The organism is Aeromonas oralensis (assembly GCF_049665575.1).
GTDB classification, from domain to species: domain Bacteria; phylum Pseudomonadota; class Gammaproteobacteria; order Enterobacterales; family Aeromonadaceae; genus Aeromonas; species Aeromonas hydrophila.
Genome location: NZ_CP187186.1, coordinates 677501 through 734924 on the forward strand (window position 1 = coordinate 677501; position 57424 = coordinate 734924).

Below are 57424 nucleotides of genomic sequence, written 5' to 3' on the forward strand. Positions count from 1 at the left end.
TTAAGCATCTTGGAAGTTAGTGGAACGGTCCTGGAAAGGCCGGCGATACAGGGTGATAGCCCCGTACACGAAAACAACCTTGATGTGAAATCGAGTAGGGCGGGACACGTGACATCCTGTCTGAATATGGGGGGACCATCCTCCAAGGCTAAATACTCCTGACTGACCGATAGTGAACCAGTACCGTGAGGGAAAGGCGAAAAGAACCCCTGTGAGGGGAGTGAAATAGAACCTGAAACCGTGTACGTACAAGCAGTGGGAGCCCTTCGGGGTGACTGCGTACCTTTTGTATAATGGGTCAGCGACTTACATTTTGTAGCGAGGTTAACCGTATAGGGGAGCCGTAGGGAAACCGAGTCTTAACTGGGCGTCTAGTTGCAAGGTGTAGACCCGAAACCGGGTGATCTAGCCATGGGCAGGTTGAAGGTTGAGTAACATCAACTGGAGGACCGAACCCACTAACGTTGCAAAGTTAGGGGATGACCTGTGGCTGGGGGTGAAAGGCCAATCAAACTCGGAGATAGCTGGTTCTCCCCGAAAGCTATTTAGGTAGCGCCTCGGACGAATACTACTGGGGGTAGAGCACTGTTTGGGCTAGGGGGTCATCCCGACTTACCAACCCCATGCAAACTCCGAATACCAGTAAGTAATATCCGGGAGACACACGGCGGGTGCTAACGTCCGTCGTGAAGAGGGAAACAACCCAGACCGCCGGCTAAGGTCCCAAAGTTCTGGTTAAGTGGGAAACGATGTGGGAAGGCTCAGACAGCTAGGATGTTGGCTTAGAAGCAGCCATCATTTAAAGAAAGCGTAATAGCTCACTAGTCGAGTCGGCCTGCGCGGAAGATGTAACGGGGCTCAAACCAGGCACCGAAGCCGCGGATTCACACTAAGTGTGAGTGGTAGGGGAGCGTTCTGTAAGTCTGCGAAGGTGTATCGAGAGGTATGCTGGAGATATCAGAAGTGCGAATGCTGACGTAAGTAACGATAAAGGGGGTGAAAAGCCTCCTCGCCGGAAGACCAAGGGTTCCTGTCCAACGTTAATCGGGGCAGGGTGAGTCGACCCCTAAGGCGAGGCCGAAAGGCGTAGTCGATGGGAAGCAGGTTAATATTCCTGCACGACTTGTAATTGCGATGGGGGGACGGAGAAGGCTAGGTGGGCCAGGCGACGGTTGTCCTGGTGAAAGTGCGTAGGTGGTGTTTCTAGGCAAATCCGGAGACACAACACTGAGACACGAGACGAACGCACTACGGTGCGGAAGCCATTGATGCCCTGCTTCCAGGAAAAGCCTCTAAGCTTCAGATTACAAGTCATCGTACCCCAAACCGACACAGGTGGTCGGGTAGAGAATACCAAGGCGCTTGAGAGAACTCGGGTGAAGGAACTAGGCAAAATAGAACCGTAACTTCGGGAGAAGGTTCGCTCTTGATGGTGAAGTCCCTTGCGGATGGAGCTGTCGGGAGTCGCAGTGACCAGATGGCTGGGACTGTTTATCAAAAACACAGCACTCTGCAAACACGAAAGTGGACGTATAGGGTGTGACACCTGCCCGGTGCCGGAAGGTTAATTGATGGGGTTAGCGCAAGCGAAGCTCTTGATCGAAGCCCCGGTAAACGGCGGCCGTAACTATAACGGTCCTAAGGTAGCGAAATTCCTTGTCGGGTAAGTTCCGACCTGCACGAATGGTGTAACCATGGCCATGCTGTCTCCACCCGAGACTCAGTGAAATCGAATTCGCCGTGAAGATGCGGTGTACCCGCGGCTAGACGGAAAGACCCCGTGAACCTTTACTACAGCTTGGCACTGAACATTGAACCTACATGTGTAGGATAGGTGGGAGGCTTTGAAGGCGTGACGCCAGTTGCGCTGGAGCCGTCCTTGAAATACCACCCTTGTATGTTTGATGTTCTAACGCAGGCCCGTGAATCCGGGTCGCGGACAGTGCCTGGTGGGTAGTTTGACTGGGGCGGTCTCCTCCCAAAGAGTAACGGAGGAGCACGAAGGTTGGCTAATCCTGGTCGGACATCAGGAGGTTAGTGCAATGGCATAAGCCAGCTTAACTGCGAGACGGACAGGTCGAGCAGGTACGAAAGTAGGTCATAGTGATCCGGTGGTTCTGAATGGAAGGGCCATCGCTCAACGGATAAAAGGTACTCCGGGGATAACAGGCTGATACCGCCCAAGAGTTCATATCGACGGCGGTGTTTGGCACCTCGATGTCGGCTCATCACATCCTGGGGCTGAAGTCGGTCCCAAGGGTATGGCTGTTCGCCATTTAAAGTGGTACGCGAGCTGGGTTCAGAACGTCGTGAGACAGTTCGGTCCCTATCTGCCGTGGGCGTTGGATGATTGAAGGGAGTTGCTCCTAGTACGAGAGGACCGGAGTGAACGAACCTCTGGTGTTCGGGTTGTCACGCCAGTGGCACTGCCCGGTAGCTAAGTTCGGAATCGATAACCGCTGAAAGCATCTAAGCGGGAAGCGAGCCCTGAGATGAGTCATCCCTGACCCCTTGAGGGTCCTAAAGGGCCGTTGGAGACCACAACGTTGATAGGTGGGGTGTGTAAGCGCGGTGACGTGTTGAGCTAACCCATACTAATTACCCGTGAGGCTTAACCATACAACACCCAAGAAGTGTTTCGAGCCTTGTGACAAATACGAAACTACTTATGTCAGCTTTCTCAGATTGAAGAATTTGCCTGGCGGCCATAGCGCCGTGGAACCACCTGATCCCATGCCGAACTCAGAAGTGAAACGCGGTAGCGCCGATGGTAGTGTGGCATTCGCCATGCGAGAGTAGGACACTGCCAGGCACCCAATCAAACAGTTATGCACACATTGCATAATTGGCCGAGAGGATGACACCTCAATGAAGCGGCAGACAATTTAGCAAAAAGCTAACCAGACAGCGGAGCGGTAGTTCAGTCGGTTAGAATACCGGCCTGTCACGCCGGGGGTCGCGGGTTCGAGTCCCGTCCGCTCCGCCACTAAATTGAAAGGCCTTCCCTATCTGGAAGGCCTTTTTGCTATCTGGTGTTGGTGAATGAAATAAGGAAACAAAGGGCAACAGACAGGGCTGCGACTTGCTACTGGCAACTCGGTCCCTGTCTGTTGTCCTTTGTGCTTGAGCCGGACTCTGTCCGTCTCCCCGTCCGCTCCGCCACTACTCAAGAAGCCCAGTCTAACGACTGGGCTTTTTTTTCGTTTTACTTTCCCCGAAGTGCCTCCTCTCCCTCTTTTATATCCTGCTGATTTATCATGCTATGGACGTTGTACCTCAAGGCTTTCCATCGGGGATGGGGTTCGGCATACAATGCGCCTTTGGTGTCAGATGGGAGTCCCCCTATGTTTTGTCCGCGTTGTGGTTCCGGAGCGCTGCAACAGCGCAGCGAGAAAGAGTTTGCCTGTGGCTGTGGTTTTCACTATTTCCAGAATGTGGCGTCGGCCGTGATGGTGGCGCTGTGCTGGCAGGACGAGCTGCTGGTCGCGGTGCGGGCCCGGGATCCCGGCCGGGGCTTGCTGGATCTGCCGGGCGGCTTCGTCGATCCCGGCGAATCGCTGGAGGAAGCCTTGGTGAGGGAGCTCAAGGAGGAACTGGGGCTGGATCTGACGGGGAAGACGCCGCGCTATCTGGGTTCTTATGCCAACGTCTATCCCTATGACGATGTGACCTATCACACCTGCGACACCGTCTTTCTGCTGGAGTTGGCGCACAAGCCTTTGGTGGTGGCGGCCGATGATGTGGCCGCCTGCGAGTGGCGCAAGCTGGCCGGCATTGCCCCTGCCGAGTTTGCTTTCCGCTCTACCGGCGCCGCCATCAGTCAATTGCAGCTGCTGCGGGGCTAACCGATAGCAGTGATGACAGGGCGGAGCAGCTAGCCCGGCAGGTGGAGGGTGACGATCAGGCCGCCCTCTTCACCGTTTCTGGCCTCGACCCGCCCGCCCTGGGCCTGGATTGCCTTGCGGGTGATGGCGAGCCCCAGTCCATAACCCTTGCCTGCTGTAGGGGAGCCGATCCGCACGAAGGGATCGAAGATGCTGGAGAGCTTGCTCTCATCCACTCCTATCCCCTGATCCGCTACCTCGACGATGAATTCGTCGCCCTGCCGCATCAGGGTCAGGCGAATGGTCTGGCCCGCTTGCGAGAAGCGCAGGGCATTGCGCAGCACGTTGTCGAGGGCCCGGCGGATCAGCTCCGCCTGTCCGCAGACCGTGTATTCCAGGGGCTCATCTACCCAGGTTTTTATCTCGACCCCCATGTGCTGCGCCTCGTAGCGGGCATCGCTCACCACGGCGTCGACCAGCCCCTGCAGATCGTAATACTCCTCGCTGTCCCGCTCGCCATGGCCGGCACGGGTGAGGGTCAGCAGCTCGCCGATCATCTTGTCCATACGCTGGGTCTCGAGCTGGATCCGCTCGAGGGAGCCCTCGATCCTGGCCGGATCCTGCTGGGCCAGGCCGATGGCCAGCTGCAACCTGGCAAGGGGGGAGCGCAGCTCGTGGGAGACGTCGTGCAGCAGCTGCTCGCGGCTCTCCACCAGCAGTTGCAGCCGCTCGGCCATGGCATCGAAGTCGCGGGCCGCATCGCTGATCTCGTCGTGGCGCCGCCGCATGGCGGGGTAGAGGCGCACTGCCAGATCCCCCTGGGCGAGGCGTTCGAATCCCTGCCGAAAGCGGTTCATGGGGCGGGTCAGGTGCCAGGCGAGCAGAGCGCTGAAGAAGAGGCCGCCAAGCCCGCCGATCCACCACATGGGTGGTGGCATGTTGAGCCAGTTGCTGCGGGGCTGAGGTGGTGTCAGCAACTGCTGCAGGCCGGCACTGTCGTAGTCGAGCCGGTAGTGCCGGCCATCGGCTCCCAGCAGGATGCGGCCGCCCTGTGTTGTGGATGGCTCTGCTGCGACCGGTTCAAGCCGCAGCAGCTTTCGTTCCCGGGCCGGCCAGCTGGTCTGCAGGGCCGCAACCGCAGCCGGTCCCTGCCGCTGCAACAGGCTGGCGGCGGCTGCCAGCTGACGTTCGGCCAGCTGGCTTGCCATCCGCTGCTCCGGCGGCCCTTCGTGGCGATAGAGGCTGAAGGCTACCCACAGCAACTGGCTCATCATGATGATGGTGAACCAGAAGCCGAACAGGATCTTCCAGAACAGGCGCCCCTTGAGGATCATGCCAGCCGGTATCCTATACTGCGCACCGTCTCGATGCCGATGGCTTCTCCCGCCATCGCCTGCAGTTTCTGGCGGATATTGCAGATGTGCACATCGACGCTGCGATCATAGGGCTCGCGCGGGCGGCCAAGCCCGTGCAGGGAGAGCTCATCCTTGCTGACCACTCGCTCTGGGGATCGCAGCAGCAGTTCCAGCAGGTTGAACTCGGTGGCGGTCAACTCCAGCGGCTGCGCCTGCCAGTGACACTGACGGCTGGCGGGGGAGAGCACCAGCTCGCCAAGGCGCAGACCCTGCTCTTTGCCCGGATTGGCGGGGGCAGGTTCGACCCGGCGCAGCACGGCCCTCAGCCTGGCCACCAGTTCCCGCGGGTAGCAGGGCTTGGGCACATAGTCATCGGCCCCCATCTCCAGCCCGATCACCCGATCGATGTTGTCCCCCTTGGCGGTGAGCATGATGACGGGGATCCGGCTGTCGCGGCGGATCTGGCGCAGCACCTCGCTGCCATTCAGGTCGGGCAGCATGATGTCTAGCACCACGGCGGCATAGTTGCCGGAGAGGGCGTGCTGCACGCCGCTCTTGCCGGTCAGCACATGGGTGGTGGCAAAGCCTTCGCCTCCCAGGTATTCGCTCAGCATAGTGCCAAGCTCCAGATCATCGTCCACCAGCAGGATCTTCATCGCTCTTCTCCATCTCGGGTTGACGCCATTTTCCCGTGTCCGTCTCCGCCTGACAGCTGCTTTTACGCAATCCTTACACTGCCCTGCAAGAGGCTTAACCGGACATTGGAGTAGATTGCCCGGGTCTGTTTCACCCTCTGTTTTAGCCAAGGATATCCGCGATGGCCCGTGCCCGTCTCCTCGTTGTTCGCCTGCTGCTGCCCGCCCTGGTGCTGGTCGGAGCCGGCTGGCTGTTGCTGCCTTCCACTGCCGCACCAACCGCCTCTTTCATCACGGCCCCGGTCGAGCGGCGGGATCTGGAGCAGATCGTGCTGGCCGACGGCACCCTGCAGGCCCAGAAGCTGGTGAGCGTGGGGGCGCAGGTGTCGGGGCAGATCAAGGCGCTGCACGTGGCGCTGGGGGATGAGGTGAAGCAGGGCGATCTGCTGGTCGAGATCGACGATCTCACCCAGCAGAACGCCCTCAAGGATGCCGAAGCCGCCCTCGACAACGTGCAGGCCCAGCTGGCCTCGCGTCGGGCAACTTTGCGCAACAACCAGCTGGCCTTCGAGCGCCAGCGCAAGGTGCTGGATCGGGGATTGGGCAGCCAAGCAGACTACGACAGTGCGGAGGCGACCCTGACGGCTACCCGCGCCGACATCCGGGCGCTGACGGCGCAGGCGGTGCAGGCCCGCATCGCGGTGGACACCGCCAGAGTGAATCTGGGTTACACCCGCATCGTCTCCCCCATGGCGGGCACCATAGTGGCGATCCCGGTGGAGCAGGGGCAGACGGTCAACGCGGTGCAGAGTACCCCGACCATGGTCAAGGTGGCGCGGCTCGACACCATGACGGTGGAGGCGCAGATCTCGGAGGCGGACGTGATCAGGGTGAAAGCCGGCCTGCCCAGCTATTTCACCGTGCTGGGGGCACACGAGCAGCGCTATCAGGCCCGTCTGCGCGCCATCGAGCCAGCCCCCGACACCATCAACGACGACACGACCAGCAGCAGTTCGACCAGCACGGCCGTCTACTACCACGGTCTGTTCGAGGTGGAGAACCCTGAAGGGGCCCTGCGCATCGGCATGACGGCCCAGGTGCACATAGTGCTGGCGACCGAGCGCAACGCCCTGGTGATCCCGGCCATCGCCCTGAGCGGTGACAGGGTGCAGGTGGTGGATGAGGCCGGCCGCCCACAATGGCGGCAGGTGAAGGTGGGCCTCAACAACAAGGTGGATGCCCAGATCCTGGACGGGCTGGCGGAGGGGGGAGGCCGTGGTGGTGAGCCAGTTGACGGCCCAGCACCAGCAGAGCGGGCGGATGGGTCCGCCCATGGGGATGTAATGATGAGAGAACCACTGCTGCAACTGAGCGGGATCCGCCGCCATTTTGGCGACGGGGAGCGGCGTGTCGAGGTGCTCAAGGGGATCGACCTGACCATAGCGCTGGGCGAGATGGTGGCCATCGTCGGCGCCTCCGGCTCCGGCAAATCGACCCTGCTCAATATTCTGGGTTGCCTCGATCAGCCGAGCGAGGGTAGCTATCGGGTGGCCGGACGGGAGACGGGCCGGCTGACGGCCGATGCGCTGGCGACTCTGCGCCGCGAGCACTTCGGCTTCATCTTTCAGCGCTACCACCTGCTGGGGGATCTCAGTGCCCGCGACAACGTGGCGCTGCCTGCGCTCTATGCCGGGTTGGCCGACGACGCGCGCAAGGCGAGGGCCGAGAGCCTGCTGCAGCGGCTCGGGCTTGGCAGCCGGCTCGACTACAAGCCGAGCCAGCTCTCCGGCGGCCAGCAGCAGCGGGTCAGCATTGCCCGCGCCCTCATCAACGGCGGTCAGGTGATCCTGGCGGACGAGCCGACCGGTGCCCTCGACAGCCAGAGCGGGGCCGAGGTGCTCGACATCCTGGGCGCGCTGCATCGGCAGGGCCACACGCTGGTGCTGGTGACCCACGACATGGCGATCGCCGAACAGGCCGAGCGGATCATCGAGCTCAGAGATGGGGCGGTGGTGGCCGACCGTCGTCGCGAGTCGGCATCGCCGTCCCCTGCGCCAACCACTCCCCGTATCGACACCAAGGGACGCGGCGCTCTGGCCGGGCGGCTCGGCGCCGCCTTCAAGATGGCGCTGCTGGCTATGCAGGCCCAGCGCATGCGCACCTTCCTCACCATGCTCGGCATTATCATCGGCATCGCCGCCGTGGTATCGGTGGTGGCGCTGGGGCGCGGCTCCCAGCAGCAGGTGCTGGCCAGCATCAATGCCATGGGCACCAGCACCCTGAAGATCTTCCCCGGCAGCGGCTTCGGCGATCGGCGGGCCGAGGCGATCCAGACCCTCAGGGTGGAGGATGCCGAGGCCCTCGCCGGGCTCGGCTATGTGCACAGCATCACCCCCAGTTTGGCCACCAGCGTCACCCTGCGTCGGGGCAGCCAGGCGGTGCTGGGCTCGGTGAACGGGGTGGGGGAGCAGTTCTTCCAGGTGCGTGGCTACCGACTGCTGCAGGGCATGCTGTTCGATGCCGCCAGCGTGGCCGCTCTGGCGCAGGAGGTGGTGATCGACGAGAACAGTCAGGCGCGTCTGTTCGCCGCGGGGGAGTCGCCGCTCGGTCAGGTGATCCTGCTGGGGAGCCTGCCGTGCCGGGTGATCGGGGTGGTGGCCCGCAACCAGAGCGGCTTTGGCAGCGACGAGAACCTCAACGTCTGGATCCCCCACACCACGGCCATGACGCGGATGCTGGGCCAGAGTCACCTGCGCAGCATCAGCGTGCGGGTGCAGGACGAGGTGGCGCTGGCCGCCGCCGAGGATGGCATCAATCGCTTGCTGCGTGAACGGCACGGCGCTCAGGATTTCTTCGTGCTCAACACCGACAGCATCCGCCAGGCGATCACCAGCACCAATGCCACCCTGACCCTGCTGATCGCCATGATTGCGCTCATCTCCCTGGTGGTGGGCGGCATCGGGGTGATGAACATCATGCTGGTATCGGTGAGCGAGCGCACCCGCGAGATCGGCGTGCGGATGGCGGTGGGGGCCAGAACCGGCGACATACTGCAGCAGTTCTTGATCGAGGCGGTGCTGGTCTGTCTGCTGGGCGGAGCGGCCGGGGTGCTGCTCTCCCTGCTGGTCGGCGTCTTGTTCGAGCACTTCAGCAGCCAGTTCCGCCTGAGCTACTCCCTGGACGCCGTGCTGATGGCCTTCTTCTGCTCGAGCCTCATCGGCGTGCTGTTTGGCTTCTTCCCGGCGCGGCGGGCGGCGCGGATGGACCCCATCCACGCACTGGAGCGGGAGTAGGCACCCTCTTCGGCGCCCGCAGCGTCACCCCATTCGCCGGCGTTGCCGAGGGCTCATCCCGACTCGGTGGCCTGGCGAGTTGGCCGGACGGCACCCTGTGCCAGTCCGGCAGCCTGAACCGTGTCATCGACGTGACACAGCCTGCCCTGCGCGGGTTTTCAACCGGGCCCCTGGCCCGGTTCTTTTTCCCATGCGAAAAAAAGGCGCCACCCGAGGGGGACGCCTGAAAGGTCAAACCTTGCGGTTTGCGGACCAACGGAACCAAGACTTCACACACATCACACTCTCAGCACTTCTGGCAGGCTCAGCCCTGCCACTTGCCTCCTTCCACTATCACGTCGTTGGGATCGGTATCGGCGCTCAGTTTGTCGCGCACATACTGGTCGTAGAGTTTCAGCAGGTACTTCTCTTCCCCCAGCTTGGCGAGACGGTCGTTGACCCAGTCACGCAGCTCGATATTGCCCTTCTTCACCGCCGGCGCGATGGGGTCTTCCGAGCCCAGCTTCTCGGGCAGCACCCGATAGCCCGGGTTCTCCTTGGCCCAGCTGAACAACACCAAGTTGTCCTGGGCGTAAGCGTCGCCACGGCCCTGGGCCAGGGCCTGCAGGGATTCGGTGTTCTTCTCGAACTTGAGCACCTTCCAGTCCGGGTGGTTGCGGGTCAGCCAGATGTCGGCCGTGGTGCCGGTGGTGACGATCAGGGTCTTGCTGGCCAGATCGTCGAGCTGCTTGGCCGGGCTTCCTTGTGGCACCAGCACCTGCACCGCCACTCGCAGGTTAGGGTTGGTGAAGTCCACCACCTGCCGCCGCTCCGGGGTCACCGTCATGTTGGCGAGGATGAGATCCACCTTGTCGCTCTGCAGGAAGGGGATGCGACTGGCAGGCTCCACCGCCACGAACTCGACCTTGTTCTCGTCCCCCAGCAGATCCTTGGCGAAACGGCGACCGAGGTCGGTGTCAAAGCCGACGTAGTTGCCCTTCTCGTCCACGTAGCCAAACGGGGGCTTGTCGGTGAAGACGCCGACGATGAGCTTGTCGCGGGCCTTGATCTTGTCGAGGGAACCGTCCGCCGCATGGGCAGCGCCGCTGGCGAGACCCAGTCCCAACAAGGCACTGAACAGAACCGAGGTGATTTTTTTCATGCTGACTCCTTTCGTTTGATGACAGTTGTATAAGAAAACTTGGCGAGGAACTGGCGGGCACGCTGGCTGCGCGGGTTCTCGAAAAATTGATGGGGGGCGGCCTGCTCCAGGATGTGGCCGCCGTCCATGAAGACGATGCGATCCGCCACCGCCTGGGCGAACGCCAGCTCGTGGGTGACGATGAGCAGGGTCATACCGCTGCCGGCGAGATCCCGGATCACCTCCAGCACCTCCTGCACCATCTCGGGGTCCAGCGCAGCGGTCACTTCGTCAAACAGCATCACCTGCGGGTTCATGCACAGGGCCCGCACGATGGCGATGCGCTGCTGCTGGCCGCCGGAGAGCTGGCGTGGATAGTCGTGGCGCCGCTCCCACAGGCCGATGCGAGTCAGCAGCTGTTCCGCCTGCAGCAGGGCCTCGGCCCGCTCCCGTTCTTGCACCTGAAGGGGGCCGAGCAGCACGTTCTCCAGCACCGTCAGGTTGGGGAAGAGGTGATAGCTCTGGAATACCATGCCGATGCGCTGGCGCAGCCGCTGCCAGTCGGTGCTGGCATCCAGCCTCTCTCCATCGAAGCGAATGTCGCCCCCCTGAATGGGTTCGAGCCCGTTGAGGGTGCGCAGCAATGTGCTCTTGCCGCAGCCGCTCGGCCCCAGGATGACGATCACTTCCCCGGCGTTCACCGTGAGGCTGACCTCGTCCAGTACCCGGTTTTGGCCGAATTGTTTGCTGACAGCATTGAGTTCAAGCAGAGGTGTCATACCGCGTTACCCCATTGTTGCTCCAGCCGGCGCGAGGCGAGCGAGAGCGGATAGCAGACCAGAAAAAAGAACAGGAACAGCAGACCGTAGATGAGCAGCGAGCCATAGGTGCGCTCGATGATCTGCTGGCCCACCTTGATCACCTCCACCACCCCGATCAGCACCGCCAGCGAGCTGGTCTTGATGATGCGGGTGTAGATGTTGATGGTCGGCGGCGTCAGCCGTTGCAGCGCCTGGGGCAGCAGCACGTGACGATAGAGCTGCCAGCGGGAGAGCCCGAGCGCCAGGCCGGCCTCCTGCTGGCCGCGGGCGAGGGATTTGAGGCCGCCGCGCACCACTTCCCCCACCTCGCTGGCGCCCCACAGGGAGAGCACCAGCACGGCGCACCAGAAGGCCGGGATGTCTACGCCAAAGAAGATCGGCAGCCCGAAGAAGAAGAGGTAGAGCCAGACCAGCACGGGCACCACCCGAAACAGCTCCAGATAGACCCGCAGCACTCCCCGAGTCAGCCTTCCCCCTTGCCGGGCCAGCACGCCGTAACCGACCCCGCCCAAGGTGGCAAACAGGATGGCGAACAGCGAGATGGCGAGGGTCTGACCCGCGCCCACCGCCAGCAGCGGCAGCGCCTGCGTCAGCTGTTCAGTGACCGGACTGGCCATAGCGAGCACTCCTTCTTTGTGCATGGGTGGCGAGTGACGGCGGCAGCAGGACAATAGGTGCCTTCATCAGTTGCTCAATGACCGAACTGACCATGTTGCAGCCTCCTTTCAACGACGCGCAGGGCGAGGGACAGCGGCAGAAAGATCAGCACGCACATCAAGGTCAGCACCGCCAGCATCTCGTAGGTCTTGTAGTAGAGGGCGATGTAGTTCTTGGTGGTGTAGAGCAGCTCGGGCACCGCCACCGCCGAGGCCACCGTGGTCTCTTTGAGCAGAAAGATGAAGTTGGCAAACAGCGCCGGCAGGCTGGCGAGCCAGGCCTGGGGTAGCTGCACGTGGCGCAGCAATTGCCAGCGGGAGAGACCGATGGCCCGCCCGGCCTCCAGCTGGCTGGGGGGGACAGCCTGAATGCCCGCCCGCAGCGCCTCGGTCAGGTAGCCGCCGCCGAGGAAGGTCATGGCGATCACCGCCGTGGCAAAGCCGGAGAGCGAGATGCCGAGCGCCGGCAGCCCGAAGTAGAGAAAGAACAGCTGGATCAAGAGCGGCGTGTTGCGGGCCAGCTCCACATAGGCGCGGATCACCCCGTTCAGCCAGGGCTTGTGCAGGCTTTGCAGCGTCACATTGAGCAGCGCCACGGCGAGCGAGGTGAGGATCACGATGGCGCCGAGCTGCAAGGTGACCCAGACCGATTGACCGAACGCCGGCAGGGTGGTGAGAACAAAAGACCAGTCGAAGCTCATGCCGGGATCCTCCCGTCGCGGCGCAGCCGCTGGGGCACGACCGTGATGGCGTCCGGGTACTTGATGCCAGCGCCGGTGTTGAGCACCACCACCCGCTCGCCCCCCTGGATCCAGCCCGCTTCCCGCAGCTGGCGGGCGGCGGCGAAGGCGGCCGCTCCTTCCGGGCAGACGAAACAGCCCTCCTGAGAGGCGAGCTGACGCAGTTCGCGCTGAATGGTGCCATCTTCCACCGCGACGGCGCAGCCCTCGGTGCGATAGAGGGCGTCCAGCACCAGAAAATCCCCCAGCGCCTTGGGCACGTTGATGCCGAACGCCAGGGTCTGGGAGTCGGGCCAGAAGCGCGACTCGCGCTCCCCCTGTTGCCAGGCCTGGACGATGGGGGCGCAGCCGCTCGCCTGCACCGCCACCAGTCGCGGCAGCGGTCCCTGCACCCAGCCCAGCTCCTGCAATTCCCGCAGCGCCTTGTAGATTCCGATGAGGCCGACCCCGCCGCCGGTGGGGTAGAGGATCACGTCCGGCAGAGTCCAGCCGAGCTGCTCGGCGATTTCAAACCCCATGGTCTTTTTGCCCTCGATGCGATAGGGCTCCTTGAGGGTGGAGGCATCGAACAGCCCCTGCTGCGCCACCGCCTCGGCCACCTGGCGACCGGCATCGCTGATGAGGCCGTCCACCAGGTAGAGGCGGGCACCGGCCAGGGCGCTCTCCAGCCGAGTGATGGCGGGGGCTGCCTGCGGCTGGACTATGGTGCTGCGCAAGCCAGCGCGGGCGCCGTAGAGTGCCCAGGCCGCGCCGGCGTTGCCGTTGGTGGGCATGGCGAAGTGGGTGACACCGAGTTCGCGGGCACGGGAGACGCCGACTGCGGCGCCACGGGCCTTGAAGGAGCCGGTGGGGGTGAGGCTCTCATCCTTCATCCAGAGATCCGGAATGCCGACCTGCTTGCCGAGGCGCGGCAGCGGCAACAGCGGGGTGAAGCCTTCCCCCAGGGTGACCACCTGGGCGGGGTCGCGCACCGGCAGCAGCTCGTGGTAGCGCCACAGGCTGGCGGGGCGCCCCAGCAGGGCGGCCGGGTGCCAGGCCTGCTTCAGGGCCTCGAGGTCGTAGCTGGCCAGCAAGGGGGCGCCGACCGGGCTCAGCTGCTGGGGCTGATCGGCATCCACAATCTCGCCGGCCTTGCTGCAACGCAGATGTGATAGGTAGCTGTACGGCATGCTTTATCCTGAATGAGTCGAGATGGTCAGTCGCTTATTCCATCCTGTGACCCAAGTGCCGGATAACAAACAAAATAAACTGGCAAACCTAAGCGAAAAAATTCATATGACTCCGATTGGTCAGGGTTGTGGCGGCTTCCTGCTCATGTCGCCTGGTCACCCGCTGGGGGGTTGGGCCGTCCGGCACTCTTTGCTAACCTGCCCGCTTCACCCGAAATCGCAGGGAGCCGCATCGATGCGAGCCATTGTCAGCCTGCTGGCCCTGTCACTGCTGTGTGCGTGCAGTGGCCAGTCAACCAAAGAGGATGCCATGTCAGGGAAAACGCGCCTTCACTACCCCGTCACCCGCCAGGGTGAGCAGGTGGATCACTACTTCGGCCAGGCCGTGGCCGACCCCTATCGCTGGCTGGAAGATGATCGCAGCCCCGAGACCGAGGCCTGGGTCAAGGCCCAGAACGCCGTGACCCGGGACTACCTGGCACAGATCCCCTATCGCGCCGCCATCAAGGAGAAGCTGGCCGCCTCCTGGAACTATGCCAAGGAGGGGGCGCCGTTTCGCGAGGGGCGCTACCACTACTTCTTCAAGAACGACGGCCTGCAGAACCAGAACGTGCTGTGGCGCCAGCTGGAGGGCAAGCCGGCCGAGGTGTTCCTCGATCCCAATACCCTCAGCCCCGACGGCACCACGGCGCTGGATCAGTTGAGCTTCTCCCGCGATGGCCGCATCCTGGCCTACTCCTTGTCGCTGGCGGGCAGCGACTGGCGCGAGATCCACCTGATGGACGTAGAGAGCAAGCAGCCGCTGGAGGCGCCCCTCAAGGACGTGAAGTTCAGCGGCATCAGCTGGCTCGGCAACGAGGGCTTCTTCTACTCGAGCTACGACAAGCCCGATGGCAGCGAGCTGTCGGCCAAGACCGATCAGCACAAGGTCTATTTCCACCGGCTCGGCACGGCGCAGGAGGATGACCGGCTGGTGTTTGGCGCCATCCCGGCCCAGCACCACCGCTACGTGGGGGCGACCGTCACCGAAGATGACCGCTTCCTGCTCATCTCGGCGGCGAACTCCACCTCCGGTAACCGCCTCTATGTGAAGGATCTGAGCCAGGAGAACGCGCCGCTGCTGACGGTGCAGGGGGATCTGGAGGCGGACGTGAGCCTGGTGGACAACCAGGGCAGCACCCTTTACCTGCTGACCAACCGGGACGCCCCCAACCGCCGTTTGGTGACGGTGGATGCCGCCAACCCGGGCCCGGCCCACTGGCGGGATCTCATCCCCGAGCGTCAGCAGGTGCTGACGGTGCACAGCGGCAGCGGCTATCTGTTCGCCGAGTACATGGTGGATGCCACCGCCCGGGTCGAGCAGTTCGACTACGAAGGCAAGCGAGTGCGCGAGGTGGCGCTGCCCGGCCTTGGCAGCGTCAGCGGCTTCAACGGCAAGCACGATGATCCCGCCCTCTACTTCGGCTTCGAGAACTATGCCCAGCCGCCGACCCTCTACCGATTCGAGCCAAAGAGCGGCGCCATCAGCCTCTATCGCGCCTCGGCGGCGCCGTTCAAACCGGAGGATTACGTTTCCGAGCAGCGCTTCTACCAGAGCAAGGACGGCACCCGGGTGCCGCTCATCATCAGCTACCGCAATGGCCTCAAGCTTGATGGCAGCAACCCGACCATCCTCTATGGCTACGGCGGTTTCGACGTGAGCCTGACCCCAAGCTTCAGCGTAGCGGTGGCCAACTGGCTGGATCTGGGGGGCGTCTATGCGGTGGCCAACCTGCGCGGGGGCGGCGAGTACGGCCAGGCCTGGCACCTGGCGGGCACCCAGCAGAACAAGCAGAACGTGTTCGACGATTTCATCGCGGCGGCCGAGTACCTCAAGGCCGAGGGCTACACCCGCACCGATCGGCTGGCGATCCGAGGTGGCTCCAACGGCGGTCTGCTGGTGGGGGCGGTAATGACCCAGCGGGCCGGATCTGATGCGGGTCGCCCTGCCGGCGGTGGGGGTGCTCGACATGCTGCGCTACCACACCTTCACCGCCGGGGCAGGCTGGGCCTATGACTACGGCACCAGCGCCGACAGCGAGGCGATGTTCGACTACCTGAAGGGCTACTCGCCGCTGCACAACGTCCGGGCCGGGGTCAGCTACCCCTCGACCCTGGTGACCACGGCGGATCACGACGATCGGGTGGTGCCGGCCCACTCCTTCAAGTTTGCTGCCACCCTGCAGGCCGACAATGCCGGCCCCCATCCCCAGCTCATCCGCATCGAGACCAATGCAGGGCACGGGGCGGGCACGCCGGTGGCCAAGCTTATCGAGCAGAGTGCGGACATCTATGCCTTCACCCTGTACGAGATGGGCTATCAGCAGTTGCCGCGTCAGCCTTGATCCGGGCGAGGCGGGCGTCAGCCATCCACTATCATCTGGGCCCTGCGGGGCCCTTTTCATTGCCGCGTGTTTGAACGTGGGCCTGCGACCATCCCTGTCTCGCCGCTGGTCCGTTTTGGCAGACGGGCCCCATCTGTCATCCCCCCGGTGGTATAGTCAGCCACAAGATCCGCATTCAAGGAGTCCATCGTGAAGAAGATCATCTACATCCTGCTGGGGTTGGCGCTGGCGGCCGTGGTGGCCATCGCCGCCCTGGTGTCCCTCATCGATCCCAACCAGTTCAAGCCCCAGCTGGTGGAACAAGTGCGCAAGAGCACCGGCCGCGAGCTGGTGATACAAGGGGATATCGGCTGGCGTTTCTGGCCAAGCCTGGGCCTCTCCCTCGAGCAGGTGGCGCTGCGCAACCCCGCCGGCTTTGCCGAGCCCGACCTGGTGCGCTTCACGCGCGGGGAAGCCTCGGTGGGCCTGCTGCCGCTGCTCTCCCACCGGCTGGAGATCGGCAAGGTGACCCTGAGTGGCGCCCATCTGTTTATCCAGACCAAGGCTGACGGCAGCTCCAACCTGAGCGATCTGCTCAAGGCCTCCGCCGAGCCCAAGGGGGAGGCGACCTCCGAGCCTGCCGCAACGACGCCCCCGCCCGCCAATGACAAGCAGCCCTGGCAGATCAGCCTGCAAGGGGTGGAGCTGCAACAGGCCAGCGCCCTGCTGCAGGACGATCGCAGCGGCACCGTCTCCCGCCTCGAACAGCTGGACCTGAACCTGGGCCAGCTGGCTGTGGATCAGTGGGTACCGGTGACCCTGGCCGCCAAGGGTGCCCAGGGTGAGCTGGCGTTTGATCTCAAAGGGTCGGCCCAGCTCAAGCTGGCGTCCGATGCCAGCCGCAGCGAGCTGAAAGATGTCGCACTGGCGGGGAGCCTGAGCGAACCGACCCAGCGGCTGGATGCCTTCTCCCTCAAGGCCGATCGGCTGGCACTGGGGCAGTGGAGCAGCCTCACCCTCAGTCTGCAGGGGGCCCAGGGGGCGGCGGACAAGCCGACCCTGGCCGGTACGCTGGAGGGAACCCTCAAGGCGCGCCTCGATGAGAACCGGCAACTGCTGGAGATATCGGATGCCGTGCTGGCCGCCAAGCTCAGCGGCGATGTCCTGCCACGTCCGCAGATGCAGGTGAAGCTGGCGGGCTTTGCCCGCGCCGAGCTGGACAAGCAGGCCGTCACCCTCAGCAACCTGGTGATGGGGGTGGATGATGCTCTGCTGAGCGGCAACGGCAGCGTGCAGCTTGGCGCCGTGCCCAGGGTAGGGTTTGACCTCAAGGGGGAGAAGCTGGATCTCGACGGCTGGCTCGGTCAACCGGCCAAGGCTGCACCTGTGGCCGCCACCTCGGGCGCTGCAGCCCCGGCCGGAGCACCGGCACAGACCGCTGCGCCCGCCGCCCAGGCGCTCTCCATGGCCGAACCGGATCTGACCGCCCTCAAGTCGGTGGATCTGGCCGGCCGACTGCAACTGGGCAGCCTGCGCCTCAAGGGACTGGATCTGAGCGCCGTCGATCTGCAGCTTGCCCTGGCCGGTGGCCAGCTCACCCTCAAGCAGTTCAGCGCCGGGGTGGCCGGCGGCCAGGTGACCGCCAGCGGTGTGCTTGATGCCCGTCAGCAGCCGGCCCGCTATCAGGTGCACAAGCGGGTGCAGGGGGTCGATGTACGGCCGCTGCTGCAGACCCTGGCTCAGACCGACCTGCTGGAAGGCAAGGGGGATCTGGAGGTCGAGGCGCAGGGCTCAGGACTCTCCGAGCAGGCGCTGCGCAGCCGGATGCAGGGCAAGGTGAGCCTCAGGCTGAGCGACGGTGCCCTGCACGGCATTAACCTGGCACAGATGATCCGCGAGGCACGGGCCACCCTGACCGGCAAGGGGGCGGAGCAGGTGAAGGAGGCGCGCAAGACCGATTTTAGCGCCCTCACCGCCAGCTTCCGGATTGCCGACGGGGTCGCCCAGAGCGACGACATCCAGCTGTTTGCCCCCGCCCTGCGGGTGAAGGGGCAGGGCCAGACCGCCCTGGTGCCGGAGACCCTCGACTTCCTGTTCCTCACCTCCGTGGTGGAGAGCAGCAAGGGGCAGGGGGGCAAGACGGTGGACGAGCTCAAGGACATCACCATACCGGTGCGCATCGGTGGCCACTGGCAGGCGCCGAGCTACAAGCTTGACGTGAAGGAGCTGCTCAGCAACAACAAGGTGCTGGAGGAGAAGGCCCGCAAGGAGGCCGAGCGCGGTCTCAAGAAGCTGCTGGGTGACAAGGCCGACAACGAAGGGGTGAAGGGGGTGGCGGACCAGCTGCTCAAGGGCCTGTTCAAATAGCCAACTTCCCGTTGTTGCCATCAAGAGCCCGCCCCGTGCGGGCTCTGTGCATGGTGGGTCGCTGCCTGGCAAAGTGTCGACACGCGATGTTGCCTGTACAGGTAGTGAAAAACAGGGGTGTTTAGGTCTGAAAAAGATGGTATCACTGTGGTTTTACCAAGGAGTAGATGAATGAGTCGAAGTGAAACCGTAAGAGAGATATCCCATCCGGACTGGCCGCTGGTCTGGCAGATCTATGGCAGCAGCTTTCCCCGCTACGAACAGCGCCAGCCGCAGCATCAAGAGCTCAAGATGGGAGACTCCCGCTTTCACTGTCAGCTCTTTTATCAGGGCGAGCAGCTGCTCGGCTTTATCTTCTGGTGGGACTGCGGCGAGCAGATCTACATCGAACATCTGGCCATCAACCCGGCCCTGCGCGGCCAGAACCACGGCTCACGCCTGCTTGCCGCCTTCTGCGAGACGGCGGGATGCCCGGTCATCCTGGAGATAGATCCGCCAGAGGACGAGATCGCCATTCGCCGGCTGCGCTTCTATCAGTCGCTGGGTTTTTGCCTGAACCAGCATGACCACGTGCACCCGCCCTATCAGCCAGATTGTGAAGGACATGCGCTGCGGGTGCTGAGCTATCCGGCCCCGCTCGATGAGCAGGGCTATCGGCGTTTCAACAAGGTGCTGGTGGAGACTGTGATGGATCACGGCCCGGCCTGACACGTCTGCCACCCATCTCGCAGTGCCACCATGCGCGACACGATCAGGAGGGTCCATGAACAAACGGGTGCTGATCACCGGCGGCGGCAGAGGCATTGGCGCCGCCACCGCCCGCCATCTGGCGGGGCAGGGTTATCATCTGTGCCTCAACTATCGCCATGACCAGGCCAGTGCCGAGGCGCTGGTGGCCGAGATCCTGGCCCACCATCCGGTCCGCTGTATCGCGGTGCAGGCCGATGTCGGGGTGGAGGCAGAGGTGGTGCGTCTGTTCGAGGAGATGGACGCGAGGCTCGGCCCCGTCACTCATCTGGTCAACAACGCCGGCAGGTTGCAGCCGCAGATGCGGGTGCTGGAGATGAGCGCCGAGCGCATCAACCAGACCCTGACCACCAATGTCACCAGCTGCTTTCTCTGCTGCCGCGAGGCGGTGCGCCGGATGACGGCAGGGGGCGCCATCGTCAATGTCTCCTCGGCCGCCGCCCGGCTGGGTTCGGCGGGGGAGTACGTGGACTATGCCGCCGCCAAGGGGGCCGTCGACGTGCTGACCAAGGGGCTGTCGCTGGAGGTGGCGGCCCAGGGGATCCGGGTCAACGGGGTGCGTCCGGGTTTTATCTACACCGACATGCACGCCGACGGTGGCGAACCCGGTCGGGTCGACCGGGTGAAGGGGCAGATCCCGCTGCAACGGGGCGGTCAGCCGGCCGAAGTGGCCACCGCCATCGCCTGGCTGCTGTCTGACGAGGCTTCCTACGTCACCGGCACCTTTATCGACGTGGCCGGTGGGCGCTGACCCCGGCCCGATGATAGATGCAACAAGGGGCGCCTCGGCGCCCCTTCGGTTTACTCTCCCAGCAGCTGTTGCCAGACCGCCAGCACATGGCCGCGCTCCGGCTGCAGCCTGTCGTCGCCTACCTTGCGGGAGACCTCGGAGAGGTTGAGGCGATGACCGAGGTTGCGGATCTCCAGATAGGCATGCTTGAGCCCCTCCGCCTGCTCCAGGGTGAGCACTCCCGCCAGCACGCACTCATCGAAGATGCGCACGTTATCGGACCAGCGGGTGAGCGCTTCGGGTTCGCCGCAGGCGTGGGCCAGCACCAGGTACTGGGCGATAAACTCGATGTCCACCATGCCGCCGGGGGACTGCTTGAGATCGAACTCGCCAGCACCGGCTTTGAGCAGATGATCCCGCATCTTGTGGCGCATCTCGCGTACCTCGCGGGCCAGGGTCGGCAGGTCACGCTCCTTGGCCAGCACGGCGCGGCGGATACGGGCAAACTCGGCGATCACCGCCTCATCGCCATAGATGGGACGGGCCCGCACCAGCGCCTGATGCTCCCAGGTCCACGCCTCGTTTTGCTGGTACTGCTCATAGGCCGACAGCGACGACACCAGCAGGCCGGAATCGCCGGAGGGACGCAGCCGCATGTCGATCTCGTAGAGAATGCCGGAGGGGGTGCGGGTGCTGAACAGGTGCAGGATCCGCTGGGCCAGGCGCAGGTAGAACTGGCGGCTGTCGATGGGTTTGCGCCCGTCGGTGTAGCTGTTGGGGTCGCCGCCGTGCAGGAACACCAGATCCAGATCCGAGCCGTAACCGAGCTCGATGCCGCCCAGCTTGCCGTAGGCCACCACCGCAAAGCCGCGCTGACCGCTCACCGCCACCTCGGGTGGCACCCCGTAGCGCTCGCTCATCTGGGCCCATGCCTGATTGACCACCTCCTCGGTGATCGCCTCCGCCAGCCAGGTGAGGTGGTCGCTCACCTTCATCAGCGGTAGGGCGCCGGCGATATCGGCCGCCACGATGCGCAGCAGCTGCACCTGCTTGAACTGGCGCAGCGCCTCCATCTGCTGCTCCACGTCCTCTTCGGGGATGCGCAGCAGGAACTGGCGCAGCTGGGGCTTGTACTGATCGAGCGGGGTGGGGTGATAGAGGTGCTGGGGATCGAGCAGCTCGTCCAGCAAAATCGGGTAGCGGGCCAGCTGCTCGCTCACCAGATGGCTGGCGTCACACAGCCGCACCAGCTGGCGCAGGGCGCCAGGGTTCTCCGCCAGCAGCTGCAGATAGGCGCTGCGGGTGAAGATGCGGGTCAGCAGCTCGCACACCCGCTCGAACAGGCGGGCAGGTTGCTCGCTGGCGACCACCAGTCGCAGCAGCTCCGGCATCAGCCAGTCCAGCGCGATGCGCCCCTGCGGGCCGACCTGACGGCGTTTGTACTCCTCCTTGAAGCGCAGCAGGGCGGCGCAGAGCGGAGTTGGCTCGGCCACCCCCTGCGCGGTCAGCAGCTGCTCCAGCTCGGCGGCGTCGAGCTCGGTGCGCCACAGATCGAGCCAGAGTTGCTCCAGATGGGCGGGGGCCTCCTTCTCTTCCCCCACCACGGCGGCGAACTCCTGATGGACGGCCGCCATCTCCTCATCCAGATGAGCCATAAAGGCGCCCCAGTCGACAAAACCCAAAGCAGCGATCAGCCGCTGGCGATCCCGCTCCTCGGTGGGCAGGGTCTGGGTCTGCTGATCGCCGATCTCCTGCAATATGTTCTCGACCCGGCGCAGGAAGCGATAGGCATCCAGCAAGCGATCGCAATGAGCAGATTCGAGGGCGCCACATTGGGCGATGGCGGCCAGCGCTTCGGGCAGGTGACGCACCCGCAGCGCCGGTTCACGGCCGCCGCGAATAAGTTGCAGCGCCTGGGCGATAAACTCCACTTCGCGAATACCGCCAGCCCCCAGCTTGATGTTGCCCTCCAGCCCCTTGCGGCGCACCTCGGCGGCGATCATCGCCTTCATCTGGCGCAGGCCGTCGATAACGCCAAAGTCGATATAGCGGCGAAACACGAAGGGGCGCAGCATCTCGGCCAGCTCGACCGCGTGCTCGCATTGGGGGCCCAGTACCCGCGCCTTGACCATGGCGTAGCGTTCCCAGTTGCGGCCGTGGTGCTGGTAGTAATCTTCCATGGCGGCAAAGGAGATGGCCAGTGGCCCCGCGTCGCCAAAGGGGCGCAGCCGCATGTCGACCCGAAACACCTGGCCGTCGACCGTGCTCTGGTGCAGGGCGTTGATGATGCGCTGGCCCAGCTTGATGAAGAATTGCTGGTTGGCGAGCTCGCGCCGCCCGCCGACCGTGTAGCCGTTCTCGGGGAAGGTGAAGATAAGGTCGATGTCGGAGGAGAAGTTCAGCTCGCCGCCCCCCAGCTTGCCCATGCCGAGGATCAGCAGCGGCTGCGGGTTGCCGTCGCCATCCATCGGGGTGCCCAGCTCGCCGCACTGTTTGGCGTAGAGCCAGTCGCGGGCGGAGCAGATGAGGGCATCTGCCAGCTTGGTCAGGTGGATAAAGCTCTCTTCCACCGCCGCGTGGCCCAGCAGCTCGCGCCAGGCGATTACCAGCATGCGGCTGCGGCGGAACTGGCGCAGGATGCGCTTGAGCGCCTCTTCGTCATCCACCTCGGCCAGCAGGGCGGTCAGATCGTGCTGGTAGGCGGGCCAGCGCTCAGCCTGCTCCAGCTCCCCGGAGGCGAGCAGCTCGGTCAGCAACTCCGGCTGTTTGAAGAGGGAGTCGGCGACAAAATCGGAGAGACCGAGCAGGGTCAGCAGGGTCTGGCGCACCGGCTCTGGCTGCGTGCCGTAGTCGGGGGCCAGTTCAATCAGCCGTTGCCAGTGGCGCTGGGCCAGCTCCTGCAGCAGGGGGGAGAAGGCGGAGAAAGAGGGAGAGTGCTGGGCCACGGTTGCCGTCCTTGTGATTAACGAAACTGCCGGATAAAAAGCTGGCTGCCAATCTAGCACTGTCGGGCCCCCGCGTCACAGCGCAGGGGCGAGAAGCATGATCCGGCGGGAATTATCGGCAGCCGGCCATTCAGGTGCGCTGGTAGATATCGGGGTGGTAGATCTCCATCAGGCTGCCGGGGCTGGCGGGCGGCACGAAGCCGAAACCGGCGTAGAGGCCGTGGGCGTCGGAGGTGGCGAGTGAGAGGCGGCGCAATCCCTGCAACTCGGGATGGTCGAGCATGGCCGCCACCAGCGCCTTGCTGTAGCCCTGGCCGCGATGCTCAGGCAGGACAAACACGTCGGCCAGATAGCCGAAGGTGGCCTTGTCTGTGATGACCCGGGCGAAGGCGACCTGCTGAGCACCGAGGTAGCCGCCAAAGCAGAGCGAATGGTTGATGGCCCGCTGCAGGGTGGCAAGGGGAATGCCGCGACACCAGTAGGCCTCCTCAGAGAGAAAACGGTGAATGAGCTGCACGTCCAGCCGTCCCTTGTCGGCGCTGATTTCAAGCGCAAGTTCTGTGGTCTGCATCCTGGCTCCTTGCCGCGATGAAAAAAGAAAGGCCCCTCGTGGGGGCCTTCCAGTCTAACCAGATTGCGGCGTGAAAGTCAGGCCAGCTTGAAGGCCTGGATATGGGTATCCAAGGTCTGGCTGTGGCGCTCCACCAGTTCGGAGGCCTCCTGCAGCTCGCGCAGGACGACCACGGAGCCCTCCACCACCTGCTTGACCTGCTCCAGGTTGCCGCTCATCTCCTCGGCCACCGAGCTCTGCTGTTCGGAGGCGGCGGCGATCTGGCGGTTCATGTCGGCCACCCCCTGTACCCGCTGCACTATGGTGGCGAGCTGGTCGCCGGCCTGGGTCACCTGCTCCACCCCCTTGTCGGCCTGCTGCACGCTCTGGGCCATCAGTTCGGCGGCCTGGCGGGCGTTGCTCTGCAACTGCTCGATCATCTTCTGGATCTCGACGGTGGCGGCCTGGGCCCGGTTGGCCAGTTCGCGCACCTCGGAGGCGACCACCGCGAAGCCACGGCCGGCCTCACCGGCGCGGGCGGCTTCGATGGCGGCGTTCAGCGCCAGCAGGTTGGTCTGCTCCGAGATGCCGCGAATGGTATCCACGACGGAGCCGATCTGCTCGACCCCCTGTTCCACCTGATTGACCACGGTGGAGGAGCGCTGAATGTTGCCGGAGAGGGTATCTATGGTGTTGACGGTGGCGGCCACGCAGCGGCTGCCCTCCTCGGCCAGCAGGCTGGTCTCGGCGGTGGCGTGGGAGGCCTGCTCCGCATGGGCGGCCACCTCGCGAATGGCACCCACCATCTGGCTCATGGCGCTGGCCAGCTGCTCAATCTGGGTGAACTCCTCGCTGATGGCCTCGTTGGCCTCTTCCATGCAAAGGGTGACCTGGGAGGCGATGTCGTTGAGCTCCTTGCAGGCGACGCGCTGGGTGCCGAACACCTCTTTGAGGTTCTCCTGGGAGTGGGCCACCGCCTTGGCGATGTCACCGAACTCGTCACGGGACTTGAGCAGCACCCGGTGGCTTAGATCCTTGCGGGCGAAGCGCTCCAGCAGGCCCACCAGATAGTGCACCTGCTTGACCATCAGGCGCGAGCCGGTCAGCAGCAGCACCACGAACAGCAGCCCCATGATGGCGGTCTCCATCAACCCGGTCCAGAGCAGGCTGTTGGCGATAGTATCCGCCTTGTCGGGCGCGATGCCTTCGTTGAGCAGGGTGGTTTCCAGATTGCTGGCGTCGAACCAGAGCTTGACCAGCAGCAGCACAGTACTGAACACCATGAGCAGTACCACTTTGGGTACCAGCCGGATATTGCTCATTCGCCTCTCCAGCGGGTTTAACTGCATAATATTTCTCCTTTTAATGACCGGTTTTCCTTTGTCCTCAGGGCTATCGGCATTATCTTCCTTTTTATTAATTCGCACCGTGCCTAAAGTGGGAAAATGTATGCGACATCACTTAACTCATCTGCGCGCCATGGATCTGCTGATGGCGTTTCTGTCGGTGATCTCGGTTTTGCTGGTCACAGCCCGCTGGTGGGGGCATGCCCAGCTCACCCCTCAGACCCTGCAACTGTTCTATGACGTCGACAGCCTGATCTGCTACTTCTTCCTCGCCCACTTCGCCTATGGCTGGGCCCGCGCCTCCGACAGGATGGCCTTCTTTAAGGCCAACTGGTTCTATCTGCCGGGCAGCCTGCCGATGGTGGAGCAACTGCGCTGGGCCCGTCTGCTGCAGCTGTGGCGGGTCTATCAGCTGTTCAAGGAGCACCCGGATCTCTGGGCCATGTTTCGTCGCGAGCGCAACGAGACCACCCTCTCCGGCATTCTGTTCCTGTTCTTCCTGCTGCTGGGGGTCGGTTCCGGGGTCATGTATCTGATCGAATCGGGCCAGCCCGGCAGCCAGATCCAGACCCCTTACGATGCCTTCTGGTGGACCCTGGTGACCCTGTCGACCGTGGGGTACGGCGATCTGGTGCCCAAGACGGAGCAAGGGCGTTTCGTCGCCAGCCTGCTGATCCTGTTCGGGGTCGGCCTGTTCGGCGCCATCAGCGGTTTCATGGCCAGCCTGTTTCTGCAGCCGGGGCGGGGGGATGGCGAGCTGGAGAAGTGGCGCCATCAGCAGAGTGCGCAGCAGGATCTGTTGTTGCAGGAGCTGCGTGCCCTGCGGGACGAGGTGAAGGCACTGAAACAGAAATAGGCAGCGGCGTCCGGAATGGTCGCGTCGCGGCGCAGACAAGTTGCGAGCCAGCTCTCAGCTCGGGGGGCGCCACTTTTCTTTGCTTGTCCTTTGACCCGCAGGCGGCTTAACATTCGCCAGTCACCTAACCAAACGAAGAGAACCGATCGACCATGCGCGCCCTTCTCGGGATCCTGATCTGCTTGTGTGCCCAACAGGCACTGGCCGATACCCGTTATGTTTCAGACAACATCTTTACCTTTATTCACAATGGTCCGGGTACCCAGTACCGGATCCTTGGCAGCGTCAAGGCGGGTGAGCCGCTGGACGTCAAGGCAGTGAACAACGAAGCCGGTTTCACCCAGGTGGTGGATGGTCGTGGCCGTGAAGGCTGGATCAAGAGCAGCGAGCTGCAGGGCGAGATCAGCCTGCGCGAACGGCTGCCCCAGGTGCAAAAAGAGCTGGAAGAGGCCAAGGCCCGCCTGCTGAACCTCAACGGTGACAACGAGAAACGCTTCACCGAGAAGGATGGCAAGATCGCCGAGCAGAGCAAGGAGATCGCCAGCCTGAAGGCTCAGCTGGTCAGCCAGAGCGAGGAGATGGGCAATCTCAAAGAGCAGAACGACGCCCTGACCCAGAGCTACGACAACCAGGAGCACGACATGCAGATGGACTGGTTCATCCGCGGTGGTGCCATGGTGGGTGGCGGCATCCTGCTCGGCATCCTGTTGCCCATGCTGCCCCGTCGTCGCAGCCGCGGCGATCGCTGGATGAACTGACAACGGCTGTCGGAAGCAGAGTGAAGGGTCGCCATGGCGACCCTTCTTTTTTGTCTTGAGAAAAATTGTATACAAAATAAGGCGATGAATTTTACCTGGTTAGCATATGGCGCCGATATAGTGCGTCATATGAGCCAACCAGCGATCTTTGTTAATAACAGGCAACAATTTCATTTCATCTATGGGGCGATATTGTATACATTATCGGCGTTTCGGCGGCATGGCCGCCTTCGTCGATATCAGCCCTAGGGCGTACAGGAAGACCCCATATGTTCAAAGCTACCCAAGTGCTTGCCGCTGACTATGTTCCCTCCGATCTGGCTGCCCTGCGCGAAGCCATCACCCAGAACTACGTGGTGGATGAAAATGCCTATCTGGCCGAGCTGTCGGCCATGCTGCCGGGGGACGGCGCCTCGCTGGAACGGGTGACCCAGCGTGCCCGCACCCTGGTGACCAAGGTGCGCAAGGAGAGCGGCTCCGGCGACGGCATCGACGCCTTCTTGCAGGAGTACAGCCTGGATACCCAGGAGGGGATCATCCTGATGTGCCTGGCGGAGGCGCTGCTGCGCATTCCCGATGCCGAGACCGCCGATGCCCTGATCAAGGACAAGCTCTCCGGCGCCAACTGGTCGTCCCATTTTCGCAAGAGCGACTCCACCCTGGTGAACGCCTCCACCTGGGGGCTGATGCTGACCGGCAAGATCATCAAGCTCGACAAGAAGCTCGATGGTAACCCGGCCAACCTGCTGGGCCGCATGGTCAACAAGCTGGGCGAACCCGTGGTGCGCTCCGCCATGTATGCCGCCATGAAGATCATGGGCAAGCAGTTCGTGCTGGGGCGCGACATGAAGGAAGCCCTCAAGGCGAGCCGCAAGTCCCGCGAGAAGGGTTACACCCACACCTACGACATGCTGGGGGAGTCCGCCCTGACCCTGGTCGATGCCGACAAGTATTTCGGTGACTACCAGCGCGCCATCGAGGCGGTGGGCAACGAGCGCATCAGCGACGGCGGCCCGGCCCCCTCCATCTCCATCAAGCTGTCGGCGCTGCATCCGCGCTATGACGTGGCCAACCGCGAGCGGGTGCTCGGCGAGATGTGCGAGCGGCTGGTGGGCCTGGTGCGCCTCGCCCGCGACAAGGACGTGGCTATCAGCATCGACGCCGAAGAGATGGACCGCCTCGAGCTCTCTCTCGATCTGTTCGAGCAGCTCTATCGCTCCGATGCCAACCGCGGCTGGGGCAAGCTCGGCATGGTGGTGCAGGCCTACTCCAAGCGCGCCCTGCCGGTGCTCTGCTGGCTCACCGGGCTGGCCCGCGAGCAGGGCGATCTCATTCCGGTTCGCTTGGTAAAAGGCGCCTACTGGGACAGCGAGCTGAAATATGCCCAGCAGGCCGGCCTGCCCGGCTACCCGCTGTTTACCCGCAAGGCGGGCACCGACATCTCCTACCTTGCTTGCGCCCGCTACCTGCTGAGCGAGCCGACCCGCGGCTTCATCTCGCCCCAGTTTGCCACCCACAACGCCAACACCGTGGTCAGCATTCTGGAGATGGCCGGCGATCGCCAGTTCGAATTCCAGCGCCTGCACGGCATGGGGGAGGAGCTGCACAACGCCGTGCTCAGCGAATATCCCGGCCTGCACTGCCGCATCTATGCGCCGGTGGGTGCCCACAAGGATCTGCTGCCCTACCTGGTGCGCCGCCTGCTGGAGAACGGGGCCAACACCTCCTTCGTCCACAAGCTGGTGGATCCCAACACCCCGGTCGACTCCCTGGCCGAGCACCCGCTGCGTACCCTCAAGCGTTACTCCAGCCTGGCCAACGATCGCATTCCGCAGCCGGTGAACCTGTTCAGCGACCGCAAGAACTCCAGCGGCGTCAACATGAACATCGTCTCCATCCAGCGCCCCTTCTTCGCCAAGCTGAAGGAGCTGGAGAGCAAGCAGTGGCTGGCGGGCCCCATCGTCGATGGGGAAACCCTCAAGCGCAATGAGGCCCGTGTGGTGCTGAGCCCGCAGGACGTGAGCCTCACGGTCGGCAAGATCCACTGGGCCGACGAGCAGGCGGTGGAGCAGGCGCTGGCCTCGGCCCATGCCGCCTTCCCGCGCTGGCGCGAGACCCCGGTGAGCGAGCGTGCCGCCGCCCTTGAGAAACTGGCGGACCTGCTGGAAGCGAACCGCGAGCAGTTCATCTCCTTGTGTACCCGCGAGGCGGGCAAGTTGCTGCAGGATGGCATCGACGAGGTGCGCGAGGCGGTGGACTTCTGCCGCTACTACGCGGTGCAGGCCCGCGGCCTGATGGGGCAGGCCACCTTGCTGCCGGGTTACACCGGCGAGATGAACGAGCTGTTCCTGCAGGGGCGTGGCGTGTTCGTCTGCATCAGCCCATGGAACTTCCCGCTGGCGATTTTCCTGGGACAAGTCGCCGCGGCGCTGGCCACCGGCAACACCGTCATCGCCAAGCCGGCAGAGCAGACCGGTCTCATCGCCCACCTGGCGGTGACCCTGGCCCATCAGGCCGGCATTCCGGGCGACGTGCTGCAACTGCTACCGGGTGACGGCGCCACCGTCGGCGCCAAGCTGACGGCGGATGCCCGCATCGGCGGCGTCTGCTTCACCGGCTCCACCGAGACCGCCAAGCTCATCAACATGACCCTGGCCCAGCGCGATGGCGCCATCCTGCCGCTCATCGCCGAGACCGGCGGCCAGAACGCCATGGTCGTCGACTCGACCGCCCTGCCGGAGCAGGTAGTGCGCGATGTGGTGAGCGCCGCTTTCCAGAGCGCCGGCCAGCGCTGCTCCGCCCTACGGGTGCTCTACCTGCAAGAAGAGATCGCGCCGCGGGTGCTGGAGATCCTGACCGGTGCCCTGCAGGAGCTCAAAGTGGGCAACCCGGCCGAGCACAACACCGACGTCGGCCCGGTCATCGACGCCGAGGCCAAGGCCGGGCTGGATGCGCACCTGGTGCACATGATCCCGCGTGCCCGCCTGATCGCCCAGGCACCGATGCCGGCCGTGACCCTGGGGGGCCACTTCGTGCAGCCGACCGCGCTGGAGATCGGCTCCATCCGCGAGCTGACCCGCGAGCAGTTCGGCCCCATCCTGCACGTGGTGCGCTACGCCGCCCGGGATCTGGACAAGGTGATCAGCGACATCAACGGCACCGGTTACGGTCTGACACTGGGGATCCACAGCCGCAACGAATCCCATGCCGAGGAGCTGGCGAGCCGTATCAACGTGGGCAACGTCTACATCAACCGCAACCAGATCGGCGCCATGGTCGGGGTGCAGCCGTTCGGCGGGCAGGGGCTCTCCGGCACCGGTCCGAAGGCGGGCGGCCCCCACTACCTGAGCCGTTTCATTACCGAGAAGACCCGCACCATCAACACCACGGCGGTGGGCGGTAACGCCTCCCTGCTGGCGATGGGCGACGCCTGATCGACCGTGACCGACATCAGGCCGCCTGCGGGCGGCCTTTTTCATGGGCGTTCTCATGAGCATTGAAAAGCCGCCATCTTGGGGTCGCCACCCGGCTTGCCGCGTCTTAATATGGTGGCCGGTTGTCGCTTTCATCCGTCACCGCCGCCCAGCCCCGGGCGCGCATTCCGACCGACGTCACAACAAAGAGTGCTGCATCTATGCCATTAACCGAACAGGCCCGCTGGTTCGTGCTGGGGGGCGATCACCTCGTCCTGCTGGATGACCAGGGGCGCATTCCACAAGGCCCTCGTGCCTGTCTGCCCAGCCACTTGCAGCATGCCGCCTTTGAGCGCTTTGACGAGTGGGACGGGCTGCCCTGCCTGCTGCTCGATCTGGGGGAAGCGGCTGACACCGAGGCCCTGACCCCACTGCGCCAGTTGATGGTGGCCGGGGATGAAACGGGCTTTCAGCTGGCCGGTCGTGCCTGGCAGCTTGCCACCTTTCGCCGCACCCACCGCTTCTGCGGCGAGTGCGGCGCCCCCATGAGCCCGAAGGCGGGGGAGTGGGCGCAAGGGTGCCGCCATGGCCACGTCGTCTATCCGCGCATCTCCCCCTGCATCATAGTGGCGGTGCGCAAGGGGCCCGCCATCTTGCTGGCGGCCCACCGCCGTCACTATCAGGCCGAGGATCCCATGTATACCGTGCTGGCCGGCTTCGTGGAGGCGGGGGAGAACCTCGAGCAGTGCGTGGCGCGGGAGGTGTTCGAGGAGAGCGGCATCCGGGTGACCAACGTGCGTTACGTGGCGAGCCAGCCCTGGCCGTTTCCCCACAGCCTGATGATGGGCTTCACCGCCGATTATGAGAGTGGCGAGATCCGGGTGCAGGACGAGGAGCTGGTGGCCGCCGATTTCTTCGAGGCCGACGGGCTGCCACGGCTGCCGCCTCACGGCACCATAGCGCGGCGGCTGATCGCGCTTTGCCTCGACGGCCAAGCCTGAGGGATGCAAAGAGGGGCGCTTGTTTGCGCCCCTTCACATCTTTGCACTCCAACGGCGGCAGCAGGCGTTTGAGCCGCCCCCCGCCGCGCACAAAGTGGTATCATATCCGCCATTTTATGCTGGATATGACTCAGGAACTGGGATGAAAGAGCTGAAGAACGATCGTTACCTGCGTGCCCTGCTGCGCCAGGAAGTGGACATGACCCCGGTATGGATGATGCGCCAGGCTGGCCGCTATCTGCCGGAATACAAGGCCACGCGCGCCCAGGCGGGGGATTTCATGTCTCTGTGCCGCAACGCCGAGCTGGCTTGTGAAGTCACTCTGCAGCCGCTGCGCCGCTATCCGCTCGATGCCGCCATCCTCTTCTCCGACATCCTCACCGTGCCCGATGCCATGGGGCTGGGTCTCTACTTCGAGCAGGGTGAAGGCCCGCGCTTCGAGCGTCCGATCACCTCCATGGCCGACGTGCAGGCACTGCCGGTGCCGGATCCGGAAGATGAACTCGGCTACGTGATGAACGCGGTGCGCACCATCCGCCGTGAGCTCAAGGGCGAAGTGCCGCTCATCGGCTTCTCCGGCAGCCCCTGGACCCTGGCCACCTACATGGTGGAGGGGGGCAGCTCCAAGGCGTTCACCAAGATCAAGCAGATGATGTACGCAGAGCCCATGACCCTGCACCTGCTGCTCGACAAGCTGGCCGACAGCGTGATTAGCTATCTCAACGCCCAGATCAAGGCGGGTGCCCAGGCAGTCATGGTGTTTGACACCTGGGGCGGCGTGCTCACCCCGCGCGATTACCGCGACTTCTCCCTGCAATACATGCACAAGATCGTCGACGGCCTCATTCGCGAGCACGACGGTCGCCGCGTGCCGGTCACCCTGTTCACCAAGAACGGTGGTCAGTGGCTGGAGCAGATCGCCGCCACCGGTTGCGATGCGCTGGGTCTGGACTGGACCACCGACATCGCCGACGCCAAGCGTCGGGTCGGTGACAAGGTGGCGCTGCAGGGCAACATGGATCCCTCCATGCTCTACGCCAGCCCGGCCCGCATCCGTGAAGAGGTCGCCTCCATCCTGGCCGGTTTCGGTCACGGCAACGGCCACGTCTTCAACCTGGGTCACGGCATCCATCAGGATGTGAACCCGGAGCATGCCGGCGTGTTCGTCAACGCGGTACACGAGCTGTCCGCCCAGTACCACGGCCGCTAAGGCCGGGGCGAGAGAAGAATAGTGTGATTGAAATTCGGGGCCGCAAGGCCCCGTTTTACTGAGAGAGTAAATGAAAAAAGACCAAGAGATTGCTAACCGAATCGAGGAGCTTGTGCGTTTATATTCCCAAGGTGGAGGTTTTGGTGATCCTGATGCGTTAAAAGAGCATGAATGGGAAATTGAGCGGTTAAAGCATGAACGACAAATGTTGATCAGCCGTAAGGTAGAAAGAATCGAGCGTTTATCAATATGGATCGCGATATTCTCCCTTTTGATCGGCATATTGCAGGTCTATCAAGCATTTCAATAACTGTTTGATTTTGTTGTATAAGGTGCATTGTTGCAGGCGGCGTAATGAGCGAAAAATTGTTGGATTGGGGTATCGATCTTGGCGGTACCAAGTGTGAATGCGTGGTGCTCGATGGCGACGAGGTGCTGCTGCGCCATCGCATCCCCACCGAGCGGGCGGGCGGTTATGACCATATGATCGGCCAGATCGCCAAACTGGTGGCAGAGTGCGCCGACAAGATCGGTCAGCGGCCGACCCTCATCGGCATGGGGACGCCGGGGGCGCGGGATCCGCAAACCGGCCTGATGAAGAACTGCAACACCACCGAGCTCAACGGCAAGCCGTTCAAGGAAGATCTGGAGCGCCGGCTCGGCGTGCCGGTGCTGATCGCCAACGACGCCAACTGCTTCGCGCTGGCGGAAACCCATCTGGGGGCGGTGCGTCAGCACCATCCTGATGCCAAGGTAGTGTTCGGCATCATCATGGGCACCGGAGTGGGCTCCGGCATCGTCATCAACGGTCGCATCCTCAACGGTCATCACGGCATCGCTGGCGAGTGGGGCCACAACGTGCTCTCACCCGACGGCCCCGAGTGCTACTGCGGCAAGCGCGGCTGCGTCGAGACCTTCATCAGCGGCCCGGCGCTGGAGGCCTGGTACGAGGCCAAGGCCAAGCGTCACCTCTCGCTGGCCAAGATAGCGGCGGCGACGGCTCATGATCACGTGGCCAAGCTCACCATCGACCGGCTGCATCTGCTGTTTGGCCAGGCGCTGGCCAACGTGGTCAATATTCTGGATCCGGATGTGATCGTCATCGGCGGCGGGGTCGGCAACGTGCAGAGCCTGTACAGTGTGGGACGGGAGACTATTTTGCCCTTCCTCTTTAATCCCCGCTTTGCCACCCCCATTATTGCTCCAGCCCTGGGGGACAGCGCCGGGGTATTCGGGGCGGCACTGCTGGCCCGCGGTGAATTTCAGGATGCCCTGCTGTCGTGAGTCAGCCATCCGCTTGTCCCTTTGTCCCAGCTAAGGACCCAGAGTTTTCATGATCAAGATTGCCATCAACGGGTACGGGCGGATCGGCCGCAACGTGCTGCGGGCCCTCTACGAGAGCGGCCGCGACAAGAACATCAAGATAGTGGCCATCAACGAGCTGGCCGCCCCCGAAGCCATGGTGCACCTGACCCGCTTCGATACCAGTCACGGTCGGTTCCACCATCCGGTGCAGCTGGCCGGCAACAGCATGCTGGTGGGGGAGGATCTCATCTCCCTGTTCGCCGAGCGGGATCCGTCGCGCTTGCCGTGGCGGGCGCTGGGGGTGGATGTGGTGCTGGACTGTACCGGGGTGTTCGGCTCACGGGCCGATGCCGAGCTGCATCTGGCGGCGGGGGCGGGCAAGGTGTTGTTCTCCCATCCGGCCGAGGCGGACGTGGACGCCACCATCGTCTACGGGGTCAACCATCAGGTGCTGACGGGGCGCGAGCGGATCGTCTCCAACGCCTCCTGCACCACCAACTGCGTGGTCCCCGTCATCGAAACATTGCATCGAGAATTCGAGATAAATTGTGGTACTATTACGACAATTCATTCGGCCATGCATGATCAGCAAGTCATCGATGCCTACCACAGCGACTTGCGTCGAACCCGTGCTGCCAGCCAGTCCATCATCCCGGTGGATACCAAGCTGGCCAAGGGGTTGGAGCGGATCCTCCCCCACTTCGCCGGCAAGTTCGAGGCGATCGCGGTACGGGTACCGACCATCAATGTAACGGCAATGGATCTCAGTATTACTGTTCGTAAAAAAGTGACGGTTACTGACGTAAATCAAGCCCTGCAACGGGCATCCAGAGGTACATTAAGCGGTATTCTGGATTACACGGAAGAGCCACTGGTCTCCGTAGACTTTAATCATGATGCTCACTCCTGCATCATTGATGGTACCCAGACCCGGGTCAGCGATGCCAACCTCGTCAAGATGTTGATGTGGTGTGATAACGAATGGGGCTTCGCCAACCGCATGCTGGATACCACCCGGGCCATGATGGCCGCAGGCTGAGAGCCTGCACCGGGCGCAAGGTTACTGTTTTTAACATTACCTGAAAATATAGAGGACTGAATATGTCTGTTATCAAGATGACTGACCTGGATCTGGCGGGCAAACGCGTTCTGATCCGTGCTGACCTGAACGTGCCGGTAAAAGACGGCAAGGTGACCTCCGATGCACGTATCGTGGCGACGCTGCCGACCATCAAGCTGGCTCTGGAAAAGGGCGCCAAGCTGATGATCACCTCCCATCTGGGTCGTCCGACCGAGGGTGAATACAACGAAGAATTCTCCCTGGCTCCGGTTGTCAACTATCTGAAAGACGCACTGTCCTGCCCGGTTCGTCTGGCCAAAGACTACCTGGACGGCGTAGAAGTCGCCGCCGGTGAGCTGGTTGTGCTGGAAAACTGCCGCTTCAACAAAGGCGAGAAGAAGAACACCGAAGAGCTGGCCAAAAAATACGCAGCCCTGTGTGACGTCTTTGTAATGGATGCGTTCGGTACTGCTCACCGCGCCGAAGGCTCCACCTACGGTGTGGCTCAGTTCGCCCCGGTCGCCTGTGCCGGTCCGCTGCTGGCGGGTGAACTGGAAGCCCTGGGCAAAGCCATGCTGAAGCCCGAGCGCCCGATGGTTGCCATCGTTGGCGGCTCCAAGGTCTCCACCAAGCTGACCGTACTGGAATCCCTCTCCAAGATCGCTGACCAGCTGGTGGTCGGTGGTGGCATCGCCAACACCTTCATCGCTGCTGCCGGTCACAACGTCGGCAAGTCCCTGTGCGAGCACGACTTGATCGACACCGCCAAGAAACTGGCTGCCGAAACCAACATCCCGGTGACCACCGACGTGGTTGTCGGTGCCGAGTTCTCCGAGTCCACCCCGGCCACCATCAAGTCCGTCGCTGACGTGACCGACGGCGACATGATCTTCGACATCGGCCCTGACTCTGCCAAGGCCCTGGCCGACATCATCATGAACGCCAAGACCATCCTGTGGAACGGCCCGGTCGGCGTGTTCGAGTTCGACCAGTTCGCTGAAGGTACCAAGGTGATCGCCGAAGCCATCGCTGCTTCTCCGGCATTCTCCATCGCTGGCGGTGGTGACACTCTGGCTGCCATCGACAAGTTCGGCATCGCCGACAAGGTCTCCTACATCTCCACCGGCGGCGGCGCCTTCCTGGAGTTCGTGGAAGGCAAGGTACTGCCGGCTGTTGCGATTCTGGAACAGCGCGCGAAAGCCTAATTGACCCGAGACGGGGGGCAAAAGCCTCCCGTTTCGTTTATCATGTGCCCGCTGTGCCGGTTCATGATGAACCCCCCATTTTTTATTAACGGCATACGAGAACAGGACGATTAAACATGTCTAAGAAAATTTTCGACTTCGTAAAACCCGGCGTGATCACTGGTGATGACGTTCAGAAAGTGTTCGCCATCGCGAAAGAGAACGGCTTCGCTCTGCCGGCCGTCAACTGCGTCGGTACCGACTCCGTCAACGCCGTACTGGAAGCTGCCGCCAAGGTGAAAGCGCCGGTTATCGTTCAGTTCTCCAACGGTGGTGCCGTGTTCACCGCCGGTAAGGGTCTGAAACTGGAAGGCCAGCAAGCTGCCATCATCGGTGCCATCTCCGGTGCCAAGCACGTTCACGCCGTTGCCGAAGCTTACGGTGTACCGGTCATCCTGCACACCGACCACGCAGCCAAGAAGCTGCTGCCGTGGATCGACGGTCTGCTGGACGCGGGCGAGAAGCACTTTGCTGAAACCGGCAAGCCGCTGTTCTCCTCCCACATGCTGGATCTGTCCGAAGAGTCTCTGGAAGAGAACATCGACATCTGCTGCGAGTACCTGACCCGCATGGCCAAGATGAACATGACTCTGGAGCTGGAACTGGGTTGCACCGGTGGCGAAGAAGACGGCGTCGACAACAGCCACATGGACCAGTCCGCTCTGTACACCCAGCCGGAAGATGTTGCTTACGCTTACGAGCGTCTGTCCAAGATCAGCCCGCGTTTCACCATCGCTGCCTCCTTCGGCAACGTACACGGTGTTTACAAGCCGGGTAACGTCAAGCTGACCCCGTCGATTCTGGACGCTTCCCAGAAGTACGTTTCCGAGAAGTTCGGCATCCCTGCCAAGTCTCTGGACTTCGTATTCCACGGTGGTTCAGGTTCCACTCTGGAAGAGATCCGCGAGTCCATCTCCTACGGCGTGGTGAAGATGAACATCGACACCGACACCCAGTGGGCGACCTGGGAAGGCATTCTGGGCTTCTACAAGAAGAACGAAGCCTACCTGCAAGGTCAGCTGGGCAACCCGGAAGGCGCTGACAAGCCGAACAAGAAGTTCTACGATCCGCGTGTATGGCTGCGTGCCGGCCAGACTACCATGATCGCTCGTCTGGAGAAGGCTTTCTCCGACCTGAACGCCATCGACGTACTGTAATTCGTTACGGTAGTTTGATTGCATGAAAAGGCGCCCTGCGGGGCGCCTTTTGCATTGCAGCATGGCGGGGTCGCCAGCGGATGTGAGCAAGGTGTCTTTCGAGGCACCTTTTGCATTTCTGTGATCCCTGCGGGCTGGATTGGCGGCGGGTGGCTGAGTATTATCGATGACAGATTGTTTATTTTAGTAAACGCAACGCTATCAAGGCAGGATGCTGAGCATGCAGGCAGGAAAGCACTACCCCCATCAGGAGCACGTGGCCTCCTATTACGCGGCTACCCGCAACGACAATCAGCAGTGGCCTGAGCTCAGTGGCGAACTGAATGCCGAGGTCTGCATCATCGGCGGCGGTTTCACCGGTCTCAACACCGCCATCAATCTGGCCGAAGCCGGCTACAAGGTGGTATTGCTGGAGGCCAACCGCATCGGCTGGGGCGCCTCCGGGCGCAATGGCGGTCAGCTCATTCGCGGTATCGGTCACGACACCAGCCAGTTCACCCGCTGGATTGGTGCAGAGGGGGTACGCGAGCTGGACCTGATGGGGCTGGAGGCGGTCGAGCTGGTGCGCGAGCGGATCGAGCGCTTCAACATCGATTGCGACCTGCGCTGGGGCTACTGCGATCTCGCCACCCGTCAGCGCCATCTGGCCGGGTTTGCAGAGGAGGCGGCGCACCTGGCGAGCCTCGGCTACCGGCATGAGGTGAAGCTGGTGGCACGGGAGGATATTCACAGTGTGGTGGGCTCGGATCGCTACATCGGTGGCATGATCGACATGGGCTCCGGCCACCTGCACCCTCTCAACCTGGCGCTGGGTGAGGCGCGTGCGGCGGCCAGCCTGGGTGTGGCCCTGTTTGAGCAGTCCAGAGTGGTGCACATCGACTATGGCGATCGGCTGCAGGTCACCACCGCCCACGGCCGGGTCAGCGCCGACTACCTGGTGATCGGCTGCAACGCTTATCTCAACGACCTCAACCCCGAGCTGGGGGGCAAGGTGCTGCCGGCGGGCTCCTACATCCTCGCCACCGAGGTGTTGGAGAAGCGGCTGCGCCAGCGCCTGCTGCCGCAGAACATGGCGGTGTGCGATCAGAACGTGGCGCTCGACTACTACCGCCTCTCCGCCGACGGCCGGCTGCTGTTTGGCGGTGCCTGCAACTATTCGGGCCGGGATCCTCGCGACATCAAGGCCTTCATGCTGCCCAAGCTGCTGCGGGTGTTTCCCGAGCTGGCGGATACCGCCATCGAATTCCAGTGGGGCGGCATGATAGGCATCGGGGCCAACCGGCTGCCCCAGATCGGCCGTCTGCCGGAGCAGCCCAACGTCTTCTACGCCCAGGCCTATTCCGGCCACGGTCTCAATGCCACGCACATGGCGGGCAAGTTGGTGGCGGAGGCGATCAAGGGGGAGAGCCGGGGTTTCGATCTGTTTGGCAGCGTGCCCCACATGACCTTCCCCGGTGGTCCGGCGCTGCGCTCGCCGTTGCTGGCGCTCGGCATGCTCTGGTACCGCTTCAAGGATCTATTCTGAGGGGAGCCGGGTCTGGTACGCCAGCTGGCTTGATCCTGCAGCTTTTTGCTGGAATAGAGAGGGCAGTCAAACAATCAGCACTCGTCCATCCCGTGTGTTGAACGGGGCGACACGCCAGATAGCAAGGTGGATAGGGCTGATACCCAGGCCTGAGTCAGCCTGGGTATTCTGGCTGGTTGCGTGTCAGTGCGCGGGCTCGGCCAGTCGCCAGCCCTGCTCGGTTTTCATCATCCACACTTCGGCCTGCTGCGGCAGCACCTGGCCCGCCTCGAACTCGCCGTATTTGCGCTCCAGTTCCATCAGCCCCATCTCCTGTTGGAAGGGACCGACCCTGTCATAGACCAGATCCTCGTCGTGCAGCACCTGCAGCTGTTCCATCCCCTGCTTGAAGTGGAGCTGGTAGCTCACCTTGACCAGATAGACTCCCTCCATGCGCTCTTCCTTGTCCAGGATGGCGAAGTCACTGATCTCGAACAGATTGGTGTCGGTGTCTGCCTGCAACTTGGCGGTGACCTGGGTCCGGATTGCCTCTTCACCTGGGCCTGCATAACAGCCATACAGCCAGAGGGCCAGCAGGGGGATGAACCACTTTTTCATCAAAACTCCGAACAGGTGCAAAAAGAGCAAAACGGGAGGGCAGATTGTGCCACGCGAACGGGCAGTGGCAAACCTCAGTTCACGGTTCCAGTGCGCGTTCCAGTACGATGGCCTCGGCCCGATAGCCAGCCAGCTCGCGACGATAGCACTCGGTGAACCCTCTGCGCCGCCAAAAAGAGAGTGCGGACTCATTGCTGGCAATGACCGACAGGCGAAGCCGGGTGGCTCCCCATGAGCGAGCCAGCGTGCAGGCGTGAAGATAGAGCGCCTGACCGCGGCCAGCCCCCTGCCAGGGTTCCCCTACCAGCAACAGCCCCAGATAGGCGGTGGTCGGGTCGGGATAACCGCGCAGCAGATCGATGACGGCGGTCAGCTCCCCCTCTTCCCAGCGACCGATGAGGTGCTTGGCAGAGAGCGGCAGACCGGGTGGGCACGCCACCATCTCCTCTTCTGCTGCGTGTGCGGAGAGGGGCTCATCGCTCACTGCCGCTTGATAGGTAGGGGCCAGTTCCAGCAGACGTTGCAAGGCAGGTGCATCGCTTGCCTGCAATCGGCGCAGTTCACTTGGCATGGCTGACCCTGTCGAGGTGATCGAGGAACTCCGCCGGCCCCATAAAGCCGGTGACCCGCTGGCCGCTCACCTCGTTGCCGGCGCGGTCGAAGAAGATCAGGGTCGGCAACCCCAGCACGTTGAGGCCGTTGAGCAGCTCTACATCGGCATCGTCGTTGGCGGTGACGTCCGCCTGCAGCAGCACCATCTGGCCGAACCGCTCGCGCACAGCCGGGTCGCTGAAGGTCTTGTGTTCAAACTCCTTGCAGGCCACGCACCAGTCGGCATAGAGATCGAGCAGCACTGGCTTGCCGCGAGCAGCGGCCAGCTGGGTCCTGAGATCATCCAGGGTCTTGATGCGAATGAAGGCCGGCGTCTCGGTCTGAGCGGCTGCGCTGGCCCCCTGGGGCGGCAGCAGCAGATCCTTGCCCACCACCACGGCGCTGATCATGGCCAGCAGCAGCACGAAGCCGCGCAGGCTGCGACCCACCGAATGGCCCTGATGCTGGTTGTGATGATAGAGGTAGCCGCACAGCAGCAGCCCCCAGCCGAGCCAGGCCTGGGTGGTGACCTGATCGCTCCACAGCCTCGAGAGCAGCAGGATGGGCACTGCCAGCAGTGCAAACCCGAACAGCTGCTTGATCACGTCCATCCAGGCGCCCGCCTTGGGCAGCAGCTTGCCACCCGAGGTGCCGAGCAGCAGCAGTGGCAGCCCCATGCCGAGCGACAGGGCATAGAGAGCCGCGCCGCCGAGCCAGAGATCGCCGCTCTGGGCCACGTAGATGAGGGCGCCGGAGAGCGGTGCCGTGGTGCAAGGGGAGCAGACCAGGCCGGAGATCATCCCCATGATGCCGACCCCGGCTACCGAGCCGCCCTGCTGGCGGTTGGAGAGGCCTGACAGCCGGGTCTGCAGGCTGCTCGGCAGTTGCAGGGTGTAGAGCCCGAACATGGAGAGGGCCAGCAGCACGAACATCACCGAGAGGCCGATCAGCACGTAGGGGTGTTGCAGCGCGGCCTGGAATTTCAAGCCTGCCGATGCGACCACCAGCCCGAGCAGGGTGTAGGTGACCGCCATCCCCTGCACGTAGACGAAGGAGAGCAGGAAGGCGCGACGGGTGGAGAGATGATGGCCGGCCCCGGCGATGATCCCGGTCAGGATGGGATACATGGGGAAGACGCAGGGGGTGAAGGCGAGGCCGAGCCCGAGTGCGAAGAAAGCGGCGACGCTGAGCCAGAAGCCCTGACTGCCGAGGGCGGCCGCCAGCTGATCCTGCTGGCTGCTGGCCGGGGTGGGCTGGTCAGGCTGCTCGCTCTGTTGGGCGATGAGCGGCTGGATGCTGATCAGCTTGTCGGTGGGGGGATAGCAGAGGCCGTCGGTACAGCCCTGATAGCTGATCTTGAGGCTGGCCTGCTGGCCGGCCTCGGTCAGGGTGACGGGGATCTGCACCTCCCGGTAATAGACCTGGGTCTTGCCGAAGAAGTCATCTTCATGCTCGGTGCCGGCGGGCAGCACCGGCTCTTCGAAGGCAAGGTTTTCCCCCTTGAAGCGGAAGCTGTGGCGATAGAGGTAGTAGTCGTCGGCGATGCGCAGGCGCAGCAGCAGCCGATTGCCCTGCTGTTCGCTCTCGAGGACGAACGCCTCATCCACTTTCAGAAATTTGGGCTGGGCGCTGGCCTCGATGCCGAGGGCGCTCAGCAGATCCGTGCTGCTGGCGCGGGCCGGCAGTGAGCCCAGGCCGACCAGCAGGGCACAGAGCAACAAGAGGGGAAAGAGCAGGCGAGACGGTGTCATGAGGTTTCCTGTTTTATCCAGTCGAGATAGGGCTGATGGCCCTGGCTTGCGGGCAGCGCCAGGATCTCCGGCACCTCATAGGGGTGATGAGCAAGAATGCACTGGCGCAGCGGCTCGAACAGGGCGGCGTGCGACTTGATGATGAGCTGGATCTCCGTGGCCCGTTCGATTTTGCCCTGCCAGCGATAGACGGAGGTGAGGCCGGGCAGCTGATTGATGCAGGCCGCCAGCCGCTGGTTCAGCAGTTGTGCGCAGATGAGGTCGGCACTGGCCTCATCCGGGCAGGTGCAAAGCACCAGAATGGTGTCGGTCATGGTGAAATATCTCGTCCGATCGGGGCGGCTCGGCGCCCGTAAACCAGTGGCTACTATACCTAGCGACGGGTCAAATAGCATCTGGCGCACTTTGCGGCTGCGACATGAAAATAAGTGGGGGGCATGAGATAGACGCTGTCAGGGCGACAAGGCAGAATGAGCGGGCTTGTTCCCATTCGACGTAAGGAAATGTATGACCCAACAGAATGAGCAGCAGAGAAACCGCATGTTGAGCCTGTTGCGCGAAGGTGAGCGCCGTATGTTGGTGCAACTGGCCGGTCTGCTGCGTACCAGTGCCGATGAAATCAATGCCGAGCTGGAAAAAGAGGAGCTGCTGGATACCCTCGAGCAACCGGTCACGGTGGAGTATCTCAATGGCGTGGTGCAGCACCATCTGTTCGAGCGCCTGCACAAGGGTGACATGGTCGCGGCCCAGCGACTGCTGACCCAGTACCAGAGCGACATCGAGGCCATGCTGACGCAGGAGTCGGCCGAGGCAGAGGCCCCGACCGAAGAGCTGAAGGCACAAGCCTGAACGCCGCGGCAGGCCCGCCGGGCTTGTCCTTCCCCAGCACCATCATGCCCCTTGCATGATGGTGCCTCGTTTTTCCTGCCGTTTTTTGCCGTCGTTCAACCCAGTGCGTTCTGCTGCCACTGGCCCGGGATCGGGTACACCTTGTCGTAGCTCCAGTTGTAGATGAAGGCGTAGACCAGATAGAAGGTCACGAAGCCGATGTTGAGCGCCAGAGCCGCCAGCAGGGCGAGATCCAGCCACCAGGCGATGACCGGCAGGGTCAGTGCCATGAAGCCTCCTTCAAAGCCGAACGCATGGACCACGCGCTGCCACAAGGTCTTGTGCGGGTGACCCTGGTACTTGAGCAGCAGCTTGTCGAAGCCGATGTTGTAGACATAGTTCCAGACGGTGGCCAGCACCGAGAACAGGATGGCCAGCGGCCCCATGTGGCTGAGCTCGATACCTGTGACCCAGCTGGCAAGGGGGGCGGCGATGAGCAGACCTATCACTTCAAAGCCGATGGCATGGCGGATACGGTCGTTGCGGGTACGCATAAATTCCTCTCTTTAAACAGGTATGTTGACTGACTGGTTGGCAATCTATCCCTATTTGTTGATAGTTTCACGTTGGTATCCATCGCTAAAATAGATAGATGACCGCATTTGCAGGAGCAGGACGATGAATCCATCGCTGGAACAACTCAGGGTATTGCTGGCCGCCGCACAGGCCGGCTCCTTTTCGGCGGCCGCGCGCCAGCTGGGCAAGGCGCAGTCGGTGGTCAGCACCGCCATCGCCAATCTGGAGATAGACCTGGGGCTCGAACTGTTCGATCGCAGCGGCCGTTATCCGGTACTGACCGAGGCGGGCGTACGCATCAGCCAAGAGGCGGGCATTTTGCTGGCCCAGAGCGAGCGACTGCAGGCCATCGCCGGTGAGCTGGCCACCGGCGTCGAGTCACGCCTCACCCTGGCCATCGACGATGACTCCCACCTGCCCTGGCTCGGCTCTGTGCTGGAGGGGTTCGCCACCCGCTACCCGACGGTGGAGCTGGAGCTGTTGTTTCCGTTGATGGAGGATCTCACCGAGATGCTGACCAGCGGCCGTGCCCAGCTCGGCATCAGCTATCAGAAGGAGCATCCGCAGCGGGAGATCGTCGCCCGCTCGCTGGGGGGCGTGCCTATGCCGCTGGTGGTCTCCCCCGAGCACCCGCTGGCCCATAAGTCGCCGCTGCGGGAGAGCGACCTGCAGGGGGCACGCCAGCTGATGGTGACGGGGCGGCGGGAAGGAACGGAGCGTCATCGTTTCCGCTTGTCGGCACAGGTGTGGTGGGTTGAGGGGGGATCTGGGGGTGCTGGAGCTGGTCAAGCTGGGACTGGGCTGGGCGGCGGTGCCCGATTTTCTGCTGCACCGGCCGCTGGCTCGGGGCGAGGTGGTGGTGCTCAAGCCGGACTTCATTACCCAGCCGGAGCTGGCGCTGGAGCTGCAGTGGCATCGCGCCCGCCCGCTCGGGCAGGCGGGGCGCTGGCTGAAGGAGGCCCTGCTGGCGCGGGCGCGCTAGCAGGTCTCTTCGCTTACTCGGTCAGCTGATAGGGAAGGGGCTGCAGGCTCAGGCTTGAGCCCTCCTCCTGCTTGAGCCGGAAGCGAGCGTCGGCCTCGGTGTCCTTGGGCAGCACGGCGGTGAGCCACAGCTCGCCATCCTGTTGCCAGGCGTTGAGCACCATGCCGCTGCGGCGCCAGTTGTCACCTAGCTGGATCTCCAGGGGATCGCCGCTGGCAACCGGTGTAGTGGCGGTACCGCTCAGCACGAACAGGGCGCGGTTGTTGGCGCCGCGATACTTGGCGCGGGCCACCGTCTCCTGCCCCATGTAGCAGCCCTTGGTGAAGCTGATGCCATCGAGCGCCTGCAGGTTGAGCATCTGGGGAATGTACTCACCCTGATGAACTGCTTCCAGATGGGGGATGCCGGCCTTGATCTCCAGTCCCCACCAGAGCGACTCGGGGCCGCTGGGCAGGGTCAGCGCCAGCGGCTGTTCGCTGACCAGCAGCCAGCGGTCGGCCTCGACCCGCACCGCCATGCCACCCTCGATGAGGCCGCTCTCCTGCAGGCCGTATTGCCCTGCGATCCAGCCATCGGTCCCCTGACCGGCCACGCCGACCGCCTGGCCGTGATTCTCGCTGATCTCGACCTTGGCAAAGATCGCGAACTTCTTGAGCTCGGGCAGCTGGCGGGCCAGCACCGACGGCTTGGTCAGCATCAGCAGGCGATCGCTTAGGCAGAGCAGGCGAAAATCGCTCCACAGCTTGCCCTTGGGATCGCAGTGGCCTCCCAGGGTGTGCTGGCCCGGCTGCAGGGCATTGACGTCACAGGTGACCTGACCCTGCAGGTATTTGGCGCGATCCGGGCCGCTCAGGCTGATGATGGCCAGATCGGTCAGAGGGAACAGGGTTGGCTCGGCGGGAAGGATTGGCAGGCTCACGATGGCATTCCAGAGACAGAAAGTATGTGACCTGCATGGTAAAGACGTAAGGAATGTTTGTCAGCCGGAAAATCCAGCTGGTACCATCGCCGGGTCTTTGTAAGGAGAGTTCCATGTTGAGCCCAATTGAAAAATCCCGCCTGAAGTGGGCCTGCCGCCGTGGCATGCTCGAGCTGGATGTGATCTTTATGCCTTTCTTCGAACATGAATTCGACGGTCTGAGCGAGGCGGATCAGCAGACCTTCATCCGCCTGCTGGAGTGCGAGGATCCGGAGCTGTTCCGCTGGAGCATGGGCCACGGCGTGCCGGAAGACCCCGCCTTCGCCGCCATGATCCCGCTGATCCTGGAACGCAATCAGGCCCGCCACGATCGCCAGCGTTGATCCATCCGTACGGGTGTCGATGCCCGTCACCGTCTCCAGACAGCAGCGTCTGCTGCTGTTGTCGCTGTTTCTGCTGATCCTGTGGCCGCTGGCCGCCCTGATCAACGGCTGGCAGTGGGCACTGTTGCTGCCCTGCTGGGGGCTGGGGTTGTGGCGCGCCTGGCTTGGCGCCAGCCGGATGAGCGGTGTGCTGGAGTGGGATGGGCAGTGGCTCACCTGGCAGGGTCGTCGTTATCTGCTGGGGACTGGCAGCCGCATCTGGCCCGGGGTACTCTGGCTGCAACTGGTGACGGCGGAGCGTCCCGTCATCCGGCTCTGGCTGTTCAGCGATGCGCTGTCGCCAGCTCATTACCGTACGCTGGCCCGCGCCATCCATTTCTCCCAGCCGACCCGCTAAGCTCTCTTCCCCATAAAACAGATGACCCCGCCGGAGCGAGGTCATCTGGATATTGCTTCTTATTGCTTGCTGCAGAAGTTAGTCCCGCTCTGGCGTCAGCACGGTCGGCTTGGAGTCCGGCTGCATGTCCGGGTAGTCCAGGTTGTAGTGCAGGCCGCGCGACTCCTTGCGTTGCAGTGCGCAGTTGACGATGAGTTCGGCCACCTGCAGCAGGTTGCGCAGCTCCAGCAGGTTGTTGGAGACCCGGAAATGGGCGTAGTACTCCTGCACCTCCTGCTTGAGCAGGTCGATGCGGCGCTTGGCACGGGCCAGGCGTTTGTTGGTACGCACTATCCCCACGTAGTCCCACATCATCAGCCGCAGCTCGTGCCAGTTGTGCTGGATCACCACCAGTTCGTCCGAATCTTCCACCTTGCTCTCGTCCCACACCGGCAGACGGGGCGGCTCCACGCTCATCGGCAGCTTGGCCAGAATGTCGGCCCCCGCCTGGTGGGCATAGACCACGCATTCGAGCAGGGAGTTGGAGGCCATCCGGTTGGCGCCGTGCAGCCCGGTGTAGGTCACCTCGCCGATGGCGTAAAGGCCGGGGATGTCGGTCTGGCCGTTGTTGTCGATCATCACGCCGCCGCAGGTGTAGTGGGCGGCAGGGACGATGGGCATCGCCTCCTTGGTGATGTCGATACCGACCGCAAGGCAGCGCTCATAAATGGTAGGGAAGTGCTTGATGATGAAGTCGGCCGGCTTGTGGCTGATGTCCAGATACATGCAGTCGGCACCGAGCCGCTTCATCTCGTGGTCGATGGCGCGGGCGACGATGTCCCGTGGTGCCAGCTCGGCCCGTTCGTCAAACTCCGGCATGAAGCGGCTACCGTCGGGACGGCGCAGGTAGGCCCCCTCGCCGCGCAACGCTTCGGTCAGCAGGAAGTTGGGGTCATCGGGGTGGAACAGGCTGGTGGGGTGGAACTGGTTGAACTCCAGGTTTGCCACCCGGCAGCCGGCGCGCCACGCCATGGCGATGCCGTCACCGGAGCTGACGTCCGGGTTGGAGGTGTACTGGTACACCTTGGAGGCGCCCCCGGTGGCCAGCGCCACGAAACGGGCACGGATCACTTCGACCTGCTCGGCGTTGCGGTTCCAGACATAGGCGCCCAGCACCCGGTTGCCGGGCAGACCCAGCTTGCGGGTGGTGATGAGGTCGACCGCGTTGAAGCGCTCCATCAGCTGGATGTTGGGGTGAGCGCGCACCTGATCGATCAGGGTGAGCTGCACAGCCTTGCCGGTGGCATCTGCCGCGTGGAAGATGCGGCGATGGCTGTGGCCCCCTTCGCGGGTCAGGTGATAGTGGGATTCGCCCTCGGCGTCCTCCTCCTGATCGAAGGGGACCCCCTGCTGGATCAGCCACTGGATGGACTCGCGGGCGTTGCGGGCGGTGAACTCGACCACGGCCGGGTCACACAACCCGGCCCCGGCGTTGAGCGTGTCGCTCACGTGGGATTCGATGCTGTCGGTCTCGTCGAACACGGCAGCGATGCCTCCTTGCGCATAGAAAGTGGCCCCTTCACTGATGGGCCCCTTGCTCAGAACCAGGACTTTGGCCTGGTCTGCCAATCGCAACGCGAGAGACAAACCGGCGGCACCGCTGCCAATGATCAGTACGTCGCAAAGGTATTCAACACTTGCTTTCATAAGTATCATTGGCCTGGATTAAGAACTGGCACCATGGTAGCCCAAGCGAGGGTGGTGATGCAGCCTGCGTCACATTTTTTTCAATGCAAGCGAACTTTCCCTGATTCCTCCTGTCTGAACTTGTGCGCTTAGGAAGGGCCGGAAAAGAAAAACGATAACCTGATGGGGGTTTTACGGCTCTGATGAGCGACCAGAATCTACTGGACGAACAGCTGGTTGAACGGGTCCAGCGTGGCGATAAAAATGCATTCAACCTGTTGGTAAAAAAATACCAGCACAAGGTGGTCAACCTGGTGGCCAGGTATGTCAACAACCCGGGCGATGTACCGGATGTGGCGCAGGAGGCATTCATCAAGGCCTACCGTGCGCTGCCGACATTCCGTGGCGAGAGCGCGTTTTACACCTGGTTGTACCGGATCGCCGTGAACACGGCCAAAAATTATCTGACCTCTCAAGGGCGCAGGCCGCCCAGCAGTGACGTAGAGGCGGAAGAGGCAGAATACTATGGCGGTGGCGAAGCCTTGCAAGAGGTGGCTACCCCGGAAAACCTGACGCTGACCGACGAGATCAAGCGCACGGTGTTTTCTGCCATAGAAGCTTTGCCGGAAGACTTGAGGACAGCTATCACCCTTCGCGAACTGGAAGGGCTGAGCTACGAAGAGATTGCCGAAATCATGGATTGTCCGGTGGGTACGGTGAGATCCCGCATCTTCCGGGCGAGGGAAGCAATCGATAAAAAGCTGCAACCTCTGATCGAGAATTAACTGGGGAAAGACAGGTTAACTTATGGCAACTAAAGAGCAACTCTCGGCCCTGATGGACGGTGACTTGAGCGATGTTGAGGTTCTGAACGAGCTGGGAACGGATCCGGCTCTGCAAGACACCTGGTCTCGTTACCACCTGATCGGTGATGCCATGCGGGGGGACCTGCCGGTCAATCTGCAACTGGATCTGAGCGACAGCATCATGGCTGCGCTGGAAGATGAACCCACCATCCTGGCGCCCAAGCCGGTGGAGAGCAAACCTGCCGCACCGCAGCCGGGTACCGCCAAGGTTGTGCCGTTTCTGCGCCGTGCTGGCCAGCAGGTGGGGCAATATGCCATCGCCGCCTCGGTCGCTGCCGCCGTCATCTTCGGGGTGCAGCAGTATCAGGGGCAGGATGGTTTGCCGACCAATCCGGTACTCAACACTATCCCCATTGGTGGCAGTGCCTCACCGGTGAGCGTGCACTACCCGCAGGATGGCAACCGGGCCACTGCGCGTCAGCAAGGGCTGAGCGATCAGCAGATGCAGGAGCAGCGCGAGCGCATCAATGCTTTCCTGCGTGACCACCAGTTGCAACAGCGTCTGCTGCAAGACAAGCAGATTCAGGAATAACGGATTTAGGGATCAGAACGTGCGCCAGTCCAGCCGTATTTTGCTGGCCTCTCTCCTGCTGATCAGTGCCAAGGCCTCGGCCGACGACAAGTCGGCCGAGGCCTTGTTGCAGCAGATGCAGAGTGCCGTCTCGCAACAGAATTTTGAATTGTCCATGGTCAAGGCCCGGCAGGGGCGCCTCGAACCCATCCGCTTCAGCCACGGCGTGATCGATGGCAAGGAGGTGGCCCATCTCAGCTATCTCGATGGCAAGACCATCGAGTATCTGCAGCGCCAGGATGAGTACACCTTCTTCGAAAATACCCACGAACCCTACACCCTCAAGGGCGCCCGCTTCCCCGGTGTGTGGGCGAGCCTGGTCAGGATGCCGCTGCCACGGGTGCTGGAGAGCTATGACCCCGTGCTGGCCGGTCGCAGCCGGGCGGCCGGGTTGGTGGCTCAGGTCGTGCGGCTGGTACCCAAAGAGGCCGACAAATACGGCTTCGTGCTCTGGATCGACGAGCAGAGCCACCTGCTGGTGCGGGTGGACATGGTGGATCGGGAGGGCAATCTGGTTGAACAGGTGCTGGGGGTGGATCTGGACAGGCTGCCTGCCCCGGCGCCCTGGCTGGTGAAGCTGGCTGGCAGCAAGCTGCCCCAGGCACTGGCACTGGAAGACGCCTACCCGGCGCCACAGCAGCAGCTGAACTGGCACCTGACCTGGTTGCCGGAGGGGTTCAAGGTGCTCTCGCGGGATCGGCATCAGCTGGTGACCACCAGCCTGCCGGTGGATTACATGATGCTCTCCGACGGGCTGGTGGATCTCTCGGTCTACGTTGCCCGGGTCGACCCCAAGCAGGCGGTGCGCCAGCAGTTGATCCGCCAGGGGGCTACTTCGCTGGTGAGCTATGTCAATGACGTGGGGGTCGAGATCACTGTGGTGGGGGAAGTGCCGGCAGACACCGCGAAACGCATCGCCGAGTCGGTGCAACCGCTGGCCCGCAACGAGACCGTCCAGTAGCTGCCGATGCACTGTTGCTTGCCCAATCCAGACAGTCATGTTCAGATTGGGTCAATCTCTGTCTAGTTAATGTGGAACCGTCTTGTGAGTGGAATGAGCGAAGAGCTGGCAACCGTAGTGGCCATTGATGGACAACATGCCTGGGTGGAGTGCGAACGGCGCTCCGCCTGCAGCGGTTGTCATCAACAGTCCAACTGCGGCACCGGCACGGTAGCCAAGGCGTTTCCGTTGCAGGCGCAGCGGCTGCGGGTGGCGCTCACCATCGAGGTGAGCGTCGGTCAGCAAGTGAGGCTCGGCATCCCCCAGGCGAGCATTCTGCAGGGAGCTGCGCTGGTCTACGTGCTGCCGCTGTTCTGTCTGCTGGCGGGAGCCCTGCTGGGGCAACTCTGGCTGGCTCCCTTGCTGTCGGCCGGGGAGGGGGTCACCATCCTCAGTTGCCTGCTGGGCGGCCTTATCGGATTTTCACTGGTTCGTTACTTTTCCAACCGGCTCGATCAGGGGGCTTATGGTCCCCGCATGCTGGGTGTGGTCCTGCCCACCCGCCACCTCTCCTGACACTGTCCAGGCCTGTATTTCTGGTGCTTCGTCGACTAAAGATTGGCCGTCGACCGGGTTATCCAGTAAAATCCTGCCTCCATATCCGGCCCTAACCTAATTTTGAGTGATTCTTGCTCGATGAAACACATTCGTAACTTTTCGATTATTGCGCACATCGACCACGGTAAATCGACCCTGTCGGACCGTCTGATCCAGACTTGTGGCGGCCTGTCCGACCGCGAGATGCAGGCTCAGGTGCTTGACTCCATGGACCTGGAGCGCGAGCGCGGCATTACCATCAAAGCACAGAGTGTGACCCTGAACTACCAGGCACAAGACGGTAACACCTACCAGCTGAACTTTATCGACACCCCTGGCCACGTGGATTTCTCCTACGAGGTCTCCCGCTCGTTGGCGGCCTGTGAAGGGGCGCTGCTGGTGGTGGATGCCGGCCAGGGGGTTGAGGCACAGACTCTGGCCAACTGCTATACCGCCATGGAAATGGATCTGGAAGTGGTGCCAGTGCTGAACAAGATCGACCTGCCGGCCGCAGAACCCGAGCGGGTTGCAGAAGAGATCGAAGACATCGTCGGCATCGACGCGGTCGATGCGGTGCGCTGCTCCGCCAAGACCGGCCTGGGTGTTGACCTGGTGTTGGAAGAGATCGTGGCCCGGATCCCGGCGCCGGAAGGTGATCCGGATGCACCGCTGCAGGCGCTAATCATCGACTCCTGGTTCGACTCCTATCTGGGCGTCGTGTCGCTGGTGCGGATCAAGAACGGTTCTCTCAAGAAGAACGACAAGATCAAGGTGATGAGCACCGGTCAGGTGTGGGGTGTCGATCGTATCGGTATCTTCACGCCCAAGCAGGTGGACACCATGGGGCTGGGTTGCGGCGAGGTAGGTTGGGTTGTCTGCGGTATCAAGGACATCCACGGCGCGCCGGTGGGCGATACCCTGACCCAGGCCAAGAACGGTGCCGAGAAGGCGCTGGCTGGCTTCAAGAAGGTGAAACCGCAGGTGTATGCGGGCCTGTTCCCCATCTCCAGCGATGACTACGAGTCGTTCCGCGACGCCCTCGACAAGCTCTCCCTGAATGATGCCTCCCTGTTCTTCGAACCGGAGAGCTCCACCGCGCTGGGCTTCGGCTTCCGCTGCGGCTTCCTCGGCATGCTGCACATGGAGATCATCCAGGAGCGGCTGGAGCGTGAGTACGATCTGGATCTCATCACCACGGCGCCGACCGTGGTCTACGAGATCGAGCTGACCGACGGTACCACCATCCACATCGACAGCCCGGCCCAGATGCCCGCCATCACCAGCATCAAGGAGATGCGCGAGCCGATAGCCGAGTGCCACATCCTGCTGCCGCAGGAGTACATGGGCAACGTGATCACCCTCTGTATCGAGAAGCGTGGTGTGCAGACCAACATGGTCTACCACGGCAAGCAGGTGGCGTTGACCTACGAGATCCCGATGGCGGAAGTGGTGCTCGACTTCTTCGACCGCCTGAAGTCCACCAGCCGCGGCTATGCCTCGCTGGACTACGGCTTCAAGCGCTTCGAGACCTCCGACATGGTCCGTCTGGACATCATGATCAATGGCGAGCGGGTTGACGCCCTAGCCATCATCACCCACAAGGAGAACGCCCAGTATCGCGGTCGCCAGGTGGTGGAGAAGATGCGCGAGCTGATCCCGCGCCAGATGTTCGACATCGCCATCCAGGCTGCCATCGGCAACCAGATCATCGCTCGCAGTACCGTCAAGGCGCTGCGCAAGGACGTGACCGCCAAGTGTTACGGCGGTGACGTGAGCCGGAAGAAGAAGTTGCTGAACAAGCAGAAAGAAGGTAAGAAGCGGATGAAGTCTCTGGGCCGTGTCGACGTGCCGCAGGAAGCTTTCCTCGCAATTCTCCACGTCGGAAAGGACTAATAGATGGCAAGCACGTTTTCCCTGATCCTGGTGGTGGTCTGCGCGATCACCGGTGTTATCTGGTGTCTGGACAAGATGATCTGGTCCAAGCAGCGGGCCGCCAAGATTGCCGTGGCCCGTGCCCACGGCGGCGCCCATCTGGACGAGAAAACCCTGGCCAAGGTGGCGCCGGTGCCGGTCTGGATCGAGCAGACCGCCGGGGTATTCCCAGTCATCACGCTGGTATTGATCCTGCGTTCGTTCATCTTTGAACCGTTCCAGATCCCGTCAGGCTCCATGATGCCCACCCTGCTGGTGGGCGACTTCATCCTGGTGGAGAAGTTTGCCTATGGCCTCAAGGATCCGGTGACCAACACCAAGTTCCTCGAGACCGGTGAGCCCAAACGCGGCGACGTGGTGGTGTTCAAGTATCCGCTGGATACCCGGGTGGACTACATCAAGCGCGTAGTCGGCATGCCGGGGGATCGGGTCATCTATCGCAACAAGGAGCTGATGATCCGGCCCAAGTGCGATGAACAGGAAGGGAAAACGTGCCCGGGCTTCCAGAAGCTCGACGTCAAGTTTGAACAAAGGGGTGAATTTACCCAGATGGGGATCCCGCTTGACCGCTATACCGAGCAGCTGGGCGAGGTGTCTCACGAGACCCTGCGCAACCCGCTGATGCCCGATATGGTCGGCCGTTACTACCGCCAGCCCGGCACCTACCCAGACGAATGGGTGGTGCCGGAAGGCCAGTACTTCGTGATGGGTGACAACCGTGACAACAGTACCGACAGTCGTTTCTGGGGCTTCGTGCCCGAGCAGAACCTGGTCGGCAAGGCGGTCGCTATCTGGATAAGTTTTGAATTCGAGCGCGAAGAAGGCTCCCTGCTGCCAAGCTGGGTACCGACAGGGGTGCGCTTCAACCGCATTGGCGGAATCAAGTAAATGAATATCAAGATGAACAGACTGCAGTCCCGTCTCGGGCATGTCTTTCAGGATCAAGAACTGCTGACCCGGGCGCTGACTCACCGCAGCGCCGGCTCCCGTCACAACGAGCGACTGGAATTCCTGGGTGACTCCATTTTGAGTCTGGTGATTGCCGATGATCTCTTCCACCGCTTCCCGCAGGCGGCGGAAGGGGATCTCAGCCGCATGCGCGCCACCCTGGTGCGCGAGAAGACCCTGGCTGAACTGGGCCGGGAGTTCGACCTCGGGGATCACTTGATCCTGGGACCGGGGGAGCTGAAAAGCGGCGGTTTTCGCCGTGAATCCATTCTGGCCGACACGGTCGAGGCGGTGATCGGTGCCGTCTATCTGGATACCAATCTTGAGACGGTACGGACGCTGCTGCTGGGCTGGTATGCCAGCCGCCTGGACGAGATCAAGCCGGGCATAGAGCAGAAGGATCCCAAGACCCGTCTGCAAGAAATTCTGCAGGGAAGCCGCAAATCCCTGCCGACCTACACAGTGACCAACGTCAAGGGCGAAGCCCACAACCAGGAATTCACCGTCCAGTGTGACGTGGAAGGCCTGGATGGTCCGCTGGTCGGGGTCGGCACCAGCCGTCGCAAGGCCGAACAGGCCGCAGCGCAGCAAGCATTGGAAAAACTGTCATGACAGATACCACTTATTGCGGCTTTGTCGCCATCGTGGGCCGCCCCAACGTGGGCAAGTCCACCCTGCTCAACAAGTTGCTTGGCCAGAAGGTCAGCATCACCTCGAAGAAGCCCCAGACCACCCGTCACCGGATCCTGGGGATCGACACCGAGGAGAACTACCAGACCATCTATGTCGACACGCCGGGTCTGCACATCGAAGAGAAACGGGCCATCAACCGCCTGATGAACCGCGCCGCCACCAGTTCGCTGGGGGACGTGGCCATGGTGGTGTTCATGGTCGATGGAACTCACTGGACCAAGGACGACGAGATGGTGCTCGGCAAGCTGCGCCACCTCAAGTGCCCGGTGGTGCTGGCAGTCAACAAGATCGACAACGTCAAAGAGAAAGAGGATCTGCTGCCGCACCTCGAGTGGCTGGGTCAGCAGATGAACTTCGCCCACATCCTGCCCATCAGTGCCGAGAAGGGCACCAACGTGGAGAAGATCCGCGAGTGGGCCAAGGATCTGCTGCCGGAGAACGTCCACTTCTTCCCGGAAGACTACGTGACCGACCGCTCCTCCCGCTTCATGGCCTCCGAGATCATCCGCGAGAAGCTGATGCGCTTCACCGGTGAGGAGCTGCCCTACTCGGTGACGGTGGAGATCGAGCGCTTCAAGGTGGAAGAGAACGGCCTCTATCATATCCACGGCCTGATCCTGGTGGAGCGCGATGGCCAGAAGAAGATGGTCATCGGTAACAAGGGCGAGAAGATCAAGACCATCGGTACCGAGGCGCGCCTCGACATGGAACGGCTGTTCCAGAACAAGGTGCACCTGGAGCTGTGGGTCAAGGTCAAATCCGGTTGGGCTGACGACGAGCGCGCCCTGCGCAGTCTCGGCTACGGTGACGACTGATTGCTGACCCCGGCTTTCGTCATCCACAGTCGGCCCTATCGGGAGACCAGCCAGCTGGTCGAGGTTTTCACCCAGGATAGTGGCCGTTTTACTCTGGTGGCTCGCGGTTCTCGCGGGCCACGCTCGCCTCTGAAGGGGCTGTTGCAACCCTTTACCCTGCTCACCATCGCCTGGCGTGGCAAGGGCGATCTCAAGAATCTCACCCAGGTGGAGTGCCCGGATCACTCCCTGCGGCTCGGCGGCGATCGCCTCTTCTACGGCCTCTATCTCAACGAGCTGGTCTATTACCTGCTGGAAGCCCACACCCCGTTCCCGGAAGTGTTTGACGCCTATGCCCGCGCCATCATGGCGCTGGCCGACGGCGAGACGCCGGAGCTGCCCCTGCGCCGCTTCGAATTCCTGCTGCTGCAGGCGCTCGGCTATGCGGTGGATTTCGAATACACGGCGGACGACGAGTCGCCCATCGAGCCGACCTTGCTCTATGGCTTCGAGCGTGAATTGGGCTTTGTCGCTTGCGAGCGGGCGCCGGATCCCCGTACCCTGTTTCTCGGCGCGCACCTGCTGGCCTTTGCCGAGGGGCGCTTCGACAGTCCGCCCCTGCTGCAGGCGGCCAAGCGTTTCAGCAGGCTGGCGCTGCAGCCCTATCTGGGGCGGCGCCAGTTGAAGAGCCGGGAGCTGTTTTTAAAACGCCGTAATAGCTTGGGTTAATCGCCCTGCGGCGTTAGCCGACATGGCAAGAATGTTACCTAGGTCCGATTACGCTGCGCTAATCGAACCTACGAGCTGCCACACACGTGACATATGGATATCGGCGCTGGCGCCAAGGCGGCAGTTGCACAGTTAACAGCGAAGAGTTTCAAGGAGTCCTCAATGAGTGAAATCTATCTGGGTGTGAACATCGATCACATCGCCACCCTGCGCAACGCCCGCGGCACCCAGTATCCGGATCCGGTGCAGGCCGCCTTCGTGGCCGAGCAGGCCGGAGCCGATGGCATCACTGTGCACCTGCGCGAAGATCGCCGCCATATCACCGACCGCGACGTGGAGATCCTGCGCCAGACCATCCAGACCAGAATGAACCTGGAGATGGCGGTGACCGAAGAGATGATCGGCATCGCCTGCCGCATCAAGCCCCACTTCGTCTGCCTGGTACCGGAGAAGCGCACCGAAGTGACCACCGAGGGTGGTCTGGATGTGGCCGGCCAGCTGGACAAGGTGGCTGACGCCGTGGCCCGCCTCTCTGCTGTCGGCGCTCAGGTATCCCTCTTCATCGATGCGGATCCGCTGCAGATCGATGCCGCCGCCGAGAGCGGTGCCCCTTTCATCGAGATCCACACCGGTCGTTACGCCGATGCCACCACCGATGCCGAGCGCAACGCCGAGTTCAAGCGCATCGCCGCCGGTGCCTCCTATGCCGCTGGCAAGGGGCTCAAGGTCAATGCCGGCCACGGTCTGCACTACCACAACGTCAAGGCCATCGCCGCCATCCCCGAGCTCTATGAGCTCAACATCGGCCACGCTATTATCGGCCGCGCCGCCTTCGACGGTCTGGCCAAGGCGGTCAGCGACATGCGCCTGTTGATGCAGGAGGCCCGTCAGGGGATCTGATCTGTCGGCAGGGGCTGGGCCCCGCGGCACGAAGAAAAAGGGACGCCACGGCGTCCCTTTTTGTCAGGTCAAACGTGGTCCGGGGTCAGGACTTTTTCGCAGCAGCGGGTTTGGCTCCCGCCGAGGTCAGCTCCAGAGTGATCAGCTCCAGCGGCGCCAGGGTGATGAGGCGGGGGGCATCGAGGGTGGCCGGCACGCTGGCATTGCTGCCGTAGCGCGGCTGCACCGTGAAGCGGGTGGCTTCGCCCGCCGGGATCTCCAGCTGGCGCTGGGGCTCCAGCAGGAATGTCTGCGGCTGGCTGGAGGGGTTGCGCAGGGTAATGAAGGCACGGCTCGGACTCCAGGCCGCCCAGCCATACACCGCCAGCAGGGTGGGGTCGCCGCCGATCCAGTGGCTGTCGAACAGCACGGCCTGATTCTGCTGTGACCAGAGCGCGGCCTTGGCCAGCAGGTCCCAGTTCTGGCTGCTCAACAGTTCCGGCGTGAGATAGAGTTCCTGCAACTGGGTGCCGGTGGCGAAGTAGCTCCAGGCCTGATCGGCGAAGTCTTGCGGTGACTGCCGATCCAGATGCTTGGCCTGTTTGGCATAGACCAGCCCGTGCAGCATCAGGGAGTTGAGCGGGAACAGGGGGCCGTTCTTGACGATGGAGCGATAGGTCTCGGCATCCCGGTAGGTGATCCACTGCTGCACCCTGGAGCCGGGTCCGTAGAAGTTGATGTCATCGCCGCCGCGCCAGATGGAGTCGGCAAAGAACAGCCAGGCGGGGGAGGCGGTGGTGCCGGTGGTCAGGTTGATGAACACCTTCGGATTGGCGGCCCGCGCATCCGCGATCAGGTGGATGGCGGCATCGAAGTCGCTGGTGAAGCGGCTCCCCTCGATCAGCTTGTCCGCATTGCCGGTCCCGTCGAACTTGAAGTGGGTGACCCCCTGATCCTTGATGAGCGACATCACCTTCTGGTGGAAGTTCTGGTAGTAGACCGGGCCGGAGAGGGCGAACTTGCCATCGCTCAGCTCATAGCCGAACTCGGCGGCATGGGAGACCCGCTCATCCCTTGGCTTGTTGTAGCCACCCCAGGGGGAGAGCCAGATCCCGAGCTGGGCATGGTAGCGTTCGGCCGCGCGCTTGAGCTTGCTGAAGCCGTTGGGGAAATCCTTGCTGAAACCCCAGTTGCCCAGTCGATCGTCCCAGCCGTCGTCAAACAGAAAGCCGTTCATGGGCACGCCGCGCCGGCTGATCAGCGCCTCGCCGAACTGATCGATGCGCTTGAGTGCCTCGGCCTCCGTGTAGGGATTGAAGAAGCCGATGTCGAGCCAGGAGTTGTAATGCAGATAAGGAGCGTAGGGGCGATCGCGGGCCTCGTTGAGGAAGCGGTTGAAGTCGCGCCTGAGCTGACCCTCGCCAAAGGTGCCGACATAGGTGCGATAGCTGAGGGGCTTGCCCTGAGCGAGCGGCAGCTTGAGCGGGATCAGCTGGCTGACGCCACCCTCGTAGGCCCGGGTATTGACCAGCGGATTCTGGGGGGTAATGAAGAAGCTGTCGCTGACGATGGGCGAGCTGTTGATGGCGCCATAGA

General features: G+C 62.7%; 47 protein-coding genes, 1 tRNA gene, 2 rRNA genes and 3 pseudogenes (2 of these 53 cut by a window edge). 35 read left to right on the plus strand and 18 right to left on the minus strand.

The window, feature by feature from the left end:
- The 4 genes from ACPDZI_RS03435 to ACPDZI_RS03450 all read left to right on the plus strand — a co-directional run.
- Positions 1–2619: ribosomal RNA gene (locus ACPDZI_RS03435) — 23S ribosomal RNA — on the plus strand (it extends 270 nt beyond the left edge of the window).
- 78 nt (positions 2620–2697) lie between these two features.
- Positions 2698–2812: ribosomal RNA gene (gene rrf, locus ACPDZI_RS03440) — 5S ribosomal RNA — on the plus strand.
- A 97-nt stretch (positions 2813–2909) separates the two neighbouring features.
- Positions 2910–2986, plus strand: a tRNA-Asp gene (locus tag ACPDZI_RS03445).
- 358 nt (positions 2987–3344) lie between these two features.
- Positions 3345–3845, plus strand: coding sequence for an NUDIX hydrolase (locus ACPDZI_RS03450; RefSeq protein WP_438834023.1), 501 nt, complete (start codon positions 3345–3347; stop codon positions 3843–3845).
- 29 nt (positions 3846–3874) lie between these two features.
- On the opposite strand, the gene ACPDZI_RS03455 is transcribed toward ACPDZI_RS03450, so the two are convergent.
- Positions 3875–5158 (minus strand): HAMP domain-containing sensor histidine kinase, encoded by a 1284-nt coding sequence (locus ACPDZI_RS03455; protein WP_438834024.1) that lies wholly within the window; start codon positions 5156–5158, stop codon positions 3875–3877.
- Positions 5155–5835, minus strand: a complete 681-nt coding sequence (locus ACPDZI_RS03460; protein WP_194760343.1) for a response regulator transcription factor — start codon at positions 5833–5835, stop codon at positions 5155–5157. The genes ACPDZI_RS03455 and ACPDZI_RS03460 overlap by 4 nt, the downstream gene beginning before the upstream one ends.
- 161 nt (positions 5836–5996) lie before the next feature.
- Between ACPDZI_RS03460 and ACPDZI_RS03465 the strand changes: the two are divergent.
- Positions 5997–7158, plus strand: a pseudogene (locus ACPDZI_RS03465) (efflux RND transporter periplasmic adaptor subunit).
- Between the two features lie 2 nt (positions 7159–7160).
- The gene (locus ACPDZI_RS03470) at positions 7161–9107 is read left to right on the plus strand and encodes a MacB family efflux pump subunit (RefSeq protein ID WP_438834553.1); all 1947 of its coding nucleotides are present in this window, start codon (positions 7161–7163) and stop codon (positions 9105–9107) included.
- 304 nt (positions 9108–9411) lie between these two features.
- Here the strand turns inward: ACPDZI_RS03470 and ACPDZI_RS03475 are convergent, their stop codons facing one another.
- The 5 genes from ACPDZI_RS03475 to ACPDZI_RS03495 form a co-directional block, all read right to left on the minus strand.
- Positions 9412–10248, minus strand: a complete 837-nt coding sequence (locus ACPDZI_RS03475) for a transporter substrate-binding domain-containing protein (protein ID WP_011704713.1) — start codon at positions 10246–10248, stop codon at positions 9412–9414.
- Entirely contained in the window at positions 10245–11006 is a 762-nt protein-coding gene (locus ACPDZI_RS03480) for an amino acid ABC transporter ATP-binding protein (RefSeq protein ID WP_438834025.1), read from the minus strand. Before ACPDZI_RS03480 ends, ACPDZI_RS03475 begins: the two co-directional genes overlap by 4 nt.
- Entirely contained in the window at positions 11003–11665 is a 663-nt protein-coding gene (locus ACPDZI_RS03485) for an amino acid ABC transporter permease (protein WP_438834026.1), read from the minus strand. The genes ACPDZI_RS03480 and ACPDZI_RS03485 overlap by 4 nt, the downstream gene beginning before the upstream one ends.
- Positions 11666–11739: 74 nt before the next feature.
- The gene (locus tag ACPDZI_RS03490) at positions 11740–12405 is read right to left on the minus strand and encodes an amino acid ABC transporter permease (protein ID WP_045790616.1); all 666 of its coding nucleotides are present in this window, start codon (positions 12403–12405) and stop codon (positions 11740–11742) included.
- Positions 12402–13613 carry a threonine synthase gene (locus ACPDZI_RS03495; RefSeq protein ID WP_438834027.1) on the minus strand — a complete coding sequence of 404 codons (1212 nt, stop codon included), beginning with the start codon at positions 13611–13613 and terminating at the stop codon, positions 12402–12404. Before ACPDZI_RS03495 ends, ACPDZI_RS03490 begins: the two co-directional genes overlap by 4 nt.
- Before the next feature lie 235 nt (positions 13614–13848).
- Here ACPDZI_RS03495 and ACPDZI_RS03500 point away from each other — a divergent pair.
- From ACPDZI_RS03500 to ACPDZI_RS03515, 4 genes and pseudogenes are all read left to right on the plus strand, one after another.
- Positions 13849–15997, plus strand: a pseudogene (locus ACPDZI_RS03500) (prolyl oligopeptidase family serine peptidase).
- 189 nt (positions 15998–16186) lie between these two features.
- Positions 16187–18343: an AsmA family protein gene (locus ACPDZI_RS03505; RefSeq protein WP_438834028.1), complete on the plus strand. Its 2157-nt coding sequence runs from the start codon at positions 16187–16189 to the stop codon at positions 18341–18343.
- Between the two features lie 171 nt (positions 18344–18514).
- Entirely contained in the window at positions 18515–19051 is a 537-nt protein-coding gene (locus tag ACPDZI_RS03510) for a GNAT family N-acetyltransferase (RefSeq protein WP_319907571.1), read from the plus strand.
- 55 nt (positions 19052–19106) lie between these two features.
- On the plus strand, positions 19107–19841 hold the full coding sequence (locus tag ACPDZI_RS03515) for an SDR family oxidoreductase (RefSeq protein ID WP_438834029.1): 735 nt from the start codon (positions 19107–19109) through the stop codon (positions 19839–19841).
- A 50-nt stretch (positions 19842–19891) separates the two neighbouring features.
- On the opposite strand, the gene glnE is transcribed toward ACPDZI_RS03515, so the two are convergent.
- From glnE to ACPDZI_RS03530, 3 genes are all read right to left on the minus strand, one after another.
- Positions 19892–22765: a bifunctional [glutamate--ammonia ligase]-adenylyl-L-tyrosine phosphorylase/[glutamate--ammonia-ligase] adenylyltransferase gene (gene glnE / locus ACPDZI_RS03520; protein WP_438834030.1), complete on the minus strand. Its 2874-nt coding sequence runs from the start codon at positions 22763–22765 to the stop codon at positions 19892–19894.
- A gap of 130 nt (positions 22766–22895) precedes the next feature.
- Complete coding sequence (locus tag ACPDZI_RS03525; RefSeq protein ID WP_438834031.1) at positions 22896–23336, minus strand: GNAT family N-acetyltransferase; 441 nt, start codon at positions 23334–23336, stop codon at positions 22896–22898.
- A gap of 77 nt (positions 23337–23413) precedes the next feature.
- Entirely contained in the window at positions 23414–24664 is a 1251-nt protein-coding gene (locus ACPDZI_RS03530) for a methyl-accepting chemotaxis protein (protein WP_011704724.1), read from the minus strand.
- A gap of 31 nt (positions 24665–24695) precedes the next feature.
- Here ACPDZI_RS03530 and ACPDZI_RS03535 point away from each other — a divergent pair, with 31 nt between their 5' ends.
- The 11 genes from ACPDZI_RS03535 (at position 24696) to ACPDZI_RS03585 (ending at position 38190) form a co-directional block, all read left to right on the plus strand.
- Positions 24696–25517 (plus strand): potassium channel family protein, encoded by an 822-nt coding sequence (locus ACPDZI_RS03535; RefSeq protein ID WP_075384602.1) that lies wholly within the window; start codon positions 24696–24698, stop codon positions 25515–25517.
- 152 nt (positions 25518–25669) lie between these two features.
- Entirely contained in the window at positions 25670–26275 is a 606-nt protein-coding gene (locus tag ACPDZI_RS03540) for a TIGR04211 family SH3 domain-containing protein (protein ID WP_438834032.1), read from the plus strand.
- A gap of 269 nt (positions 26276–26544) precedes the next feature.
- Positions 26545–29709: a bifunctional proline dehydrogenase/L-glutamate gamma-semialdehyde dehydrogenase PutA gene (gene putA, locus ACPDZI_RS03545; protein WP_438834033.1), complete on the plus strand. Its 3165-nt coding sequence runs from the start codon at positions 26545–26547 to the stop codon at positions 29707–29709.
- Between the two features lie 200 nt (positions 29710–29909).
- On the plus strand, positions 29910–30689 hold the full coding sequence (nudC, locus tag ACPDZI_RS03550; RefSeq protein WP_438834034.1) for an NAD(+) diphosphatase: 780 nt from the start codon (positions 29910–29912) through the stop codon (positions 30687–30689).
- A 142-nt stretch (positions 30690–30831) separates the two neighbouring features.
- On the plus strand, positions 30832–31899 hold the full coding sequence (gene hemE, locus ACPDZI_RS03555) for a uroporphyrinogen decarboxylase (RefSeq protein WP_026080442.1): 1068 nt from the start codon (positions 30832–30834) through the stop codon (positions 31897–31899).
- 70 nt (positions 31900–31969) lie between these two features.
- Entirely contained in the window at positions 31970–32209 is a 240-nt protein-coding gene (locus ACPDZI_RS03560; RefSeq protein WP_115544707.1) for a hypothetical protein, read from the plus strand.
- A 44-nt stretch (positions 32210–32253) separates the two neighbouring features.
- Positions 32254–33183, plus strand: a complete 930-nt coding sequence (locus tag ACPDZI_RS03565; protein ID WP_438834035.1) for an ROK family protein — start codon at positions 32254–32256, stop codon at positions 33181–33183.
- A gap of 49 nt (positions 33184–33232) precedes the next feature.
- Positions 33233–34243, plus strand: a complete 1011-nt coding sequence (gene epd / locus ACPDZI_RS03570) for an erythrose-4-phosphate dehydrogenase (protein ID WP_010635047.1) — start codon at positions 33233–33235, stop codon at positions 34241–34243.
- Between the two features lie 62 nt (positions 34244–34305).
- Positions 34306–35469 (plus strand): phosphoglycerate kinase, encoded by a 1164-nt coding sequence (locus ACPDZI_RS03575; protein ID WP_011704731.1) that lies wholly within the window; start codon positions 34306–34308, stop codon positions 35467–35469.
- Between the two features lie 116 nt (positions 35470–35585).
- Positions 35586–36665, plus strand: a complete 1080-nt coding sequence (gene fbaA / locus ACPDZI_RS03580; RefSeq protein WP_011704732.1) for a class II fructose-bisphosphate aldolase — start codon at positions 35586–35588, stop codon at positions 36663–36665.
- Between the two features lie 220 nt (positions 36666–36885).
- Entirely contained in the window at positions 36886–38190 is a 1305-nt protein-coding gene (locus tag ACPDZI_RS03585; RefSeq protein ID WP_241871228.1) for an NAD(P)/FAD-dependent oxidoreductase, read from the plus strand.
- Between the two features lie 183 nt (positions 38191–38373).
- Here ACPDZI_RS03585 and ACPDZI_RS03590 read toward each other — a convergent pair whose 3' ends face one another.
- The 4 genes from ACPDZI_RS03590 to cutA all read right to left on the minus strand — a co-directional run bounded on the left by ACPDZI_RS03590 (position 38374) and on the right by cutA (position 41443).
- On the minus strand, positions 38374–38787 hold the full coding sequence (locus tag ACPDZI_RS03590; RefSeq protein ID WP_207138219.1) for a hypothetical protein: 414 nt from the start codon (positions 38785–38787) through the stop codon (positions 38374–38376).
- A gap of 79 nt (positions 38788–38866) precedes the next feature.
- Complete coding sequence (locus ACPDZI_RS03595; RefSeq protein ID WP_076362660.1) at positions 38867–39358, minus strand: GNAT family N-acetyltransferase; 492 nt, start codon at positions 39356–39358, stop codon at positions 38867–38869.
- The gene (locus tag ACPDZI_RS03600) at positions 39348–41129 is read right to left on the minus strand and encodes a protein-disulfide reductase DsbD (RefSeq protein WP_438834036.1); all 1782 of its coding nucleotides are present in this window, start codon (positions 41127–41129) and stop codon (positions 39348–39350) included. The genes ACPDZI_RS03595 and ACPDZI_RS03600 overlap by 11 nt, the downstream gene beginning before the upstream one ends.
- Complete coding sequence (gene cutA, locus ACPDZI_RS03605; RefSeq protein WP_123059996.1) at positions 41126–41443, minus strand: divalent-cation tolerance protein CutA; 318 nt, start codon at positions 41441–41443, stop codon at positions 41126–41128. The genes ACPDZI_RS03600 and cutA overlap by 4 nt, the downstream gene beginning before the upstream one ends.
- Before the next feature lie 193 nt (positions 41444–41636).
- On the opposite strand from cutA, the gene ACPDZI_RS03610 reads away from it, so the two are divergent.
- Complete coding sequence (locus ACPDZI_RS03610) at positions 41637–41978, plus strand: hypothetical protein (protein ID WP_016349513.1); 342 nt, start codon at positions 41637–41639, stop codon at positions 41976–41978.
- Between the two features lie 95 nt (positions 41979–42073).
- Here ACPDZI_RS03610 and ACPDZI_RS03615 read toward each other — a convergent pair whose 3' ends face one another.
- Positions 42074–42511 (minus strand): PACE efflux transporter, encoded by a 438-nt coding sequence (locus ACPDZI_RS03615; RefSeq protein ID WP_011704738.1) that lies wholly within the window; start codon positions 42509–42511, stop codon positions 42074–42076.
- 124 nt (positions 42512–42635) lie between these two features.
- Between ACPDZI_RS03615 and ACPDZI_RS03620 the strand changes: the two are divergent.
- A pseudogene (locus ACPDZI_RS03620) lies at positions 42636–43515 on the plus strand (LysR family transcriptional regulator).
- Between the two features lie 13 nt (positions 43516–43528).
- Here the strand turns inward: ACPDZI_RS03620 and ygfZ are convergent.
- The gene (ygfZ, locus tag ACPDZI_RS03625; protein WP_268014387.1) at positions 43529–44434 is read right to left on the minus strand and encodes a tRNA-modifying protein YgfZ; all 906 of its coding nucleotides are present in this window, start codon (positions 44432–44434) and stop codon (positions 43529–43531) included.
- A gap of 113 nt (positions 44435–44547) precedes the next feature.
- Between ygfZ and ACPDZI_RS03630 the strand changes: the two genes are divergently transcribed.
- Positions 44548–44817: a succinate dehydrogenase assembly factor 2 gene (locus tag ACPDZI_RS03630; protein ID WP_005309363.1), complete on the plus strand. Its 270-nt coding sequence runs from the start codon at positions 44548–44550 to the stop codon at positions 44815–44817.
- A gap of 19 nt (positions 44818–44836) precedes the next feature.
- Positions 44837–45214 carry a protein YgfX gene (locus ACPDZI_RS03635; RefSeq protein WP_438834037.1) on the plus strand — a complete coding sequence of 126 codons (378 nt, stop codon included), beginning with the start codon at positions 44837–44839 and terminating at the stop codon, positions 45212–45214.
- A gap of 78 nt (positions 45215–45292) precedes the next feature.
- Here the strand turns inward: ACPDZI_RS03635 and nadB are convergent, their stop codons facing one another.
- Complete coding sequence (nadB, locus tag ACPDZI_RS03640) at positions 45293–46900, minus strand: L-aspartate oxidase (protein ID WP_139703178.1); 1608 nt, start codon at positions 46898–46900, stop codon at positions 45293–45295.
- A 182-nt stretch (positions 46901–47082) separates the two neighbouring features.
- Here nadB and rpoE point away from each other — a divergent pair, with 182 nt between their 5' ends.
- The 10 genes from rpoE (at position 47083) to pdxJ (ending at position 55849) form a co-directional block, all read left to right on the plus strand.
- Complete coding sequence (gene rpoE / locus ACPDZI_RS03645; protein WP_005309371.1) at positions 47083–47664, plus strand: RNA polymerase sigma factor RpoE; 582 nt, start codon at positions 47083–47085, stop codon at positions 47662–47664.
- Between the two features lie 22 nt (positions 47665–47686).
- Positions 47687–48277 carry an RseA family anti-sigma factor gene (locus ACPDZI_RS03650; protein WP_076362668.1) on the plus strand — a complete coding sequence of 197 codons (591 nt, stop codon included), beginning with the start codon at positions 47687–47689 and terminating at the stop codon, positions 48275–48277.
- 19 nt (positions 48278–48296) lie between these two features.
- Complete coding sequence (locus ACPDZI_RS03655; RefSeq protein ID WP_016349517.1) at positions 48297–49277, plus strand: MucB/RseB C-terminal domain-containing protein; 981 nt, start codon at positions 48297–48299, stop codon at positions 49275–49277.
- A gap of 93 nt (positions 49278–49370) precedes the next feature.
- Positions 49371–49832: a SoxR reducing system RseC family protein gene (locus ACPDZI_RS03660; protein ID WP_011704746.1), complete on the plus strand. Its 462-nt coding sequence runs from the start codon at positions 49371–49373 to the stop codon at positions 49830–49832.
- Between the two features lie 120 nt (positions 49833–49952).
- A complete protein-coding gene (lepA, locus tag ACPDZI_RS03665; RefSeq protein WP_016349519.1) occupies positions 49953–51746 on the plus strand; it encodes a translation elongation factor 4 in 1794 nt (597 codons plus the stop codon).
- A gap of 3 nt (positions 51747–51749) precedes the next feature.
- Positions 51750–52673 (plus strand): signal peptidase I, encoded by a 924-nt coding sequence (gene lepB, locus ACPDZI_RS03670; protein WP_016349520.1) that lies wholly within the window; start codon positions 51750–51752, stop codon positions 52671–52673.
- On the plus strand, positions 52674–53345 hold the full coding sequence (rnc, locus tag ACPDZI_RS03675; protein ID WP_011704749.1) for a ribonuclease III: 672 nt from the start codon (positions 52674–52676) through the stop codon (positions 53343–53345).
- A complete protein-coding gene (gene era, locus ACPDZI_RS03680; RefSeq protein ID WP_011704750.1) occupies positions 53342–54241 on the plus strand; it encodes a GTPase Era in 900 nt (299 codons plus the stop codon). Before rnc ends, era begins: the two co-directional genes overlap by 4 nt.
- Complete coding sequence (recO, locus tag ACPDZI_RS03685) at positions 54242–54949, plus strand: DNA repair protein RecO (RefSeq protein WP_226032963.1); 708 nt, start codon at positions 54242–54244, stop codon at positions 54947–54949.
- A 162-nt stretch (positions 54950–55111) separates the two neighbouring features.
- Positions 55112–55849 (plus strand): pyridoxine 5'-phosphate synthase, encoded by a 738-nt coding sequence (gene pdxJ, locus ACPDZI_RS03690; protein ID WP_438834038.1) that lies wholly within the window; start codon positions 55112–55114, stop codon positions 55847–55849.
- A gap of 85 nt (positions 55850–55934) precedes the next feature.
- On the opposite strand, the gene ast is transcribed toward pdxJ, so the two are convergent.
- Positions 55935–57424: the 3' portion of a thermostable cytotonic enterotoxin Ast gene (gene ast, locus ACPDZI_RS03695; protein ID WP_438834039.1), read on the minus strand. 421 nt of this gene lie beyond the right edge of the window; 1490 of the gene's 1911 nt are visible here — the last part of the coding sequence; the start codon falls outside the window, past its right edge; the stop codon is at positions 55935–55937.

Bases quoted from the DNA above. Each gene is read 5' to 3' on its own strand.
- ACPDZI_RS03450 (WP_438834023.1), top strand. From the start codon at position 3,345: ATGTTTTGTCCGCGTTGTGGTTCCGGAGCGCTGCAACAGCGCAGCGAG.
- ACPDZI_RS03455 (WP_438834024.1), bottom strand. From the start codon at position 5,158: ATGATCCTCAAGGGGCGCCTGTTCTGGAAGATCCTGTTCGGCTTCTGG.
- ACPDZI_RS03460 (WP_194760343.1), bottom strand. From the start codon at position 5,835: ATGAAGATCCTGCTGGTGGACGATGATCTGGAGCTTGGCACTATGCTG.
- ACPDZI_RS03470 (WP_438834553.1), top strand. From the start codon at position 7,161: ATGAGAGAACCACTGCTGCAACTGAGCGGGATCCGCCGCCATTTTGGC.
- ACPDZI_RS03475 (WP_011704713.1), bottom strand. From the start codon at position 10,248: ATGAAAAAAATCACCTCGGTTCTGTTCAGTGCCTTGTTGGGACTGGGT.
- ACPDZI_RS03480 (WP_438834025.1), bottom strand. From the start codon at position 11,006: ATGACACCTCTGCTTGAACTCAATGCTGTCAGCAAACAATTCGGCCAA.
- ACPDZI_RS03485 (WP_438834026.1), bottom strand. From the start codon at position 11,665: ATGGCCAGTCCGGTCACTGAACAGCTGACGCAGGCGCTGCCGCTGCTG.
- ACPDZI_RS03490 (WP_045790616.1), bottom strand. From the start codon at position 12,405: ATGAGCTTCGACTGGTCTTTTGTTCTCACCACCCTGCCGGCGTTCGGT.
- ACPDZI_RS03495 (WP_438834027.1), bottom strand. From the start codon at position 13,613: ATGCCGTACAGCTACCTATCACATCTGCGTTGCAGCAAGGCCGGCGAG.
- ACPDZI_RS03510 (WP_319907571.1), top strand. From the start codon at position 18,515: ATGAGTCGAAGTGAAACCGTAAGAGAGATATCCCATCCGGACTGGCCG.
- ACPDZI_RS03515 (WP_438834029.1), top strand. From the start codon at position 19,107: ATGAACAAACGGGTGCTGATCACCGGCGGCGGCAGAGGCATTGGCGCC.
- ACPDZI_RS03525 (WP_438834031.1), bottom strand. From the start codon at position 23,336: ATGCAGACCACAGAACTTGCGCTTGAAATCAGCGCCGACAAGGGACGG.
- ACPDZI_RS03530 (WP_011704724.1), bottom strand. From the start codon at position 24,664: ATGCAGTTAAACCCGCTGGAGAGGCGAATGAGCAATATCCGGCTGGTA.
- ACPDZI_RS03540 (WP_438834032.1), top strand. From the start codon at position 25,670: ATGCGCGCCCTTCTCGGGATCCTGATCTGCTTGTGTGCCCAACAGGCA.
- putA (WP_438834033.1), top strand. From the start codon at position 26,545: ATGTTCAAAGCTACCCAAGTGCTTGCCGCTGACTATGTTCCCTCCGAT.
- nudC (WP_438834034.1), top strand. From the start codon at position 29,910: ATGCCATTAACCGAACAGGCCCGCTGGTTCGTGCTGGGGGGCGATCAC.
- hemE (WP_026080442.1), top strand. From the start codon at position 30,832: ATGAAAGAGCTGAAGAACGATCGTTACCTGCGTGCCCTGCTGCGCCAG.
- ACPDZI_RS03560 (WP_115544707.1), top strand. From the start codon at position 31,970: ATGAAAAAAGACCAAGAGATTGCTAACCGAATCGAGGAGCTTGTGCGT.
- ACPDZI_RS03565 (WP_438834035.1), top strand. From the start codon at position 32,254: ATGAGCGAAAAATTGTTGGATTGGGGTATCGATCTTGGCGGTACCAAG.
- epd (WP_010635047.1), top strand. From the start codon at position 33,233: ATGATCAAGATTGCCATCAACGGGTACGGGCGGATCGGCCGCAACGTG.
- ACPDZI_RS03575 (WP_011704731.1), top strand. From the start codon at position 34,306: ATGTCTGTTATCAAGATGACTGACCTGGATCTGGCGGGCAAACGCGTT.
- fbaA (WP_011704732.1), top strand. From the start codon at position 35,586: ATGTCTAAGAAAATTTTCGACTTCGTAAAACCCGGCGTGATCACTGGT.
- ACPDZI_RS03585 (WP_241871228.1), top strand. From the start codon at position 36,886: ATGCAGGCAGGAAAGCACTACCCCCATCAGGAGCACGTGGCCTCCTAT.
- ACPDZI_RS03590 (WP_207138219.1), bottom strand. From the start codon at position 38,787: ATGAAAAAGTGGTTCATCCCCCTGCTGGCCCTCTGGCTGTATGGCTGT.
- ACPDZI_RS03595 (WP_076362660.1), bottom strand. From the start codon at position 39,358: ATGCCAAGTGAACTGCGCCGATTGCAGGCAAGCGATGCACCTGCCTTG.
- ACPDZI_RS03600 (WP_438834036.1), bottom strand. From the start codon at position 41,129: ATGACACCGTCTCGCCTGCTCTTTCCCCTCTTGTTGCTCTGTGCCCTG.
- cutA (WP_123059996.1), bottom strand. From the start codon at position 41,443: ATGACCGACACCATTCTGGTGCTTTGCACCTGCCCGGATGAGGCCAGT.
- ACPDZI_RS03610 (WP_016349513.1), top strand. From the start codon at position 41,637: ATGACCCAACAGAATGAGCAGCAGAGAAACCGCATGTTGAGCCTGTTG.
- ACPDZI_RS03615 (WP_011704738.1), bottom strand. From the start codon at position 42,511: ATGCGTACCCGCAACGACCGTATCCGCCATGCCATCGGCTTTGAAGTG.
- ACPDZI_RS03630 (WP_005309363.1), top strand. From the start codon at position 44,548: ATGTTGAGCCCAATTGAAAAATCCCGCCTGAAGTGGGCCTGCCGCCGT.
- ACPDZI_RS03635 (WP_438834037.1), top strand. From the start codon at position 44,837: ATGCCCGTCACCGTCTCCAGACAGCAGCGTCTGCTGCTGTTGTCGCTG.
- nadB (WP_139703178.1), bottom strand. From the start codon at position 46,900: ATGAAAGCAAGTGTTGAATACCTTTGCGACGTACTGATCATTGGCAGC.
- rpoE (WP_005309371.1), top strand. From the start codon at position 47,083: ATGAGCGACCAGAATCTACTGGACGAACAGCTGGTTGAACGGGTCCAG.
- ACPDZI_RS03650 (WP_076362668.1), top strand. From the start codon at position 47,687: ATGGCAACTAAAGAGCAACTCTCGGCCCTGATGGACGGTGACTTGAGC.
- ACPDZI_RS03660 (WP_011704746.1), top strand. From the start codon at position 49,371: ATGAGCGAAGAGCTGGCAACCGTAGTGGCCATTGATGGACAACATGCC.
- lepA (WP_016349519.1), top strand. From the start codon at position 49,953: ATGAAACACATTCGTAACTTTTCGATTATTGCGCACATCGACCACGGT.
- lepB (WP_016349520.1), top strand. From the start codon at position 51,750: ATGGCAAGCACGTTTTCCCTGATCCTGGTGGTGGTCTGCGCGATCACC.
- rnc (WP_011704749.1), top strand. From the start codon at position 52,674: ATGAATATCAAGATGAACAGACTGCAGTCCCGTCTCGGGCATGTCTTT.
- era (WP_011704750.1), top strand. From the start codon at position 53,342: ATGACAGATACCACTTATTGCGGCTTTGTCGCCATCGTGGGCCGCCCC.
- pdxJ (WP_438834038.1), top strand. From the start codon at position 55,112: ATGAGTGAAATCTATCTGGGTGTGAACATCGATCACATCGCCACCCTG.